The organism is Streptomyces sp. 1-11 (genome assembly GCF_007176755.1).
In the GTDB taxonomy this organism is placed as follows: Bacteria; Actinomycetota; Actinomycetes; order Streptomycetales; family Streptomycetaceae; genus Streptomyces.
On sequence record NZ_BJTV01000003.1, the window covers coordinates 55,989 to 112,730 of the forward strand.

Sequence of the window (56,742 nt, forward strand, 5' to 3'; positions counted from 1 at the left end):
ACGCCCTCGAGGACACCCCCGGCGTCCGCGTGAAGGCGGTCTCCCCGGTCTACGAGACCGAGCCCTGGGGCGTCGAACCGGGCTCGCAGCCCTCCTACTTCAACGCGGTCGTCGTCCTGAAGACCACCCTGCCCCCGTCCTCCCTGCTGGAGCGGGCCCACGCCGTCGAGGAGGCCTTCCACCGGGTCCGCGACGAGCACTGGGGGCCGCGCACCCTGGACGTCGACATCGTCGCCTACGCCGACGTCACCTCCGACGACCCGCTGCTGACCCTGCCCCACCCCCGCGCCCACGAACGCGCCTTCGTGCTCGCGCCCTGGCACGACGTCGACCCGCAGGCACAGCTTCCCGGCCGCGGCCCGGTGGCCGACCTGCTGTCGGGCGTCACCCGCCACGGCGTCGAAGCACGCGCGGACCTGGAACTCCGACTGCCCGAGTAGTCGTTAAGGTCAAGACGACCACAGTCCGGGACGGTCCGGGGGAGCTGAAGGGACACCGTGAAACAGCTGCGCATCAGGGTGCTGGCCGGCGTGTTCGTCGTGGCCGGGATCCTGTCCTGGGCGGGCGCCCGCCTCTGGAACTCGGTCGGGACCCTGCCCAGCGTCCCCCTGGCCGCCCCCGTCGTCCTCGCCCTGATCGCCGTGGTGCTGCTCGCCACGGCGCTCTCGCTGCGCGCCCGCCTCAAGGCCCAGCGCGAGCGCCGCCCCGGAGCGAAGGGCGTCGACCCCCTGATGGCCGCCCGGGCGGTCGTCTTCGGCCAGGCCAGCGCCCTGGTGGCCGCCCTCGTCGCCGGCATGTACGGCGGCACGGGCGTCTTCCTGCTGGAACTCCTCGACATCCCCACCCGCCGCGACCAGGCCTTCTACGCCGGCTTCTCGGTCCTGGCCGGCATCGCCGTCATAGCGTCGGCCCTGTTCCTCGAACGGGTCTGCAAACTCCCCGAGGACGACGACCAGAACCACCCGGGCGCGGAGCCGGTGGCCTGAGACCTCACCAGGGCTGGCGGGCCAGGTGTCCGTTGATCAGGAAGCCGGGCAGCGGGTCCAGGCGGTAGCTGTAGAGGGTGTAGGGCTTGTCCTTAGTCGTGCGTGGCCTCACGTCGTGCACCTGGGCCCATCCGGACTCACGGAGCTGCACCGGATGGGTCTCCGCCCGGAAGGTGCCGCGTGAGGGCCAGCTGTCCGCCACGACGAGGTGAGATGCCGTGCCGTCGAGACGAGGCGTGAACCTGGCCCCGATGATCCTTGCGAGTTCGGCAAGGAATGCGACGTTCGCGCTGACCAGCACCCGGCCTCCTCTGACCGGACAGCCGTCACCGTCCGAGTAACCGTCGAGGAAGCCGTCGAAGGTCTTCCTGTCGCGCAGCACCACCCTCGGAAAGCCCTGACGCATGTGGTGGGCGTCCCCGCCCACGTACTGCCTCAGCAAATCCGCCAGGTACGAGGACACGACCCGCACGCGAAAGCCAGGAACGTCCCGCCGAAGGTAGCCGGACGGACGGGTCACGGGCTCGAGGCGCGCGCTGAGCCCCGTGGCTCCCACCAGGCACTCGGCGAACCGCTCGGCGAACCTTCTGTCGTTGACCACGAGGGAGACGTAGTTCCTGCCGACCGTCCCGTCCGAGCACGTGGCTCCGATCAGGTAGCCGAGGTCGTAACCCGGAGTGATGGTCAATCGCCGCCGGTTCAGTTTCCGCGCGTGGGTCCAGGCGACCACATTCCCTCGGGCGTCCCTGGCGTGAACCCATCCGTCAGGCGTCGACAGCATCTGATCCGGCGCCACTACGAAGGCGAGGTGGTCGGTCACCACCTCTACGACCTCGCGGACCTTCGTCACCGCCACGTCCGTGACCGTGGTCTGCACGGTGCGCCCGTCCGACAGGGACCACAGGCGGCAGCCGACGCGAACGCTGCGTGCCTGCAGTCGTCCACCCACGGCGTTCACCGTCTGCTTGCTCGGTAAGCCGTACTGCACCTCGTCCCCCCTGATCAGTAGTCAGCTCACTGATCAGGGGACGGTATCGGGCACCACTGACATTCGGGTCAGTGCGCCAGTATCAGGCTCATCGCCTCGGCACGGGTCGTGGCGTCACGAAGCTGGCCCCGCACCGCCGATGTGGTGGTCTTGGCTCCCGGCTTGCGGATGCCGCGTACCGACATGCACATGTGCTCGGCCTCGATGACGACGATCGCGCCACGGGCCTCGAGGATCCGGACGAGGGAGTCCGCGATCTGGGTGGTGAGTCGTTCCTGCACCTGCGGGCGGCGAGCGAACACCTCGACCAGCCGCGCCAGTTTCGACAGGCCCGTGATCTTGCCGTTCTCGGCCGGGATGTACCCGACGTGAGCCACGCCGTGGAAAGGCAGGAGGTGATGCTCGCAGAGGGAGACGATCTCGATGTCCTTCACCAGGACCATCTCATCGTGTCCGAGATCGAACGTGGTCGTCAGAACGTCCTCGGGCTCCTGCCACAGGCCGGCCAGGAGCTCCCGGTACGCCCGCGCGACCCGAGCCGGGGTGTCCCGCAGTCCCTCGCGGTCCGGATCCTCACCGACCGCGATCAGGAGTTCCCGAACGGCGTTCTCGGCGCGCTTCTCATCGAATTCGCCGATGAAGCCCTCGCCGGCCAGCGTCACGGGGTCGGTCATCTGATGCCTCGTTCCTGTACGTCTCACCCACGGCATACGAAAATGCCGCACCCCCCAGGCTAGAACCTGGGGGGTGCGGCGTTCATTCCGGGCCGGGAGGCTGCCGGGAGCGTCAGCTCTCGGGGCGGTCCTCCGGGGTCTGCTCCGTCGCCGGGGCGGGGTCCACGGCGGTGGACTTGACCGTGCTGATGGCCGCCGTCGCGCCGTTCGCACCGTTGGTCAGTGCCAGCTCCTTGGGGGAGAGCACCGGCGGGCGGGTGGAGGGGGTGCGGCGGGAGGAGCCGGTCCAGGCGGGCCGCGGCGGGCGCTTGTGGATCGTCGCGAAGATCTCGGCGATCTCCTCCTTGCCCAGGGTCTCCTTCTCCAGGAGGGCCAGGACCAGGTTGTCGAGCACGTCGCGGTTCTCGACCAGGATCTCCCAGGCCTCGTTGTGAGCGGTCTCGATGAGCTTCTTGACCTCTTCGTCCACCAGCGCGGCGACCTCTTCGGAGTAGTCGCGCTGGTGAGCCATCTCACGTCCGAGGAACGGCTCGCTGTTGTCGCCGCCGAACTTGATCGCGCCGAGCCGCTCGGTCATGCCGTACTGGGTGACCATCGCGCGGGCCAGGTTGGTGGCCTTCTCGATGTCGTTGGCGGCGCCGGTGGTCGGGTCGTGGAAGACCAGTTCCTCCGCCGCACGGCCGCCCAGCATGTAGGCGAGCTGGTCGAGCATCTCGTTGCGGGTGGTGGAGTACTTGTCCTCGTCCGGGAGCACCATCGTGTAGCCGAGGGCACGACCCCGGGACAGGATGGTGATCTTGTGGACCGGGTCGGAGTTGGGCGAGGCCGCCGCGACCAGGGCGTGACCGCCCTCGTGGTACGCGGTGATCTTCTTCTCCTTGTCCGACATGATCCGGGTCCGCTTCTGCGGGCCCGCGACCACGCGGTCGATCGCCTCGTCCAGCGCCTTGTTGTCGATCAGCTTCTGGTCACCGCGGGCGGTGAGCAGCGCGGCCTCGTTGAGCACGTTGGCGAGGTCGGCGCCGGTCATGCCGGGGGTGCGGCGGGCGACGGCGGCCAGGTCGACGTCGGGCGCGACCGGCTTGCCCTTCTGGTGGACCTTGAGGATCTCCATGCGGCCCTGCAGGTCCGGCGGGTCGACGGCGATCTGCCGGTCGAAGCGGCCGGGGCGCAGGAGGGCCGGGTCGAGGATGTCGGGCCGGTTGGTGGCGGCGATCAGGATGACGCCGCCCTTGACGTCGAAGCCGTCCATCTCGACGAGGAGCTGGTTCAGCGTCTGCTCGCGCTCGTCGTGCCCGCCGCCGAGGCCGGCGCCGCGGTGGCGGCCGACCGCGTCGATCTCGTCGACGAAGACGATCGCCGGGGCGTTCGCCTTGGCCTGCTCGAACAGGTCGCGGACCCGGGAGGCACCGACACCGACGAACATCTCGACGAAGTCAGAACCGGAGATCGAGTAGAAGGGGACCCCGGCCTCGCCGGCCACGGCACGGGCGAGCAGGGTCTTGCCGGTACCGGGGCGGCCGTAGAGGAGCACGCCCTTGGGGATCTTGGCGCCGACGGCCTGGAACTTGGCCGGTTCCTGCAGGAACTCCTTGATCTCGTGGAGTTCCTCGACGGCCTCGTCGCAGCCGGCGACGTCGGTGAAGGTCGTCTTCGGGGTGTCCTTGGTGATGAGCTTGGCCTTGGACTTGCCGAAGTTCATGACCCGGGAGCCGCCGCCCTGCATCTGGTTCATCAGGAACAGGAAGACGACCACGATGAGGACGAAGGGGAGCAGGGAGAGCAGGACGCCGAGGAACGGGTTCTGCTTGGACGGCGAGACTGTGTAGCCGTCCGGGATCTGCTTGTCCTGGTACTTGCTCTGCAGCGTGCTGGCGATGGTCACGCCCTGGTCGCCGATGTAGCTCGCCTGGATCTTGGAGCTGCCGTCGACCTTCTGACCGTCCTTGAGCTCGACCTTGACGGTCTGCTCGTCACCGGTGGTGAGCTTGGCCGACTGCACCCTGTTGTCGTTGATCGCCGCCACGACCTGGCCGGTGTCCACCGTCTTATAGCCGCCGGACGAGCCGACGACCTGCATCAACACGACCACGGCAAGGACGGCCAGCACGATCCACATGACCGGCCCACGGAAGTATCGCTTCACGTCCATCCATACGGAGCGGTGTCGCCCCGTCCCTCCTGCCATAGTGAGTTTGATAAGACAGTTCTTCTGACGGTACCCCAGCATTGTTGTCCGAAGCCGCACGGAGCGGCATCGACGGCCGGCAATCCCGTCTCTGCATGCTCCAACGCTGCGGAACCCGCTGGGGTTCCCGGTCGTCCTGGAAGGACTGGCCCCGTTGGCTCAGCCGCCGTAGACGTGGGGCGCGAGCGTACCGACGAACGGCAGGTTGCGGTACTTCTCGGCGTAGTCGAGGCCGTAGCCGACGACGAACTCGTTGGGGATGTCGAAACCGACCCACTCGACGTCGATGGCGACCTTGGCGGCGTCCGGCTTGCGCAGCAGCGTGCACACCTTGAGGGTGGCGGGCTCGCGCGAGCCGAGGTTGTTGATCAGCCAGGACAGGGTCAGGCCGGAGTCGATGATGTCCTCGACGATCAGGACGTGCCTGCCCTTGATGTCGGTGTCGAGGTCCTTGAGGATCCGGACCACGCCGGAGGACTGGGTGCCAGCGCCGTAGGAGGACACGGCCATCCAGTCCATGGTGACGGGGGTGGACAGCGCCCGGGCGAGGTCCGCCATGACCATCACCGCGCCCTTGAGGACGCCGACGATGAGCAGGTCCTTGCCCGCGTACTCCGCGTCGATCTTCGCGGCCAGCTCGGCCAGCTTCGCGTCGATCTCTTCCTTGGTGATGAGCACCCGCTGGAGGTCGGCACCCATGTCTTTCGCGTCCACCCGCATCACTTTCGTCGTCCCGCACTTACGGCCGCACTCGCGTGCCCCCGGCTGCCCGGTCCGCCGGAGGGGTCCCCCGGGGCCGCGGTGTCAGCCCTGCCGAATCACCAGTCTGCCACCCTGGCGCCGGGCGACGACTTTGCCCGGGAGATTGATGTCCCCCTGGCCCCGCCAGCCGGTGATGAGCCGGTCGACTTCCTCGATGTGGCGGGCGAAGAGCGAGCCGGCCGGGGCCCCCGCCTCGATGGCGGCGCGGCGGATGATGCGGCGGCGCACGGCGGGCGGGAGGGCGTAGAGCTTGGCGCACTCCAGGTGGCCGGTGGCGTCGCGCACGGAGGCCTCGGCCTGGCTGGCCCAGGTGTCGAGGGCGTCGGCGTCGTCGCGGGAGAGCTGGGCGGTGCGGGCGAGCGCTTCCACGACGCCTTTGCCGAGGGCCTTCTCCAGGGCGGGCAGGCCTTCGTGCCGGAGCCGGGAGCGGGTGTAGGCGGGGTCGGCGTTGTGCGGGTCGTCCCAGACGGACAGGGACTGGGCCATGCAGGCCTTGCGGGCGGTCTGCCGGTCCAGGGACAAAAAGGGCCGCCGGTAACGGCCGCCGGCCCCCGAGACCGCGGCCATTCCGGACAGGGAGCGGATGCCGGAGCCGCGGGCGAGGCCGAGCAGGACGGTCTCGGCCTGGTCGTCGCGGGTGTGTCCGAGCAGCACGGCGGTGGCGCCGTGGTGTTCCGCGGCGGCGTCGAGGGCGGCGTAGCGGGCGTCGCGGGCGGCGGCCTCGGGTCCGCCTTCGCGGCCGACGGTCACGGCGATGGACTCGACGGGGTCGAGGCCGAGGCCGCGCAGCTTGAGCACGACCTCGTCGGCGCGCAGGCCGGAGCCGGGCTGGAGACCGTGGTCGACGGTGACGCCGCCGGCGCGGATGCCGAGCTTGGGCGCCTCGAAGGCGAGGGCGGAGGCGAGCGCCATGGAGTCGGCCCCGCCGGAGCAGGCGACGAGCACGAGCGGGGAGGGGGGCCGCTCGGCCGGGCCCCGCCCGGCGGCGACGGTCCGGCTGCGCTCGAGGCTTCGTCCGGTGGTGCTGCTGTGGTCGGTCAGGATGTCGTGGAGGACGCGGCGGACCGCCAGGCGTATCGCCGCGACCGATGGATGGGGACCCATGTCCGGTTCCCTTCATGAAGTTTTCGGGGGTGAGCCCGAGAGCCAGTCACTCAGAGTGTGTCGATGGTGACAGAAGCGGGCCGTTCCCCGAGCATTGCACGCCTACCCATGACTCACGGTCCCTCGGACGGGTGATTGGAGGGGCGTTCGCCTGCCGTCGGCCGGATTCGTCTCACGACTCCGCGGCGTGGTTCACGACTCGGCCTTGCGGTGCACCCGTGCGACCCAGTCCGCCGGTTTGGCGATCTCCGCCTTGGTGGGGAGGGTGTTGGGCGAGGTCCAGACGCGGTTGAAGCCGTCCATGCCGACCTGTTCGACGACGCCGCTCACGAAGCGCTCGCCGTCGCGGTACTGCCGGAGCTTGGCGTCGAGGCCGAGCAGTTTGCGCAGGGCGAGGTCGAGCCGGGAGGCGCCCTTGGCGCGGCGCTGCTGGAACTTCTCGCGGATCTCGGCGACGCTCGGCACGACCTCGGGGCCGACGCCGTCCATGACGAAGTCGGCGTGGCCCTCGAGCAGGGACATCACGGCGGTGAGGCGGCCGAGGATCTCGCGCTGGGCCGGGGTCTGCACCAGTTCCACGAAGGAGCGCCCGCCGTCGTCCTCCTCGCCCTCGGGGCGGCCGCCGGCGAGGGACTGGGCGGCTTCGCGGACGCGTTCGAGGACGGTCATCGGGTCGACGTCGGTCTCCGCCAAGAACGACTGGATCTCGCCCTCCAGGTGGTCGCGGAGCCAGGGCACGGCGGTGAACTGGGTGCGGTGCGTCTCCTCGTGCAGGCAGACCCAGAGCCGGAAGTCGTGGGGCTCGACGTCGAGTTCGCGTTCCACGTGGACGATGTTGGGCGCGACCAGGAGCAGCCGGCCGCCGCCGTTCTCCCCGGCGGGCAGGTCGCGGGAGGCGGGGGCGAAGGTCTCGTACTGGCCGAGGACGCGGGAGGCGAGGAAGGACAGCAGCATGCCGAGTTCGACGCCGGTGACCTTGCCGCCGACGGCGCCGAGGACGGCGCTGCCCGGGTTGCCGCCGCGGCGTTCCTGCATCTTGCCCAGGAGGGGTTTGAGGAGTTCCCGGAAGCCGGCGACGTTGGCCCGCACCCAGCCGGGGCGGTCGACGACCAGGACGGGGGTGTCGTGGGTGTCCTCGGTGCCCAGCCGGGTGAAGCCCCGGACGTGTTCCTCCGAGGCCTTCGCGTGCCGGCGCAGTTCCGCGACGACCTCTCTGGCCTCGTCGCGGCTCACTTCGGGGCCCGGCCGTACGAGCCGTGTCGCGGTCGCCACCGCGAGGTTCCAGTCGACCATCCCGGGAGATGCGGTGCCACCGAAGCTCGTCATGCGTCAACGGTACGTGAGCGGCCCCATTTCGGGCAGGCCGTGCGGGGGCGTCGCCGGGCCGCCCGCGCCGGGGCCCGGCACGGCGGCGGGTCAGCCGCAGCCGCAGCCCGCCAGGGTCGTGGCCGTCCGGTCCAGCGCCCTCTGGGCCTCCTGCGCGCCGGGCGTGCCGGAGGCCAGGAAGGCGAAGGCGAGCAGGTGGCCGTCGCGGTCGACGGCCGTGCCGGCCAGGGTGTTGACCCCGGTGAGCGTGCCGGTCTTCGCCCGTACGACGCCGGCCGCGCCGTCGGTGTAGCGGTCGGCCAGGGTGCCGGTGAAGCCGGCGACGGGGAGCCCGGTGAGGACAGGCCGCAGGCCGGGGCGGGCCGGGTCGCCGGCCTTGACCAGGAGGGCGGTGAGGAGGTCGGCCGTCAGTCTGTCCTCGCGGTCGAGGCCGCTGCCGTCGTGGAAGGAGGCGCCGGACAGGGGCAGGCCGAGCTTGCGGAGCTGGGTGGCGATGGCCTTGGCGCCGCCGGCGAAGCTGCCCGCCTCGCCGCTCGCGAGGCCGGTCTGGCGGGCCAGGGTCTCGGCGATGTCGTTGTCGCTGTTGGTCAGCATGCGCTCGACGATGGTGGCCAGGGTGGGCGAGGAGACGGTGGCGAGGGTCTCGGCGCGGCCGGTGGCCTTGGAGGGTCCGGGGGGCGTCGTCTCGACGCCCGCGTCGCGGAGGAAGCCGGCGAACTTGCGGGCGGCGTCCGCCGGCGGGTCGGTCACGCGGGTGGCCGGGCCGCTGGTGGAGTCGTCGGTGCGGCCCTCGTCGGCGGTGAGGGCGCTCACCGGGGCGAGGTTGTCGTTGACGCCGATGGGATGCAGGGCGGGGCCGGAGAAGAGGGTGGTGTCGTAGGAGAGGGTGATCTTGTGGATGCCCCGCTTCGCGAGGGTGGCGGCGGTGTCGGCGGCGAGGGTGCGCAGGCTCGCCAGGTCGCCGGCCGCGGCGCGCGCGGTGAGGGTGGGGTCGCCGCCGCCGACCAGGACGAGTTCCCCGGTGTCGGGTTCGAGCGCGGCGCGGGTGGTGAAACGGTGGTCGGAGCCGAGGGCGGAGAGCGCGGCGACCGCGGTGGCGATCTTGGTGGTGGAGGCGGGGGTGAGGGCCCGGTCGGCTCCGGCGGCGTACAGGCGCGTGCCGGTGGTGACGTCGACGACGGCCGCGCCGTGGCCGGTGCCGAGCGCCGGGACGTCCAGGAGGGGCCGGAGGACGTCCGTGAGGGCCTGCCGGCCGGGCGGGGCCTTCTTGGTGCCGACGGTGCCGGTGGTGCCGCCCAGGCCCGCGAGGACGGCCGCGGCGCTCGGCGCGGCCTGGGGGGCCCGGTCGTTCGCGCCGGATCCGCCGTGATCTGCGCCACCTGATCGCTCAAGGGCGGCCGCCCGGTCCCGCTCGGCCGTACGCTGACCGTCGGCGTCCCAGGGACCGGCGGCGGTCACCACCGCGGCGGCCAGTGCCAGTCCGGCGGTGGCGGCGCCCGCGGTGTACTGCCAGGTCCTGTCGGTGCGCCGGCGGGGGAGGTGCGCGAGTTCGGGGCGCACGGCCTTCGCCAGCCGCGCGATCCGCGGTTTCGCGGCGGTCGCGGCGCGCGCCAGGCGCGGTCGTACGGCGTTCGCGAGCCGCCGCACATGCGGTCCCGCGGCTCGCCAAGGCCTCTGCTCTGGCACGACCACCAGCCCCTTTCGCGATCACACACCTGCGTGAGGGACACTTAATCACCAGAACTATGTGTTGATCATGGAGGAGCCACCGGTGGAGTTCGACGTCACGATCGAGATCCCGAAGGGTTCGCGCAACAAGTACGAGGTGGACCACGAGACCGGTCGGATCCGCCTGGACCGTCGTCTCTTCACCTCGACCGCCTACCCGACCGACTACGGCTTCGTCGAGAACACCCTCGGCGAGGACGGCGACCCGCTGGACGCGCTGGTCATTCTTGACGAGCCGACCTTCCCGGGCTGCCTGATCAAGTGCCGCGCGATCGGCATGTTCCGGATGACGGACGAGGCGGGCGGCGACGACAAGCTGCTGTGCGTTCCGGCCACCGACCCGCGTGTGGAGCACCTGCGCGACATCCACCACGTGTCGGAGTTCGACCGCCTGGAGATCCAGCACTTCTTCGAGGTGTACAAGGACCTGGAGCCCGGCAAGTCGGTCGAGGGCGCCAACTGGGTGGGCCGCACGGACGCCGAGACGGAGATCGAGCGGTCGTACAAGCGCTTCAAGGAGCAGGGCGGCCACTGACCGGCCGGTTTGCCCGACACGGGCCGCGGCACCCTGGCGGGGTGGCGCGGCCCGTCTGCGTGTGCGTGCGCATACTGGGGTCTGCGGAATGTGTCGTTCAGGAAGCGGTGCGAGGTGACGGAGGCGGAGGACCGCAAGCCCCGGTCGGACGAGGCGCGGACCACGTACGACCCGGAGATCACGTCCGAGTTCGCCCTCCCCCAGGGACTGGCGGTCCCCAGGGGCGGCGGCGAGTCGGAGACCACGTCCGAGTTCGCGGTGCCCGAGGGGCTTCAGGCGCCGCAGCCGTCGAGTGCCGAGCCGGAGGGCTCGGCGTTCAGCCTGCCGCGCACGTACAGCGCCAAGGACTCGCTGGTGGCGTTCACCCCGGCGACGGGGGTGCCCGCGGTCAGCCTGATCAAGGACGCGCCCTGGCAGGACCGGATGCGCACGATGCTGCGCATGCCGGTGACCGAGCGGCCGGCGCCCGAGCCCGTGCAGCGGACCGAGGACGAGGGCCCGGCGGTTCCGCGCGTGCTCGACCTGACCCTGCGTATCGGTGAGCTGCTGCTGGCCGGCGGCGAGGGCGCCGAGGACGTGGAGGCCGCGATGTTCGCGGTGTGCCGGTCCTACGGCCTGGACCGGTGCGAGCCGACCGTCACCTTCACGCTGCTGTCGATCTCCTACCAGCCCTCGCTGGTGGACGACCCGGTGACGGCCTCGCGCACGGTACGGCGGCGCGGCACCGACTACACCCGGCTGGCGGCCGTGTTCCACCTGGTGGACGACCTGACCGACCCGGAGACCCATGTCTCCCTCGAGGAGGCCTACCGCAGGCTGGCGGAGATCCGCCGCAACCGGCACCCGTACCCCGGCTGGGCGCTGACCCTGGCCAGCGGGCTGCTGGCCGGTGCGGCCTCGGTGCTGGTCGGCGGTGATGTGATCGTGTTCGTCGCCGCCGCGCTCGGCGCGATGCTCGGCGACCGGCTGGCCTGGCTGTGCGCGGGACGCGGGCTGCCGGAGTTCTACCAGTTCACGGTGGCGGCGATGCCGCCGGCCGCGATGGGGGTGGCGTTCTCGCTGACGCACATCGGCGTGAACGCGTCCGCGGTGGTCACCGGTGGGCTGTTCGCGCTGCTGCCCGGGCGGGCGCTGGTGGCGGGGGTGCAGGACGGTCTGACGGGCTTCTACATCACCGCGGCCGCGCGGCTGCTGGAGGTCATGTACTTCTTCGTCGGCATCGTCGTCGGGGTGCTGGTCGTCCTGTACTTCGGGGTGAAGGTGGGCGGCAAGCTGGATCCCGACGCGGCGCTGGGCGGCATCACCGAGCGGCCGCTGGTCCAGATCGCCGCGTCCATGCTGCTGTCGCTGACGTTCGCGGTGCTGCTGCAGCAGGAGCGGTCCACCGTGCTCGCGGTCACGCTCAACGGGGGCGTGGCCTGGTCGGTGTACGGCGCGATGCACTCACCGAACGCGGGCGGGATCTCACCGGTGGCCTCGACGGCGGTGGCGGCCGGGCTGGTGGGGCTGTTCGGGCAGTTGCTGTCCCGGTTCCGGTTCGCGTCGGCGCTGCCGTACACGACCGCGGCCATCGGTCCGCTGCTGCCGGGTTCGGCCACCTACTTCGGGCTGCTGAACATGGCGCAGAACGAGGTCGACAAGGGGCTGGTGTCGCTGGCCAAGGCGGCGTCCCTGGCGATGGCGATCGCGATCGGGGTCAACCTGGGGTCGGAGATCTCCCGGCTGACCCTGCGGGTCGGCTCCGCCGGCAAGCGTCGGGCGGCGAAGCGGACCCGCGGCTTCTGACGGCTCAGCGGGCGCGGTGGTCGCCCTGGCTGTCGTAGGGGTGGCGGTTGGGGTCGTACTGGTTCGGGTCGTACTGGTTCTGGTGGTAACCGTTCTGGTCGTACCCGTTGCGGTCGTACCCGGGCCCGTCGAACCCGTTCCGGTCATACCCGTTCCGGTCGTAACCGTTGGGGTCGTACCCGTTCTGGTCGTAGCGGGGGCCGTCCTGGCCGTGGCGCGGCTGCTGGTGCTGCCCCTGGCCGTGGTACTGGCCTTGGTCGTAGCCGCCCTGGTCGTAACCGCCCTGGTCCCAGTACTGCCGGGGCTGCTGCCGGTAGGGCTGCTCCTCGGGCTCGACGCGGCGCAGGCGGGTCGTCGCGTCGTCCATGACCGGCTGCTGCTCGTACCGGGGCGCCGGGGCCTGCCGCGCGTGCTGCTCCTCGGCCGCCTCCCGCTGCGCGGCCTTGTTCTTGCTGCGCGCGCGCAGGTACTCGATCGCGATCGGGATCACCGACACCAGGACGATCAGGATCAGGATCGCCTCGATGTTGTTCTTGACGATGTCGTGCTGCCCCAGCCAGGAGCCCAGCAGGGTGACGCCCGCGCCCCACAGGACGCCGCCGATGACGTTGAAGACCAGGAAGGAGCGGTACCGCATGCCGCTGACGCCGGCGACGATCGGCGTGAACGTGCGCACGATGGGCACGAAGCGGGCCAGGACCAGGGACTTCGGGCCGTACTTCTCGAAGAACTCGTGCGCCTTGGCGACGTTCTCCTGCTTGAACAGCCGTGAGTCCGGACGGTTGAACAGGGAGGGTCCGACCTTCTTGCCGAACATGTAGCCCGCCTGGTCGCCGAGGATCGCGGCCAGGCAGATCAGGCCGATCGCGCCCCACAGCGGGAAGTCGAGCTGGTGGGAGGTGATCAGCAGACCACAGGTGAACAGCAGCGAGTCACCCGGCAGGAAGAAGCCGATGAGCAGGCCTGACTCGGCGAAGACGATGAGCAGCAGACCCCAGATGCTGTAGGTGTCCAGCAGGTACTGGGGATCCAGCCAGCTCGGGCCGAGGGCGAGTGTCATCACGGGTCCGGGCTCCTGAGGGGGTGAGGCGGCTACGGCGTCCATGGGGGGCCGCACAAAGCTACCAACGTGGCGCGACCGCCCCGGGTTCCACCGGTGCCTCCAGGATGCACTGTGGCGCCGCTGCGAGAAAGCTGTGGCTCATGGGACTCGACGACTACGGCGGCGGCCAGGGGCCCCAGCCGGACGTGCTGGTGGTGACGACGAACGACGTGCCCGGCTACCGGGTGCGGCAGGTGCTCGGCGAGGTCTTCGGGCTGACCGTGCGCTCGCGGCACCTCGGCAGCCAGATCGGCGCCGGGCTGAAGTCGATGATCGGCGGCGAGCTGAAGGGGCTCACCAAGACGCTCGTGCAGACCCGCAACCAGGCCATGGAGCGGCTGGTGGAGCAGGCACGCGCGCGCGGGGCCAACGCGGTGCTGATGTTCCGCTTCGACGTCACCGAGGCCGCGGACGTGGGCACGGAGGTGTGCGCCTACGGCACGGCCGTCGTGCTGGCCCGGGAGTAGGCCTCCCGGGCCGGGGCTCACGCCGTGTGCCGGTCGGCGTTGGCGGCGATCGCCGCGCTGAGGTGTTCGGCGAGACCGGGCCGCGTCGAGTCGTAGTACGCCTTGAAGCGCTCGTCGGCGACGTACATCGCGCCCAGACAGCGGTGCATGGGGTGCGGGCAGTCGTAGTACCAGGCGCCGATCTGCCGGCGGTGCTCCTCGGCCAGGTCCATGGCCGCCTCGTCCGTGGGCTGCCCGCCGGCCGCCATCAGGGCGACGTAGCGCTCGGTCCAGTCGTCGTTCTCGGCCCGCATGCGCTGCCAGTCGTCCTTGGTGTAGCGGGCGGCGCGGCGCTGCGACTCGGCGTAGGCCTCGGTGCCGCCCCAGCGCCGCTCGGTCTCCTCGGCGTACTGCTCGGGATCGTTGTCCCCGAAGACCTCGAACCGCTCCTCGGGGGTGAGGTTGATGCCCATCGTGCGTGCCTCCATGGCATGCTCCACGGCCGCGGCCATCTTCTGCAGCTTCTCGATCCGGGCGGTCAGCAGGTCGTGCTGGCGGCGCAGGTGCGCGCGCGGGTCCACGCCGGGGTCGTCGAGCAGGGCCGCGACCTCGTCGAGCGGGAAGCCGAGTTCGCGGTGGAACAGGATCTGCTGGAGCCGGTCGAGGTCGGCGTCGTTGTAGCGCCGGTGGCCGGCGTGGGTGCGCTCGCTGGGCACCAGCAGGCCGATCTCGTCGTAGTGGTGCAGGGTGCGCACCGTGATGCCGGCGAACCCCGCGACCTGTCCCACGGAGTAGCTCACTTTCCGCTCCTTGTCGTCGGTACGTCCACCACGTTGAGGCCTCACGCGGCGTGAGGTGCAAGCCGGATCCGCTCCGGATGTTGGAGTCGTCGCGTCCGCTTATCGTGACGACGTGGCCCAGGACACCCGACGGGAGGCTCGCTCGACCCGGCCGGCCAGCCCGGCGCGGGTCCTGCTGCCGTTGATCCTGCCCGCCGTGGCCGTCGGGGTGGCCGCGAGCCTCCTCTACGTGGGACTGAGCGTGGCGGCGGAGCAGCTCCAGCGCGTGCTGTGGGGGCCGCTGCCGGACGCGCTGGGGATCGGCCCCTACTCGGTGCTGTGGATGTTCGTCATGCTGGTGGCGACCGGCATCGCCGTCGGGCTGGTCGTGTGGAAGGTGCCCGGTCACGCCGGGCCGGACCCGGCGACCACCGGGCTCGACGCCCCGCAGCTGCCGCCCGTCGTGCTGCCGGGCCTGCTCCTGGCGACCGGTCTGATGCTGGCGGGCGGCCCGAGCCTCGGCCCGGAGAACCCGATCATCGCCGTGAACGTCGGCCTGGCGGCCTGGCTGGGCGGGCGTCTGCTGGCCCGGATGCCGGGCTCGCTGTGGCCGATGCTGGCGGAGGCGGCGACGATCGGGGCGCTGTTCGGCACCCCGGTGGCCGCCGCCCTGGTCATCTCCGAGGCGCTGGCCGGGCGCCCGGCCCGGGGGCTGCTGTGGGACAACCTGTTCGCGCCGCTGACCGCGGCGGCGGTCGGGGCGCTGACCACCTCGCTGCTGTACCGCCCGGCCTTCGACCTCGGCCTGCCGCCCCTGGGCCACCCGCGCTGGCAGGACCTGCTGGCGGCCCTGGTACTCGCCCCGGTGGCCGCGCTGCTCGGCATGTGCGCCGTACGCGCCTTCCCCTGCGTCCACGCCGCCTTCCAGCGGTTGCGCCACCCGATGCTGATGCTTCCGGCGGGCGGCCTCGTGCTCGGCGTCCTGGCCGCCCTGGGCGGCCATCTGACCCTCTTCAAGGGCCTGTCGGAGATGGGCGAGCTGGCACACGACCCGACCGGCTGGACGGCGGGGCAGTTCGCCACGCTGGCCGTGGTGAAACTGGCGGCGATGGTGGTCGCGGCCTCCTGCGGGTTCCGGGGCGGCCGGATCTTCCCCTCCGTCTTCGTCGGCGCCGCGCTCGGCCTGTGCGCCCACGCGCTCGTCCCGGCCGTGCCCGCGGCGCTGAGCGTGTCCGCGAGCGTGCTGGGCATGCTCCTGGCGATCACCCGGCAGGGCTGGGTGAGCCTGTTCACGGCCGCCGTCCTGGTGGTCTCGCCCGTCATCATCGCCCTGCTCTGCATCGCCTCGCTGCCGGCCTGGCTGCTGGTGACCGGGCGGCAGCAGATGCAGTTGCGCTCTGACGGCACCCCCGTCCGCTGACCCCGTTCCCGTCTGGAGACACCTCATGGCCCTGCACAAAGGCACGGAGAAGCACAAGGAGCGCCTGCTGTCGGTCAACCCGTTCTACGGCGAGGCCAACCCGGTCGGCGGGATGACCGAGGCCCCGCCCACCCACCGGCTCCCCGACGCCCCGCTGCCGCCGTCCACGGCGTACCAGCTCGTGCACGACGAGCTGATGCTGGACGGCAACTCGCGGCTCAACCTGGCCACCTTCGTCACCACCTGGATGGAGCCGCAGGCCGGGGTGCTGATGGGTGAGTGCCGCGACAAGAACATGATCGACAAGGACGAGTACCCGCGCACGGCCGAGCTGGAGCGGCGGTGCGTGGCGATGCTCGCCGAGCTGTGGAACGCCCCCGACCCGGCGGCCGCGGTGGGCTGTTCGACCACGGGCTCCAGCGAGGCCTGCATGCTGGCCGGGATGGCGCTCAAGCGCCGCTGGGCGCAGCGCAACGCCGACCGCTACCCGGGAGCGCGCCCGAACCTGGTCATGGGCGTCAACGTCCAGGTCTGCTGGGAGAAGTTCTGCAACTTCTGGGAGGTGGAGGCCCGGCTGGTGCCCATGGAGGGCGACCGGTTCCACCTGGACCCGCAGGCCGCGGCCGAGCTGTGCGACGAGAACACCATCGGTGTCGTCGGCATCCTCGGCTCCACGTTCGACGGCTCCTACGAGCCGATCGCGGCGCTGTGCGCCGCCCTCGACGGCCTCCAGGAGCGCACCGGGCTGGACGTCCCGGTCCACGTGGACGGCGCCTCCGGCGCGATGATCGCGCCCTTCCTCGACGAGGACCTGGTGTGGGACTTCCGGCTGCCGCGCGTGGCGTCGATCAACACCTCCGGGCACAAGTACGGCCTGGTCTACCCGGGTGTCGGCTGGGCCCTGTGGCGGGACAAGGAGGCGCTGCCCGAGGAACTGGTCTTCCGGGTGAACTACCTGGGCGGCGACATGCCGACGTTCGCCCTGAACTTCTCCCGCCCCGGCGCCCAGGTGGTCGCGCAGTACTACACGTTCCTGCGGCTGGGCCGTGACGGCTACCGGACCGTGCAGCAGACCACGCGGGACGTGGCACGCGCCCTCGCCGGGAAGATCGAGGCGCTCGGCGACTTCCGGCTGCTCACCCGCGGGGACGAACTGCCGGTGTTCGCCTTCACCACCCGCGACGACCTGCCCTACGACGTCTTCGACGTCTCCCGGCGGATGCGCGAACACGGCTGGCTGCTGCCCGCCTACACCTTCCCGCCGAACCGCGAGGACCTGGCGGTGCTGCGGATCGTGTGCCGCAACGGCTTCTCCCACGACCTCGCGGACCTGTTCGTGGACGACCTGGCCCGCCTGCTGCCGGACCTGCGCCGGCAGCCGCATCCGCTCACCAGGGACCGGGACGCGGCCACCAGCTTCCACCACTAAGGGCTGTCCCGTAATCCCCGGTGGATCAGCGCGCGGCGTCAGATGCGGTGCATCGCAAGGCGGAGGGTCGTCCTCATACTGGGCGTATTCGGGCGATCCGACAACGCGGCGAGGCGCCGTAGCTGTCGTCGCGTGCCCGCCGGGGATTACGGGACAGCCCTTAGGGCCCTTCGTCCGGATCAGGCCGGATCAAGGCGGATCAGCGGTCGTCCCCCGGATGCCGCTCCCCCGTCGCGTACGGGTTCTCCTGGCCCTCGGCGAGGACGCCCACGAACGGCTCGCCCTCCCCCGCGAAGGTGTACGCGCCGGCCGCCAGGCGGTCGACGAGTCCCTGCGTCCAGGCGGCGTCGGAGTCGGCCGTGTGCAGCCAGAGGTTCATGATCTCGCCGATGTGGCCGAGCCGGGCGGGGCCGTCCTCGGGGATGTAGTGCCCGGTGACGGCCGACCGCCACTGGCCGATGCGCCGGATCCGCTCCCGGAGCAGGTCCAGCGCCTCGGCCCGGTCCAGTTCGACCAGGAAGCCGATGGCGGCCGACTGGACGTCCGTCTTCTGGCCGTAGGAGACCAGGGCTTCGCGCAGCAGCCGGAAGAACTCCGTCTCGCCCGCGCCGGTGATCTCGTACTCGGTGCGCGGCGGGCCCCCCGCGGTGGACGGGGCGACCTCGTGCGCGTGCAGCAGTCCCTGCTTCGCCAGCTGCTTCAGGGCGTGGTAGATCGAGCCCGGCTTGGCGTTGGACCACTCGTGCGCGCCCCAGTACTCCAGGTCGCCCCGGACCTGGTAGCCGTGGGCCCGCCCGTGCTGACGGACCGCGCCCAGCACGAGGAGACGGATCGCTGACATGCCGTCCAGGTTATTGCCGCGGCTCAGCCCCGCTGCTCCAGGGCCACCAGCTCGAAGGCGGTCTTCCCGTCCAGGGACTCCCGGATGATGTCGGCGTGCCCGGCGTGCCGGGCGGTCTCGCGGATCAGGTGCAGGCACAGCCAGCGCAGGGAGACACGGCCCTCCGGCGGGAACCAGGGATCGGGCGGCAGCGGGAAGGTGTCGTCCAGGCTCGGCGCGGAACGGATGTACTTCTCCGTCTCGGCGGCGACCTGCTGCCAGTACGCCAGCTGTCCGGCCACCGTCTCGTCGTCGGCCAGCCGGAAGCACTCGTGCCAGTTCGACTGGTCGCGGTGGACCGCCGGCGGCTCCTGCCGGGCCCGGGCCAGCCAGCTCTGCTCGACCTCGGCGGCATGCTTGAGCAGGCCGCCCAGGGACAGCTCGCTGGCGCTCGGACGGGACCGGGCCTGCTCCTCCGTCAGCCCCAGCAGCGCCCTGCGGATGCCGCCCCGCTGCTCCTCCAGGAACGCGAGCAGCGCACCGCGCTCGTCGCCCTGTGTCTCCGCCGCCACGTGCGTGACCATGACCGGCCGCCTTTCATCGGGTCCTCTTGCCTGACACCGATGACGCTACGGGCCCTTGCGGTCAGCTTCTGTCCGCAAGGGCCCGGCACGCGCGGGAAGGTCCCGCGGACGGCTAGAAGGGGAAGCCGCTGCGGCCGTGCTGCACCGAGATCCACTTGACCGTGGTGAAGGCCTCGACCGTCGTCTCGCCGTTCAGCCGGCCGAGGCCGGAGTGCTTCTCGCCGCCGAACGGCACCAGCGGCTCGTCGTGCACGGTGCCGTCGTTCACGTGGAACATGCCGGTGTCGATCCGCTTGGCGAAGGCGACACCGCGCTCGACGTCGGCCGTGTGCACGGCGCCGCTGAGGCCGTAGGGGGTGTCGTTGACGAGCCGGACCGCCTCCTCCTCGCCGTCGAAGGGCACGAGGAAGACGACCGGGCCGAAGACCTCCTGCTGCAGCAGGGCGGAGCCGGCGGGGACGTCGGTGAGCACGCTGGGCTCGACCAGGTTGCCGGTGGTGGCGCCGCGCACCAGGGCGGTGGCGCCCTCGGCGAGGGCCTGCTCGACCACGCCCGCGAGGGCGCTCGCCTGCTGGGAGTTGATCACCGGGCCGATGACGGTCTGCGGGTCGCGCGGGTCGCCGGTCTTCAGCGTCCGGACCTTGGCGACGAACTTCTCGGTGAACTCCTCGGCCACCGAGCGGTCCACGAGGACCCGGTTCGCCGCCATGCAGACCTGGCCCTGGTGGACGAAGCGGCTGAAGACGGCCGCGTCCACCGCGTAGTCGAGGTCGGCGTCGTCCAGGACCACCAGCGCGCTGTTGCCGCCCAGTTCGAGCACTGCGCGCTTGAAGTGGGAGGCGCAGACGGTGGCGACGTGCCGGCCCACCTTGTCGGAACCGGTGAAGGAGATGACCTTGGGGATCGGGTGCTCGATGAAGGCGTCGCCGATCTCGGCTATGTCGGTGACGACGACGTTGAGCAGACCGCCCGGCAGCCCCGCCTCCTCGAAGATCTTCGCGACCAGGGTGCCGCCCGCGATCGGGGTGTTCTGGTGCGGCTTGAGGACCACGCCGTTGCCGAGCGCGAGGGCCGGGGCCACTGACTTGACCGACAGCAGGAACGGGAAGTTGAACGGGCTGATCACGCCCACCACGCCCACCGGCACCCGGTAGACGCGGTTCTCCTTGCCGTCGGCCGGGGAGGGCAGGATCCGGCCCTCGGGGCGCAGCGCCAGGTTGACCGACTCGCGCAGAAACTCCTTGACCAGGTGCAGCTCGAAGCCGGCCTTCACCCGGGTGCCGCCCAGCTCGGCGACGATCAGGTCGGCTATCTCCTGCTCGCGCTCCTCGATCAGCCGCAGCGCCCGCTCGAACACCGCGCGGCGCGCGTACGGGTTGGTCGCGGCCCACTGCTTCTGGGCGCGGGCGGCGCTCCGGTAGGCCTGGTCGACCTCGTCGACCGTCGCGACGGTGATGGAGGCCAGCTTCTCGTCGTCGTACGGGTTGAAGTCGATGACGTCCCAGGAACCGCTGCCCTGGCGCCATTCACCGTCGATGTACTGCTGGGCCAGGTCGCTGAAGTAGGACGGCATGTGATCCCTCAATCGGTAGCAGACAGGAGCGACGTCACGGTCTGATCACACGTCATCGTACTTGTGTTTCAGGTGAGTTGACGGAGTCCCCGGAGAAGATCCCGGCTCTCGTCCGGACCCGGGCTGTCCTGCTGGAGCTCCTTCAGCGCCTGCTCGTACTGGGCGACGTCCTCGCGCTTGTCCAGGTACAGGGCGCTGGTGAGCTGCTCCAGGTAGACCACGTCGGACAGGTCGGCGTCGGGGAAGCTGAGGATGGTGAAGGCGCCGCTCTCGCCGGAGTGCCCGCCGAAGCTGAACGGCATCACCTGAAGCCGGACGTTGGGGCGCTCGGAGACGTCGATCAGGTGCTGGAGCTGGCCGCGCATCACGTCACGGTCGCCGTACGGCCGGCGCAGGGCGGCCTCGTCCAGGACGATGTGGAACTCCGAGCCGTTGTCCGCGAGCAGGTGCTTCTGCCGTTCCAGGCGCAGCGCGACCCGCCGCTCCACGTCGTCCGGGCTCGCGCCCTTCATGCCGCGCCTGACCACCGCGCGGGCGTACTCCTCGGTCTGCAGCAGGCCGTGCACGAACTGCACCTCGTACACCCGGATCAGCGAGGCGGCGCCCTCCAGGCCCACATAGGTGGGGAACCAGCTCGGCAGCACGTCGGTGTAACTGTGCCACCAGCCCGCCACGTTGGCCTCCCGGGCGAGGGAGAGCAGCGACTCGCGCTCCGCCTCGTCACTGATGCCGTACAGCGTCAGCAGATCCTCGACGTCCCTGGTCTTGAAGCTCACCCGGCCCAACTCCATCCGGCTGATCTTCGACTCGGACGCGCGGATCGAGTAACCCGCCGCCTCGCGCGTGATCCCCCGTGCTTCACGCAGCCGCCTGAGTTGCGAGCCGAGCAGCATGCGCCGCACCACCGATCCGGGCTCTCCCGCGCTCACGTTCGCCAGCCTCCCCAACCGTCTTCAGGGGCCGCAGTCTGCCACTAAAACACTTCGAGCAGTACTCGCCCGGTTACGGAAACGGAAAGAGGCCGGCCGTTTCCCGCAGGCAGAGGTAGGTACCTCTGACAGTGGCATGGTCCAATGTGGCGGAAAAAATGGCCAAGAAGCGGTACGGGAGGGATCATTTCGGTCACGTGCACGTGCATCTGCCCTTGCATCTGCCTGTCCCATCCGAAAACATGGTGCCGCGCCACCGCTGCATCGCTACGACCGCGAATTCCGGGAGTGCCTCGCATGGGGACGAATGGATCGACCATGCTCAAGCCGTTACGGCAGGGCCTTCCGCCGTTGGACCCCGCAGCCGTCTCCGATGCCGCCTCCTGTGCCCTGCCGGCCCGGTTCGAGGCGGTGGGCGAGGCCCGGCGCTTCACCCGCCGCACCCTGGACCAGTGGGACGTGGGCGACCGCTTCGACGACATATGCCTCGTCGTCTCCGAACTCGTCACCAACGCCCTGCGGCACGGCCTGCCCATCCCGCACCAGCGTCCGTCCGGCGAGACGCGGCAGACCGCGCCCGCGGGCCCGGCCGACGCCGGCTGCCCGCAGCAGGCGCCCGCCGTGCGGCTGCACCTGCTGCGCTGGACCGAGCGGCTGGTGTGCGCGGTGCGCGACCCCAGCGACGAGACACCGGCGCCGCGCGATTCGGACGACTTCTCGGCGGAGTCGGGCCGGGGCCTGTTCCTGGTCGACTCCTTCGCCGACGGCTGGGGCTGGCACCCGCTCGCGGGCGCGCTCGACGGCAAGGTCGTCTGGGCGCTGTTCCGGCTCCGGACGGCCGGCTGAGGCGGCGCGAGGCCGAGTCACGCCGGGTGTCTACGCGCGTACACCGGGTGGGTCGCACCGCAAGAGTCGCTGAGTCGTTTCAGCCGGCTATGAGGTGGTCGAACTCGCCGTCCTTGACGCCGAGGAGCATCGCCTCGATCTCCGCGCGCGTGTAGACGAGCGCGGGCCCGTCCGGGAAGCGGGAGTTGCGCACCGCCACGTCGCCGCCGGGCAATCGCGCGAACTCCACGCAGGAACCCTGCGAGTTGCTGTGCCTGCTCTTCTGCCAGGCCACTCCGTCAAGCTGCGTCGCAGCCATGCCGTTGTACACGTCGAACCCCCCGTACACGCCGTCAACGTCGCGGTCCACAGGTCGCTCCCCGGTGGTGCACTTGGCTGATGTGGCCATGGATGTCTTGGTCAACTGGTCCGGATCATAGCTGCGTTCATGTGCAGATGCATGAGCGGATGCACGTGCACGGGGGGTGGTGCCGCGGTTACAGCTTTGACGTCCGCTTTACCGAAGCCGTTCCAGCGTCTGTCCGAGAGACGGCAGTACATGCCGACTCCAGCCCCCGTTCATGATCTTCCGCGCCGTCATCTGCGCCGGGTCGTCCGGATCGAATCCCTCGTGCACTAGGAACAGACGCGTACCGCGCCCTTCCTGTTCCAGGGTCCAGGTGATGGTCCAGTCGGCGGGACCGGCGGGATCCGCGTCGGCCCAGCGCAGGGACAGCATCCGCTCGGGGACGAAGGCGAGGACCCGCGCTTCGACGACACCGGAGAAGCGGGCGCCCGGGCGCGCGACCGAGGTCATCCGGTACCGGTGGCCGACCTCCAGCCGGAAGTCCTCGGCGCCGGGCATCTGCCAGCGGGCCAGCAGATCGGGTTCGGTCAGGGCGCGCCAGACCTTGGCGGGCGGATGCGGGAAGAACCGGTCGACGCGGACGGTGGTGAGGTCGTCGGCGTCATCGGGCGGTGCGGTGCTCATGGACGCTCATCGTCGGGCATGCGGTCGAGCAGATCGCCCAGGTCCCTCAGGCGGTCGCGCCAGAACCGCTCGTACGGATGGAGCCAGTCCTGCACGTCGGCGAGCGGAGCCGCCTCCAGACGGTAGATGCGCTGCCGGCCCGAGCGCCGCTCCGATACGAGGCCGGCGTCCCGCAGCACCTTGAGGTGTTCGGAGAGGCTCGGGCGGCGCATGTCGAAGTGGCCGGCCAGCGCCTGAACGGCCAGCGGACCACGCTCGCGCAGCAGCCGCAGCACCTCACGGCGGGTGGAGTTGGCGAGCGCGGCGAAGACCCGGTCCTCGGCGGCGGTACCCGTCCCGGTCATGCCGCGGCCGGGTTCACGGGGCGGTCCGGGACTCGGCGCGGTCGGTCCCGGTTCACGGGGCGGTCCGGTTCATGGGCGTCAGAAGCCTTCCTTCTCCGTCAGCAGCATCAGGCCGTTGCCGTCGGGGTCCGCGAAAGAGGCCATGCGCCCCCAGGGGAGTTTGTCCGGCCCCTGCACGGGGGTTCCGGCAGCGGCGAGCCGGGCGCAGTCCGCGTCGACGTCGGTCGTGACCAACATGATCCCGCGCGCGGAGCCGGGCGTGAAACCGCCCATCCCCGACCCGGAGAGCGTGAACACCGTCTGCGCGCCGCGGGGAGCCACCTGGAGCCAGCGGCCCTGGGGCAGTTGCCGGTCGGCGGTGACCTCCATGCCGAGGACATCGCGGTAGAAGCGCAGGGCACGGTCCTGGTCGGAGACGGGGAGGGTGACGAAGGAAGCGTGGGTGATGGTCATGCGGCGAGAATAGGTAGGCGGTTTCCTACGCGTCAACCGTAGGGTGTTTCCTACCTGAGGGCTCGGCCTTGCGTGCGGGGCGTTCCCGCTCGGCTGCCGTACGGGGCGTATCTGCTCGGCTCGCCGTGCGGAAGGGCGCTCGACCTGCCCTGCGGGAGGTATCCGCACGGCGTCCGGAGGTGTTCGGGGTAACGGCTGGTAACTTGCTGCGGTCCCTCCGGTCCGGAGGCGTCGTCCCCGGCGGGACGAGCGCGCCCGGGGCGGCCGGTTCGCTACAGCTTGGGAGCTTGACGTGACTACGGCGACTGCAAGGGTGCGGACGGCGGCCGCGGCGGCGGGTCTGGTGGGCGCGCTGGCGCTGACCGCGTGCAGCGGCGGCGGCGCTGACGACGACTCCTCACCGGCCCCGGCGCCGACGGCCGCCACGGAGTCCGCGAGCGGCTCCACGGGCACCGTCACGGGCGCTTCCGCCGAGCTCCAGGGCAGTTGGGTCGCCACCGGCAAGGGTTCGATCGTGGCTCTGGTGATCACCGGCAAGCGGGCCGGGCTCTTCGTGACGGGCGGATCCGTGTGCAGCGGCACCGCCGGTGCCGAGTCGGGCATGCGGATGATCCACCTGACGTGCACGGACGGCACCGAGGACCGGGTCACCGGCATGGTCGACTCGGTGACCAAGGACGCCCTGAAGGTGACCTGGTCGGGCAAGGTCGGCCACGAGACGTACACCAAGGCCGAGGGCGGCAAGCTGCCGTCGGGGATGCCGACCACCCTGAAGCGGTGAATTGGGCGGGGTGGGTGAGCGCGGCTCCGGCGTAGCCGCCATGATGCGGGGAGACCGTCACGACCTCGATGGGACCAGCTCATGCGCGTCATTCCGCTCACCGTCACCGCCCTCACCGCCGCCCTTCTGCTGACCGCCTGTGACGACGGCGGCGGTGGCAAGAACGGCAAGAGCGGCTCCGCCTGCGAGATCGGCGGGGTCTCGGTGCAGATCGGGGCGGCCAGCGTGGCCCCGTCCGCTGGTGACACCGGCGAGGTGCCCGTCAGCATCACCAACCAGAGCGCGCCCTGCACCCTGGACCACTTCCCCGGCGTCACGCTGAGCACGAGCGGCGGCGAGGTGAAACTGCCCGTGCTGGAGGGGGCGAAGGCGCAGAAGCTGAAGCTCGCCAAGGGCGACTCGGCGACCTTCACCATCGCCTACGTGCGCGGCGGGGCGGGCGGCAAGGCCGGCCTGACCGCCAAGTCGGTGAAGATCGGCCTGCCGGGCACGGACACCACCCGCAGCTTCCCGTGGTCCTACGGACCCGTCGCGACCAAGGGCTCCGGTGACACCCCGAACGCCTCCGTCAGCGCCTTCCAGCAGGTCGGGGACTGACGTCAAGCGGGAGCGGGGCGGCCGCGGAGGCGGACGTCGGGCCAGACGCGGGGCCGGGCGTCGGGCGGCTCACCGGCCGTGAGATCGAACGCCGGCCGGGCCGCACCCGAGGGCCGTCAGGCGGGACGCCAGCCGTGAGGCGGGACGCCAGCCGTGAGGCGGCGCACCGGCCGTCAGGCGGCGCATCGGCCGTCAGGCGGCGCATCGGCCGAAAGAGGGGACGCGGGAGTCCGGCGGCTCACCGGCCGTGAGGCGGCGCACTGGCCGACGGGTGGGACGCCCTCCGTAAGGCGGCACGCCAGCCGTAAGGCGGCACGCCAGCCGTAAGGCGGCACGCCAGCCGTCAGGCGGCGCACCGGCCGACGGCGGGGCGCCAGCCGTAAGGCCGGAAGCCGGCCAGGCAGGCCGAGGCCCGTCAGGCGGGACGCGGCCGGGACGGGTCCGAGGGCCGGTCGAGCCGAGGGCGGGCTCTGACCTGGGCCTGGTCCGCCGCCCGCGCGCCCTCCGTCCAGCCCGCCGCGTCGCTCACTCCGCGCAGCCGGGTGGTCGTGGTCTCGGGGAACATGTGCTCCAGGCGGCCGGCCACGGCCGTCTCCCGGGTGGCGAGGACCGGCAGCAGGTCCTCGGTCACCTGGGTGCCGGCCACGGCCGCGAGACGGTCGCCGACGCGATGGGCGTAGGCGGCGAGGAACGACTGCCGGAACGTCTTGGTGCGCTTGCGGCCGCCGGCCCGCTGCGCGGCCTCCGCCTTGGTCATCGCGTGGGTGGCCTGCACGAGCAGTGAGGCGTGGAGCAGTTCCACCACCTCCAGGTCCGCCTCGAAACCGACGACCGTGGAGAAGCCGAGCGCCTCGTTCCACACCGCGCGGCAGTGGTTGGCGGTGGCCACCGCGTCCAGCAGCACCGCCTTGGCCTGCTCGTACGGCGGCTCCACGCCGATGCGGCAGGCGCCGGGCGCATCCGGCGCGGGGGCTCCCGCGGCCAGCAGCGCCTCGTCGACGCTGTGCCGGGCCATCAGCTCCTGCGCCTTGGCCGAGAGCGCCTCCGCCTCCTCGGGGTAGCCGGTGGCCTCGGCCTTGGCGAGCAGGGCGCGGATGCGGTTGAGCATGCGGGAGGCGCCCGGCCCGGGGTCACGGCGGGGCTCCTCCAGGACCTCAAGGGCGGGCAGGCGCAGCAGCAGGCGGTACAGCTCGAGCACCGCGGTGGCGTGCGAGAAGCGGTCGCCCGCCCGGACGGCGGGCTCGGGGAGGGCTTCGAGCTGGGCGGCCCAGCGGCGTCCGCGGGGGCGGTCCCGCCCGGACTGGGCCCGGACCAGCCCCGCGACGAGCGACAGATGCACCTCGTCCAGCTCGCGCCGCACGAGCCGCACGACATCGGCGGGCTGCCAGCCGCGCCGCCATGCGGCCGCCACGAACTCCTCGCCCCGGCGCGCGAGTTCGGCGTCCGCCGCGGGGTCGGCGGCGAGCAGGGAGGCACCCGTGTCGAGCCCGGCGTCGTTGTCTTCGTACAGCGCGGCGCGGAACGCCCGCTCGACGGTGCTTGCAGTGCTGGTCACCCGTCGATCGTGCCACGCGTCTCCGTCAGCGGCCGAAGTCCGTCCACAGCCTGTGGACAACTGTGGATAACGAACACCCGTCGAGTGTCAACCAGTAGTTGACAGCCCGCCGGGGGCAACCTACGGTTGACACATGGCGACCAATCCGAACATCACGGCATCCGTACGCCTCGACGACCTCATCGCGGCGATCAAGAAGGTCCACCCCGAACCCCTGGACCAGCTCCAGGACGCGGTGATCGCCGCCGATCACCTCGGTGACGTGGCCGACCACCTGATCGGTCACTTCGTCGACCAGGCCCGCCGCTCCGGCGCCTCCTGGACCGACATCGGCAGGAGCATGGGCGTGACCCGGCAGGCCGCACAGAAGCGGTTCGTGCCCAAGGAGTCGGCCGACCTCGACCCCAGCCAGGGCTTCAGCCGCTACACCCCGCGCGCGCGGAACACGGTCATGGCCGCGCACAACGAGGCGGTGGCCGCGCACAACGCCGAGGGCCGCCCCGAGCACCTGGTCCTCGGGCTGCTGGCCGAGCCGGAAGGCCTGGCGGCGAAGGCGATCACCGCCCAGGACGTCCCGCCGGACGCGGTCCGCCGGGCGGCGGCCGCCGCGCTCCCGCCGGCCGTCGAGGACGCTCCCGACCTCGTCCCCTACGGCCCCGAGGCGAAGAAGGTCCTGGAACTCACCTTCCGCGAGGCCCTCCGGCTCGGCCACAACTACATCGGCACCGAGCACATTCTGCTGGCCCTGCTGGAGCACGAGAACGGCACGGGCGTCCTCAGCGGCCTCGGCATCACCAAGGAGGCGACCGAGGAGTTCGTCGCCAAGGTGCTGGCGACGCTGCTCGAGCAGAAGAAGGCGGCAGCGGACACGGAGGGGGCGGCGACCGACTGACCCCCGGGCGCACCCCGCTCCCGACCCGGACCCGCAGGTCAACGCCATTGTCAGTAGCGCCTGCCACACTCCTTCACATGGCCGGCCGATGGGCTCTCGCGGCGGCCGAGGACGGTGGCGTGGACGTCGCCCCCCTCGGCCCCGACGGGCTGCCCGCCGGGCCGGTGCGGCGGGAGAGCGATCTCGCCGGGGCGGTGCGGAGCCGCCCGGAGGTGACGCGCTGGGTGTGGCGGTCGACCGCCGACGTCTACCCGCGTCTGCTCGCCACGGGGGTGCGAGTGGACCGGTGCTACGACGTCGAGGACGCCGAGACGCTCCTGCTGGGCCACGAGGGCAGGTACGGCGAGCCACGCTCGGCCGCCGCCGCCCTGGCCCGCCTCCGGGGCGGCCCCGTACCGCCCGACCCGCCGCAGCGGCAGGCCGAACCGGGCGCCCAGTCCCCGCTGTTCGAGCCGGCCGGCAACCGCCTGCCCCTCACCGACCTGCTCGCCGTCTACGCCGAGCAGCAGCGGCGGCACGAGCGCACCGCACACCCCGACCGCATGCGGCTGCTGACCGCCGCCGAGTCCGCGGGGATGCTGGTGGCCGCCGAGATGAACCGCTCGGGCCTGCCGTGGAGCGCGGAGGTCCACCGCGAGCTGCTGCGCGACCTGCTCGGCGAGCGGTACGCGGGCGGCGGCGAGCCGCGCCGCCTGGCCGAGCTGGCGGACGAGGTGTCGGCCGCCTTCGGCCGCCGGGTGCGGCCCGACCTGCCCGCCGACGTGGTCCGGGCCTTCGCCGGGGCCGGGATCAAGGTGCGCTCCACCCGCCGCCGGGAGATCGCGTCCGTGGACCATCCCGCGGTGAAGCCGCTGCTGGAGTACAAGAAGCTGTACCGCATCTGGGTCGCGCACGGCTGGTCCTGGCTGCAGGACTGGGTGCGCGAGGGCCGCTTCCGGCCGGAGTTCCTGGCCGGCGGCACGGTCACCGGGCGCTGGGTGACCAACGGCGGAGGCGCGCTGCAGATCCCCAAGGTGATCCGGCGGGCCGTGGTCGCCGACCCCGGCTGGCGGCTGGTCGTGGCCGACGCCGACCAGATGGAGCCGCGCGTACTGGCGGCCATCTCCCGCGACCCCGGCCTGATGGAGGTGGCCGCGCGCGAGAGCGACCTGTACCAGTCGGTCTCGGACCGCGCGTTCTCCGGCGACCGCGACCAGGCCAAGATCGCCGTGCTCGGCGCGGTCTACGGCCAGACATCCGGCGACGGCCTGAAGAACCTCGCCGCCCTCAGACGCCGCTTCCCCAGGGCCGTGGCCTACGTCGACGACGCGGCCCGGGCCGGCGAGGAGGGCCGGCTCGTGCGCACCTGGCTGGGCCGGACCTGCCCGCCCGTCGCCGGCCCGGACGAGGACGCGGCGGAGGAGGCGGGCATCCCGGTCGGCGACGACGACGCCGGGCACGCGGACGGCCCGGCCTGGGGCCCGGGCCACACCTCGGGCGACTCCCGCGCGCGGGGCCGCTTCGCCCGGAACTTCGTCGTGCAGGGCAGCGCCGCCGACTGGGCCCTGCTGCTGCTCGCCGCGCTGCGCCGCGCCTGTGCGGACCTCGAGGCCGAGCTGGTCTTCTTCCAGCACGACGAGGTGATCGTGCACTGTCCCGCCGAGGAGGCCGCCACGGTCGTCGAGGCCATCCGCGAGGCCTCGCACCTCGCCGGACGCCTGACCTTCGGCGAGACACCGGTGCGCTTCCCGTTCACCACCGCGGTGGTGGAGTGCTACGCCGACGCCAAGTGAGGCCGGCGGCAGGGCCATTGCCCCGCCCGCGAGGGGGTACGCGGGCCTTTACGGGGCGTGTGCGGCGGCCGCCCGCCCCGGCAGGCGACCGGGTGGGAGGGGCGACCGAATGCAGCCGGAACACTGGACGGCGCGACGACTGAGGTTCACGCTGTGGGTCGCCGGAGCCGTGGCGGCGTTCGGAGTGGTCGGTGCGGTGCTGTCCGCGCTGAGGGCCCCGGACACCGTCACGTGGGCCGCCGCCGCCGGAGCCGCCGTGGCCGGCGGATGGGCCGGCGAGAGGTTCATGCGACGCCTCGAGGAGCGCCGCTGATCCTCGGCGCCCGCTCACGGCGAGCCGAAGCTGAACGAGAAAGCCCAGCGCAGACGGTGTCTGAGCTGGGCTTCGGATGGAGCCGCTTTCGGGATTCGAACCCGAGACCTACGCATTACGAGTGCGTTGCTCTGGCCATCTGAGCTAAAGCGGCGCGCTGCCCGCACTATGGTGCGATCAGCAACGTCGGTAAGTCTACACAGTTTCGCGGGGTGCTTCGTACCCGCCCCGGAGCAGGGCGCTCCGGGGCGGCCACGAGGGCTATGAGCAGCGCTTTCCGACGGGTGGCGGGGTGCCGTTGAGCAGGTAGGCGTTGATCGCGGAGTCGATGCAGGCGCTGCCGCGGCCGTAGGCGGTGTGGCCGTCGCCGACGAAGGTGAGCAGGCGGCCCGAGGAGAGCTGGCGGGCCAGGGACTGGGCCCAGCGGTAGGGGGTCGCCGGGTCACGGGTGGTGCCGACGACCACGATCGGGGCGGCGCCCTTCGCCTCGATCCGGTGCGGCTCGCCGGTGGCCTTCACCGGCCAGTACGCGCAGTTCAGGGAGGCCCAGGCCAGGCCGGCGCCGAAGACCGGGGACGCCTTCTCGAACTCGGGCAGGTCCTTCTCCACCTGCTGCGGGCTGGTGAAGGCGGGCGGCAGGTCGAGGCAGTTCACGGCGGCGTTGGCCATCATCAGGTTGCTGTACTGGCCCTTCGCGTTCCGTTCGTAGTAGCTGTCGGAAAGGGCCAGCAGGCCCGCGCCGTCGTCCTTGCGCATCGCCGACGTCAGCGCCTGGCGCAGTTGCCCCCAGCTCGCCTGGTCGTACATCGCCGCGATCACCCCGATGGTGGCCAGCGACTCGCCCAGCTTGCGGCCGCTCGCGTCGCCCGTCGGGATCGGATGGGCGTCCAGCTCGCGGAAGAAGGCCTTGAGACGGTCGCCGACCTGGGCGGGAGTGGCGCCCTTGCCGCCGAGCGGGCAGTCGGAGCGGCGCACGCAGTCCTTCGCGAACGCCTGGAACGCCGTCTCGAAGCCGGCCGTCTGGTCCAGGTTCACCCGGAGGGAGTCGAGGGAGGGGTCCACCGCGCCGTCCAGCACCAGCCGGCCCACCCGGTCCGGGAACAGGCCGGCGTACGTCGCGCCGAGGAGGGTGCCGTACGAGGCGCCCACGTAGTTCAGCTTCGGGTCGCCGAGCACCGCGCGCAGGATGTCCATGTCCCGCGCCGCCTCGACGGTCGACACGTGCCGCAGCAGCCGGGCCGAATGTGCCCCGCAGCTCTCCGCGAACTTGCGGAACTGCCCGACCAGCTCGTTCGTCTCCCGCTGGTCGTCGGGGGTGGTGTCGGTCTCGGTGAAGGTGTCCATCTGGCGGCCGTCGAGGCACTCGACCGGCTCGCTGCGCGATACGCCCCGCGGGTCCATCGCGACCATGTCGTACATCGCCCGGATCTCGGCTGGGTAGCCGATGCCCGCGTACTGCTGCAGGTAGCTGATGGCGGAGCCGCCCGGGCCGCCCGGGTTGACCAGCAGGGAGCCGAGCCTGTCCTTGCCGGTGGCGGCCTTGCGCGCGACGGCCAGCTTGACGTCGCCCGCGCCGGCATTCGCGTAGTCCAGCGGCGCCTTCATCGTGGCGCACTGGAATCCGGCGACGCCGCAGGCCCGCCAGCTCAGATGCTGGTCGTAGTACGGGGCCAGCGCCGAGGGCGTGGCCCGGGGCAGCGCGGCCAGCGTCGGCTCCGCCGCACCGCTGGACGTCGTGGTCATCGAACTGCCGGCGGAGCAGGCGGACACGAGCATGGCGGCGGCCGTGAGCAGAGCGCCCGCGACACGGGTCGTCGCCCGGGACCGGATGGGGGTCCGGCTGGTCCGGCGGGGCCGGCGGAGGGGGGGCCAGGTGTGCATCAAGCGATCGTAACGCTGAGCGATGCGACGGATACGCGGCGTACGGGGGGTGACCTCGTACGGGGGACGGAGTCCGTCAACCACCGTACGCGCGGCTCACCCGGCCCGCAGTGCCATCGTCATCGCCTCCACCGCGAGCAGCGGCGCCACATTGCGGTCCAGGGCGTCGCGGCAGGCGGCGATCGCCTCGATGCGCCGCAGGGTCGACTCCGGGGTGCTGCCGCGGGCCAGCCGGTCCAGGGCGTCCTGCGTGTCGCCGTTGGCGATGGCGACCCGGGAGCCGAGCTGGAGGGCGAGGACGTCGCGGTAGAACCCGGTGAGGTCGCCGAGGGCGACGTCGAGGCTGTCGCGCTGGGTGCGGGTTCTGCGGCGCTTCTGCATCTCCTCGAGGTCCTTCACCGCCCCCGCCGTGCCGCGCGGCAGCCGGCCGCCCTGGGCCGCGCCCAGCGCCGCCTTCAGCTCCTCGGTCTCCCTGCCGTCCATCTCCTCGGCGAGCTGCTTGGCGTCCTCGGCGGCCGCGTCGACCAGCTCCTGGGCCGCTCGCAGGCAGGCCCCGACCTCGTCCAGGCGCAGCGGGAGCCGGAGCACCGCGGCCCGGCGCTCGCGGGCGGCGGGGTCGGTGGCCAGCCGGCGGGCCCGGTCGGCGTGGCCCTGGGTGGCGCGGGCGGCGGCCATCGCGGCCTCGGGTTCGATGCCGTCACGGCGCACGAGCATGTCGGCGACCGCTTCGACCGATGGCGTACGCAGGTTCAGGTGGCGGCAGCGGGAGCGGATCGTGGGCAGGACGTCCTCGATCGAGGGGGCGCACAGCAGCCACACCGTGCGGGGCGCGGGCTCCTCCACGGCCTTGAGGACGGCGTTCGCCGACTTCTCGTTCAGCCGCTCGGCGTCCTCGACCAGGATGATCTGCCAGCGGCCGTTGGCCGGCGCGGTGTACGACTTGCGGACCGTGTCGCGCATATCCCTGACAAGGATCTCGGAGCCCACGGCGGCGATCGCGCTGACGTCGGCGTGAGTGCCGAGCAGCGCGGTGTGGCAGCCGTCGCAGAAGCCGCAGCCGGGGGTGCCGCCGAGGGCCCGGTCCGGGCTCACGCACTGCAGGGCCGCGGCGAAGGCCCGCGCCGCCTGGTTCCGGCCGGCGCCGGGCGGCCCGGTGAACAGCCAGGCGTGCGTCATCCTCGACGCCTCGGGCGGCGGCTGGTCAGCGGCAGCGGCGGTGACGAGGGCGTCGGCGTCCCGCGCGGCGCCGTCGAGCACCGCGCTCACCTTGTCCTGCCCGACGAGGTCGTCCCACACGGTCATGGGTCACGCCGTCCTTCCCTCGCACTGCGCGTCACGCCCTCCATTGTGCGGGCGGGCACTGACAACGACGGCGGCGCCCGCCGGTACCCCGTGGGGTCCGGCGGGCGCCGCCCGGTGTTCCTCGTCCGGCGGGCCCGTGCGGCGGGCCTTCGCGCCGGTGCTCAGCCGCGCCGGCCGCCGCGGCCGCGCCGCCCGCGGGGCTGGTCGTCACCGGACTCGTCCCGGTCCGGCTCCCGGTCGTCGTAGGACCCGAGCAGTTCGTCCGCCAGCGAGGGCAGGTCGTCCAGCGGGGTCTCCTCGGCCCAGTCGGGCCGGGGGCGGCGGCGGGGGGTGCCGTCGGCGTCGATCTGGGGCATCTCACGCGTGCGGTCCTCGGCGCCGTCGGGCCGGACGGGGCCGCGCTCGTCCTGGAAGAAGCCCTGCGGCACCCGGTGCGCGGGGTCGTCGCCCCGGACCGGCGGCAGCACGGCGGTCTCGTCGGCGGACACGCGCGGCAGGACCTCGGTCTCGTCCACCGGGCGCGGGGTCACCGGCGGCAGCACCGCCGTCTCGTCCGCGGCGCCGGAGGCGAGCGGCGGCTGCGGCAGCTGGGCGGTCACCTCGGAGTCCCGGACGCGGTCGGCCGCGCGGGAGTCCTCGGCGGGCTCCTCGCGCACCGGCCGCAGCACCGCCGTCTCGTCGTCGCCCGGGGAGACCACGGGCGTGGGCACCGTCTCGGCCGCGCCCGGGGACACCACCGGCGTCGGCACGGTCGCCGGGTCGGACGTCATGCCCGGGACCTGGGGCCGCGGCGTGCTGGAGCGGCGCACCGCGGTGTCGGCCGCCGCGGCGGCCTCGGCCGCCTGCCGACGGGCCTCCTCGGCGCGCAGCAGTGCCTCCTCGGCCTTGCGCTGCTTCTCCAGGCGCCGCGCCTCCTCCTCGGCGCGCAGCCGGGCCTGCCGGGCCTCCTCGTCGGCGCGCAGCCGTGCCTCCTCCTCGGCCTGCCGGCGCAGACGCTCCTCCTCGGCCCGGCGACGGGCCTCCTCCTCGGCGCGGGCCTTCTCCTCGGCGAGCAGGCGCTGCCGCTCCTCCTCGGCCCGGCGAGCGGCCTCCTCGGCCCGCTGCCGGGCCTCCTCCGCCTGCCGTTCGGCCTCGCGGCGCTGCGCCTCCTCCAGCTCGCGCCGCTTGCGCTCCTCCTCCTCGGCGCGCAGCTTGGCGAGCTGCTCCTGGCGCTCACGCTCCAGACGCTCCTCCTCGGCCTTGCGCGCCGCCTCCTCCTCGGCCTTGCGACGCGCCTCCTCCTCGGCCTTCCTGCGCGCCTCCTCCTGGGCCTTGATCTCGGCCTCGGACAGCGGCAGCACGGTGTCGAGACGGTGCCGGATCACGGTGGTGACGGCCTCGGGCTCCTGGGCCGCGTCCACGACCAGGTAGCGGCCGGGGTCGGAGGCGGCGAGGGTGAGGAAACCGGCCCGCACGCGCGCGTGGAACTCGGCCGGCTCCGACTCGAGCCGGTCGGGTGCCTCGGTGAACCGCTCGCGGGCGGCCTCCGGCGAGACGTCCAGCAGGACGGTGAGGTGCGGGACGAGTCCGTTGGTGGCCCACCGGTTGATCCGGGCGACCTCGGTCGGGGAAAGGTCGCGGCCCGCGCCCTGGTAGGCGACGGACGAGTCGATGTACCGGTCCGAGATGACGACCGCGCCGCGCTCCAGGGCGGGCCGTACGACGGTGTCGACGTGCTCGGCGCGGTCGGCGGCGTACAGCAGCGCCTCCGCGCGGTGCGACAGGCCGGCCGAGGACACGTCCAGCAGGATCGAGCGCAGCCGCTTGCCGACGGGGGTGGCGCCCGGCTCGCGGGTCAGCACGACCTCGTGGCCCTTGGCCCGGATCCACTCCGCGAGGGCCTCGGCCTGGGTCGACTTGCCCGCGCCGTCGCCGCCCTCGAGGGCGATGAAGAATCCGCCGGCCGCCTGCGTGGTGACCGGGTCGTCGCCGCCGAGCAGCGCGTCCTTGAGGTCGTGGCGCAGCGGGACGCCGGAACGGTCGTCGGCCTTGGCGAGGACGATCACGGCGACCGGCAGCAGCAGCGCGCCGACCAGCATGAGCGTGAACGAGGCCCCGCCGTGCGCGAAGACGAACTTGCCGTTCTCCAGCCGGTGCGGGCCGATCAGGCCCGCGACGACGGGGGCGATCAGGGCGCCGAGCGCTATGAAGACGCGTACGACCGCGTGCAGGTGCTCGGTGGTGCGCGCCCTGCGGTACTCCTCGGTCTCCTGGTCCAGCAGAGCGTGCCCGGTGTTGGCGGCGATGCCCGCGCCGACGCCGGCCAGCGTGACGATCAGCAGGACGGTGGTGACGTCCGGGACCAGGCCGGCGGCCAGCAGGGCGACGCCGGTGAAGGCGATGACGAGGGCGAGCAGGCGGCGGCGCGAGAGCGACGGCAGCACCGACGGCGCGGTGCGGATGCCGACGGCGACTCCGCCGGTCAGGCCGAGGACCAGCAGGCCGTAGAGGACCGGGCCGCCGCCCAGGTCCTTGGCGTGCAGCACGCACACCGCGACGGCGGCGGCGACGGCTCCGGCGACGGCGGCGCAGGCCGTGACGAGCAGCGGGATGGCGCCGGTGCGGCCCTTGTCGACACCGGTGCCGGTGCGCGGGCGGCGCAGCCCCTCCAGCGGGGACCGCGCGCGCGGGGTGCGCGTGTCGGGCAGTTCCAGGGAGGTCAGCACGGACAGGGACGCGGCGAACAGGCCGGCCGCGACGTAGGAGCCGAGGGCCGCCTGGTGCTGGTCGAACCAGGCCACGCCGGTGCCGAGCAGGTTGTTCAGCAGGGCGGCGACGACCAGGACGGCGGCGGCCAGCGGAACGGCAAGGAAGGCGGTGCGCAGCGCGAGCCGGCGCAGCGCGTCCAGGTGGTCCGGCAGCGGCCGTACCGTCGCCCCCTCCGGGGGCGGGGCGGGCAGCAGCGCGGGGGCCGCGCTCTCCCGGCACACCGTCCACAGCCGCTCGGCCACGCCGGTGACGAACACGGTCACCAGCAGCACGGCGAGCGCGTCGGACGGGATCCAGTCGATCCACAGGGGCGCGACGATCAGCAGCGCGACCCGCAGACCGTCGGCGCCGACCATGGTCCAGCGCCGGTCGAGCGGACCGTCCTGGGCGGTCAGCGTGGTCAGCGGCCCGAGGAGGACGGCGCCGAAGAGCAAGGTGGCGACGATGCGTGCCGCGAAGACGGTCGCCACTGCGAACGCCGCGCCCCGGTACCCGCCGCCGAAGGCGCCCTCGGCGATGGCCGCCTGGAGGGCGAGGACGATCAGCACCAGGAGGGCGAGGCAGTCGCCCACCCCGCCCACGAGCTGCGCGCTCCACAGGCGCCTCACCTGCGGTCGCCGCAGCAGTGAGCGGACGGCGCGTTCGCGGGAGTCCGCGACCAGGTCGTCGTCCGGTGCTGGGGTGGGGGCCGTTGGCTGGTCGGCTCGCGTCATGCGTTCAGCCTATCCGCAGGCGCCGACACCACACCCACCACTTCTGACGTGTGCACGCCCCGACACCGAGGTGGTGCCGGGGCGTTCGTTTCGCGAAGACGGGCCGGCCGGAGCGGTCCTCCGGCCTGCCCGCGGGGGGGGGGTCAGTCCTCCGTGCCCGGAGCCGTCGCCTTCGAGGCCGTCGCCTTCTTCGCGGTGGTCTTGGCCGTGGTCTTCTTCGCGGTGGTCTTCTTCGCGGCCGCGGTCGTCTTCTTGGCCGCCGTCTTCTTGGCGGCGGTCTTCTTCGCGGGAGCGGCCTTCTTGGCCGGGGCCTTCTTCGCCGTCTTCTTCGCGGGGCCCTTGGCCCGCTTCTCGGCGAGCAGCTCGAAGCCGCGCTCCGGAGTGATCGCCTCGACGCTGTCGCCGGAGCGCAGGGTCGCGTTGGTCTCCCCGTCGGTGACGTACGGCCCGAAGCGGCCGTCCTTGACCACTACCGGCTTGCCGGAGACCGGGTCCTCGCCCAGTTCCTTCAGCGGGGGCTTGGCCGCGGCCCGGCCACGCTGCTTGGGCTGGGCGTAGATCGCCTGCGCCTCCTCCAGCGTGATCGTGAAGAGCTGCTCCTCCGCCTGCAGCGAACGCGAGTCCGTGCCCTTCTTCAGGTAGGGGCCGTAGCGGCCGTTCTGCGCGGTGATCTCCACGCCGTCCGCGTCGGTGCCGACGACCCGCGGCAGCGACATCAGCCGCAGCGCGTCCTCGAGGGTCACCGTGTCCAGCGACATCGACTTGAAGAGGGAGGCCGTCCGCGGCTTCACCGCGTTCTTGCCGGTCTTCGGGGTGCCCTCGGGGAGCACCTCGGTGACGTAGGGGCCGTAACGGCCGTCCTTGGCGACGATCTGGTGGCCGCTCGCCGGGTCGGTGCCCAGCTCGAAGTCGCCGCTCGGCTTGGCCAGCAGTTCCTCGGCCAGGTCGACGGTCAGCTCGTCCGGCGCCAGGTCGGCCGGGATGTCCGCGCGCTGGTGCTGTTCGGTGTCCTTCTCGCCCCGCTCGATGTAGGGGCCGTAGCGGCCCACCCGCAGCACGATCTCGTTGCCCACCGGGAAGGAGGACACCTCGCGCGCGTCGATCGCGCCCAGGTCGGTCACCAGCTCCTTGAGGCCGCCGAGGTGGTCCCCGTCGCCGTTGCCGGCGTCGGCCGCGCCGCCCGGGGCGCCCGCGGCGAAGCCGCTGTCCGGCGCCGTCTCGCCGAAGTAGAACCGCTTCAGCCACGGCACGGCACGCGCCTCACCGCGGGCGATGCGGTCGAGGTCGTCCTCCATCCGGGCGGTGAAGTCGTAGTCGACGAGCCGGCCGAAGTGCTTCTCCAGCAGGTTGACGACGGCGAACGACAGGAAGGACGGCACCAGGGCCGTGCCCTTCTTGAACACGTAGCCGCGGTCGAGGATCGTGCCGATGATCGACGCGTACGTCGACGGGCGGCCGATCTCGCGCTCCTCGAGCTCCTTGACCAGCGACGCCTCGGTGTAGCGGGCCGGGGGCTTGGTGGCGTGGCCGTCGACCGTGATCTCCTCGGCGGACAGCGCGTCGCCCTCGGCCACCTGCGGCAGCCGGCGCTCGCGGTCGTCCAGCTCGGCGTTCGGGTCGTCGGCGCCCTCGACGTAGGCCTTCAGGAAGCCGTGGAAGGTGATCGTCTTGCCGGACGCGCTGAACTCGACGTCCCGGCCGTCGGCGGCGGTGCCGCCGATCTTCACGGTCACGCTGTTCCCGGTCGCGTCCTTCATCTGGGAGGCGACGGTCCGCTTCCAGATCAGCTCGTACAGCCTGAACTGGTCGCCGGTCAGGCCGGTCTCGGCCGGGGTGCGGAAACGATCACCCGAGGGGCGGATCGCCTCGTGCGCCTCCTGCGCGTTCTTGACCTTCCCGGCGTACGTACGCGGCCGCTCCGGCAGGTAGTCGGCGCCGTAGAGCTGGGTGACCTGGGCGCGGGCGGCCGAGACGGCCGTGTCGCTCAGCGTCGTGGAGTCCGTACGCATGTACGTGATGTAGCCGTTCTCGTACAGCTTCTGCGCGACCTGCATCGTCGCCTTGGCGCCGAAGCCGAGCTTGCGGCTGGCCTCCTGCTGCAGCGTCGTCGTACGGAACGGGGCGTACGGCGAGCGGCGGTACGGCTTGGACTCGACGGACCGCACGGAGAAACGGGTGTTCTCCAGCGCGGCGGCGAGAGCGCGGGCGTTCGCCTCGTCGAGGTGCAGGGTGTTCGCGCCCTTGAGCTGTCCCAGGGAGTCGAAGTCACGGCCCTGCGCCACCCGCCTGCCGTCGACGGTCTGCAGCCGCGCGACCAGCGACGACGGGTCCGAGGGGTCTCCGGCGCGGCCGGTCGCGAAGGTGCCCGTCAGGTCCCAGTACTCGGCGGAGCGGAAGGCGATGCGCTCGCGTTCGCGCTCGACGACGAGCCGGGTCGCGACGGACTGGACGCGGCCGGCCGACAGGCGCGGCATGACCTTCTTCCACAGGACCGGCGAGACCTCGTAGCCGTAGAGACGGTCGAGGATGCGGCGGGTCTCCTGGGCGTCGACCATGCGCTGGTTGAGGTCGCGCGGGTTGGCGACGGCCTCGCGGATCGCGTCCTTGGTGATCTCGTGGAAGACCATCCGCTTGACCGGGACCTTGGGCTTCAGCACCTCGAGGAGGTGCCACGCGATGGCCTCGCCCTCGCGGTCCTCATCGGTGGCGAGGAAGAGCTCGTCGGAGTCCTTCAGCAGGTCCTTGAGCTTCCTGACCTGAGCCTTCTTGTCCGCGTTGACGACATAGATCGGCTCGAAGTCGTGCTCGACGTCCACGCCGAGCCGGCGCACCTCGCCCGTGTACTTCTCGGGTACCTCCGCGGCACCGTTGGGAAGGTCGCGGATGTGCCCCACGCTCGCTTCGACTACGTAGCCGGGGCCCAGGTAGCCCTTGATCGTCTTCGCCTTGGCAGGCGACTCGACGATGACGAGTCGGCGGCCGCCCTGTGCGGTCTCGCTGGTCGGGGACAACTTCGCTCTTCTCTCCGGTCGACGCCGGCCACTCCCCCGGCGTTCGTCCCCGGGGTCGCGGCGCGCTTCTGGCTCGTGTGACGCTGCGGAGTGTGACGGTACATCCCGCCCCCGTGTCAAACGGGAAAAGCCCACAACGGCCACTCGAACGGTAACCCGACTACCGGCATTCCTGCCGCCCGGACTCCACGGCGGCCCCCGCTCCCCTGTCCGGAGCGTGACGCTCCCATTACCGGGCCGGCACGACGGCCACCGACGTCAGAGGCGGGTCAGGCAGTACGCGGCGAGGCCCAGCGCGGCGACTCCGGCGGCGCCGGCGAGCGTGGCCGATGCGACCGGGTTCACACCGTGGGCGACCGGATCGCGGTGCCGCACCCGAGCGCCGGTCCACACCAGCAGAGCGCCTCCGAACAGGGCGAACACAAGTCCCGCGAAGATCGCCGGTCCGCTCTCCATGCTCCCGCCCGCCCTTCCGCGCCGCCCGCCGTACCCAGCGCGTGGAGGGTGGCACGCGCGGGAGACGGGCGGGCGACATCGGGGTGAACGGACACCCGCCGGTTCACCGGGCACGCGGGCGAGTGGGCCCCCGCAGGAGCGGGACCCATATTTTTCCAGCCGTTTTCCCGGCGCCGGAAGGTTCCGGCCCGTGCCAGCGGCATACGACGACGGCCCGGCCGCTGCAACGGCGGCCTGCCGGGCTGCGCTACGGCCGCTGCTCCGGCGGCCCGCGGAGCGGCGCGACAGCCGCTGCGCCAACGGCCCTGACGGCGCGACGGCCGCTGCTTCAGCGACCCGCTGACGGCGCTACGGCCGCTGCCCCAGCGACCCGCTGACGGCGCTGCGGCCGTAGTGCGCGCACCGACGGCGGCAGCGGGCGCGGGCGCGGCGAACCGCCGGGGTTGGCGACCGTCTCGCCCGCCGACGACCGCCTCGCCCATCGTCGGCCGGTCAGCCCGCCGGCTCCAGGAAGCCCTGCTCGACCAGCAGCCGGATCTGCGCCGGGGTGCGGTCGCGCAGCAGGACCGCGTCCTCGCCGACGAGCTGGGCGATCGCGTCGAGGATGCGGCCGGCGCTCAGCGTGCCGTCGCACACACCGGCGAAGCCCGCGCCGACCGTGTCCACCTTCGTGGCGCGGCGCATACCGCGGTGCTGGCGCAGCACCACGTGCTCCGGGTCCTCGGCGCCGGGCAGCCCGACCTGCTCCTGGACCACCTCGGCGGTCAGCCGGAAGCGGCCTTCCAGCAGGGCCGCGTCGTCATGGTCCCGGAGATAGTCGAGACGCTCGAAGTGCGCCCGGATCGCCTCCCCGAGCGGCTGCTCCACCGAGTGCGGCCACTCCTCCACGGTGATCGAGGGCTCCGCGGCACCGGTCCTGCGCAGGGTGATCCAGCCGAAGCCGACCGCCTTGACCTTGCGGGCCTCGAACTCGTCGAGCCAGGCGTCGTAGCGCGCCTGGTAGTCCGCCGGGTCGCCGCGGTGGTCGCCGGCGTCCCTGAGCCAGAGCTCCGCGTACTGCGTGACGTCCTGCACCTCGCGCTGCACGATCCAGGCGTCGCAGCCGCGCGGCACCCACGACCTGAGTCTGTCCTGCCAGTCCTCCCCCGCGACGTGCTGCCAGTTGGCGAGGAACTGCGCGAACCCGCCCTCGTTCAGCCGTTCCCCCGCCTGCTGAACGAGCGAGCGGCACAGATCGTCCCCGCCCATGCCGCCGTCGCGGTACGTCAGCCGCGCACCGGGTGAGATCACGAAGGGCGGGTTCGACACGATCAGGTCGAAGGTCTCGTCGTCCCGGACCGGCTCGAACAGCGAGCCCTCGCGCAGGTCGGCGGCGGGCGCGCTGGAGAGCGCCAGGGTGAGCGCGGTGATGTGCAGCGCGCGCGGGTTGACGTCGGTCGCCGTCACGCGCGTGGCGTGCGAGGAGGCGTGCAGCGCCTGGATGCCGGAGCCGGTGCCGAGGTCGAGCGCGGCGGCCACGGGCGTGCGCACGGTGATGCCGGCCAGGGTCGTGGAGGCGCCGCCGACGCCCAGGACCACTCCCTCGTCACGCTGGCCGATACCGCCCGCGCCGCCGACCGCGCAGCCCAGGTCGGAGACGATGAACCAGTCTTCGCCGTCGGGGCCGCCGTAGGGACGCACGTCCACGGTCGCGGCGACCTCGTCGCCGGCCACGGACCTCAGCCAGCCGGCCTCCAGCGCCTCCGCGACCGGCAGGACGGCCGCCACGCGCGCGTGCGGCACCGGTTGCTGGAGCAGGAAGAGGCGGACGAGCGTCTCCAGCGGCGTGTCGCCGCGGGTGGCCCTGAGCGCGGGCACCGTCTCGCTGCGGGCCAGCGCCGCGTAGGCGGGGGCGCCGAGCAGATCGAGCAGCCCGTCGGCGGTGAAGGAGGCGGCGAGCAGGGCGTCACGCAGGCGTGCGGCGGTGCCGGGCCGGTCGGTGGCGGGCAGGTGGGCGAGGCCGGAGTCAGTCACGCCACCATTGTGTCCCGGTCCGGCCGGCCGGGGCCGCCTCGGCACGGGTGCGGCCGGCCGGGGCCCGCCTCGGCACGGGTCCGGCCGCCGCCCCTGTCCATCACCGGTCCAGGGCGTTCACCAGGACACGGGTCCGCCGATGCGGGGTGCCGGGGCGGAGACCGTCGAGGTCCGAGGTCAGCCGGTCGTGGCCGACGCCGGGGCGGAGGCCGAGGCGGCGACCTTGCAGCTCGGCTGCTCGGCGATCGCGTCCTTCACCTCGCCCTGCTCGAGCCGCTTCAGCGCCTCGGTGCCGCTGTTGCTCTGCTCACCTATCTGCTTCGTCTGGTCGGCCACCTCGTGCAGGCCCTTTGCGAACTTGCCCTGGTCCTCGGTGTCGAGCCCGTCGACCTTCTTCTTCAGGTCGCCGTAGGCCGTGGCGAGACCGGCGAGGTTCTTGGCGGCGTCCTTCTGCCGCTTGGCGCCGCCCTCGACCCCGGGAGGCGCGCCGGCGCTGTTGATGGCGGCGGCCAGCCCCTTGTAGCCGTCGGCCATGTCCTGGAAGGCCGAGGCGTACGTGCTCTTGGCCGTCTTCGGCGGCAGGTTGCTGTCCGTGGCTATCTTGGCGATCGAGGCGTTCGCCTCCCTGATCTTGGCGTCCTGGGCGGGCACCGCGTCGCACACCGACTTGGCCCAGGCGACCAGCTTGGGGTCGGGCCCGCTGTCCTTGCTGCTGCACCCCGACAACGCCGCCACCAGTACCGCACCGCCGGACAGTGCGGCCGCGAGCTTCTTGTTCACCGGATCGGTCCCTTCCATGGCTCTCGGCCCCCGGAATCTACACGGCATACCGACAGCCCCCCCATGCCGAAGGACCTGGAAGTCATCTTTTGTGATTCTTTGCACCACGGGAGAGAAGGCTCACCACCTGCCGACGCCGCACACGCGGCGGGCGGGCGGCACGTCAGTACGTGCCGCCCGCCCGCCCGTTGCGCAGGCCCGGTGGAGGCGGGCTAGGAAGCCACCGCCGCGTCCGGTGAGTTGGAGACGCGCTCGGCGTTCTCGTCGTCGCCGACGGCGATCCCGCGCCGCTTGGAGATATACACCGAGACGACGATGACCAGCAGCGCGAGGATCGCGATCCCGATCCGCACGCCGAGGTTCCTGTGGTCGCCGTAGGAGAACTTGATCACCGCGGGCGCGATGAGCAGCGAGACCAGGTTCATGACCTTCAGCAACGGGTTGATCGCCGGCCCCGCGGTGTCCTTGAAGGGGTCACCGACCGTGTCGCCGATCACCGTGGCGGCGTGGGCCTCGCTGCCCTTGCCGCCGTGGTGGCCGTCCTCCACGAGCTTCTTGGCGTTGTCCCAGGCGCCGCCGGAGTTGGCGAGGAACACCGCCATGAGCGTGCCCGCGCCGATGGCGCCCGCCAGATAGGAGCCCAGTGCGCCGACGCCGAGCGTGAAGCCGATGAAGATGGGCGCCATGACGGCGAGCAGACCGGGGGTGGCCAGCTCGCGCAGGGCATCCTTGGTGCAGATGTCGACGACCTTGCCGTATTCGGGCTTCTCGGTGAAGTCCATGATCCCCGGCTTATCACGGAACTGCCGCCGCACCTCGAACACCACCGAACCCGCCGAACGGGACACGGCGTTGATGGCGAGTCCGGAGAACAGGAAGACGACCGCGGCGCCCGCGATGAGGCCGACCAGGTTGTTGGGCTGCGAGATGTCCATGGACAGGCTCAGCGGCGAGCCGGGACCGGTGAGTTTCGCGCCGACGTCCTGCACGTTGGTGGTGATGGCGTCCCGGTACGAACCGAAGAGCGCCGATGCCGCGAGGACGGCGGTGGCGATGGCGATGCCCTTGGTGATCGCCTTGGTCGTGTTGCCCACCGCGTCCAGGTTGGTGAGCACCTGTGCGCCCGCGCCCTCGACGTCGCCGGACATCTCCGCGATGCCCTGCGCGTTGTCGGAGACCGGCCCGAAGGTGTCCATGGCGACGATCACGCCGACCGTGGTGAGCAGACCCGTGCCGGCCAGGGCGACCGCGAACAGCGCGAGCATGATCGAGGTGCCGCCGAGCAGGAACGCTCCGTACACGCCGAGCCCGATGAGCAGCGCGGTGTAGACGGCCGATTCCAGGCCCACCGAGATGCCGGAGAGGACGACGGTGGCCGGGCCCGTTAGGGAGGTCTTGCCGATGTCCCTGACCGGGCGGCGGGTGGTCTCGGTGAAGTAGCCGGTGAGTTGCTGGATCACGGCGGCGAGCAGGATGCCGATCGCCACCGCCACCAGGGCGAGGATCCGCGGGTCGCCGCTCTTGGCGCGGATCGCCACGTCGGTGACGCCGCTCAGGCCGGAGTACTTCCCGGGCAGGTAGACGAAGACCGCGACCGCGACCAGCGCGAGGGAGATCACCGCGGAGATGAAGAAGCCGCGGTTGATCGCGGTCATGCCACTGCGGTCGGCCCGGCGCGGCGCGACCGCGAAGATGCCGATCATGGCGGTGAGCACACCGATCGCGGGCACCAGCAGCGGGAAGGCGAGCCCCGCGTCGCCGAAGGCGGCCTTGCCGAGGATCAGCGCGGCCACCAGGGTGACGGCGTACGACTCGAAGAGGTCGGCCGCCATGCCCGCGCAGTCGCCGACGTTGTCGCCCACGTTGTCGGCGATGGTCGCGGCATTGCGCGGATCGTCCTCAGGAATGCCCTGCTCGACCTTGCCGACCAGGTCGGCGCCGACGTCGGCGGCCTTGGTGAAGATGCCGCCACCCACGCGCATGAACATGGCGATCAGGGCGGCGCCGAGGCCGAAGCCCTCCAGCACCTTCGGCGCGTCTGCCGCGTACACCAGCACGACACAGGAGGCGCCCAGCAGGCCGAGCCCCACCGTGAACATGCCGACGACGCCGCCGGTACGAAATGCGATCTTCATCGCGGTGTGCGAGACGGTGGTGAGATCCTTTTCGGGTTCACCCTCGCCCGGAGTCGCTTCCCGGGCCGCGGCGGCGACGCGCACATTGCTGCGTACGGCGAGCCACATGCCGATATAGCCGGTGACCGCCGAGAACACCGCACCGATCAGGAAGAACACCGATCTTCCGGCACGCTGATTCCAGTCGTCCGCGGGCAGCAGCAGGAGCAGGAAGAAGACGACTACGGCGAATACGCCGAGCGTGCGGAGTTGCCGGGCGAGATAGGCCCTAGCGCCTTCCTGGACCGCTTCGGCGATCCGCTTCATGCTCTCGGTGCCCTCGCCCGCCGCCAGCACCTGGCGCACCAGGACGCCCGCGACCGCGAGCGCGGCCAGGGCGACGGCCGCGATCACCGCCACGATGATCCGGTTGTCGTCCGTGAGTACCGCGGCCGCGAGAGTTGTGGGGTGGCCAAACTGATGAGGGGTAGAAAGCCCCGCCATTCGTCCTCCTTGACGCTTGGGCTGAGCTCAAGATGTGGACGGATTGTAGGTACCCCGGAGTGATCTAAACAGGGGACGGTAAACGGAATTCGCCGCACTGTGCTCTTCAGCGAAAGATCGAGTTGTCACCATGGAACCCGAAAGTGGTAACGCCTCAAAGGCATTGACGGCCACATTGATGCTTGATCAAATTATCAGGTATTGATCGTGAATTACTTCACGAATTCCTGGACGCGCCGGAAACAGCGCGAAGGGCCCTGCTCAGCAGGGCCCTTCGATGCGCTGTGCGCTGCGCGCGCTCCGCGCGGTGTTCGAGTGCGCGGCGTGTGGCGCGCGGGTTCAGGCGAGCGTGACGGCCGGCGGGACGGCGGTCGGCCAGCTCATGCGGATGAGTCCGCCGTCGCGGCCGGTGGTGACCTCCACGTCGTCCACGAGGCCGCTGATGACCGCGAGGCCCATCTCGTCCTCCTCGGCTTCCACATCCGCGTCCGCGGCTGGTCCACCGGCCACCCGCGCGGCGGGGGCTGCGTGCGGCGCCTCGTCGCCGACCTCGATGGAGAACTGTTTCTCCTCTTCGATCAGCGCCACCTTCACGGGTGCCGTGATGGCGTTGCTCTGGTGCAGTCCGACGGCGCGGGAGCAGGCCTCGCCCACGGCGAGGCGCACTTCGTCGAGTACGGCCTCGTCCACTCCGGCCCTGCGTGCCACCGCTGCCGCCACCAACCGGGCGGTGCGGACGTGCTCGGGTAGCGCGCTGAAGCGGAGTTCGACGGTGGCCATGCATCCCCCTCGCGACTACGGGCGTGCGGTCCGGGGGCGGGACCGCCGAGAGCCCGCACCCCCTGCTGTACTCATGGCCCCGGACCCACCGGCCCGGGGCGGGGCCGACCGTTGTCCGGACCGGCGAACGGCCCGGACCAGGTGACCGGCCCGGTGTCAGTCGGTGGCCGCCACCGCTTCCTCCACCGAGGTGTGGATCGGGAACACCTTGGTGAGGCCGGTGATACGGAAGATCTTCAGAATGCGCTCCTGGTTGCAGACCAGGCGCAGCGAGCCCTCATGGGCACGCACCCGCTTCAGGCCGCCGACCAGCACGCCGAGCCCGGTGGAGTCGAGGAAGTCCACGCCCTCCATGTCGACGACGAGGTGGAAATTGCCGTCGTTCACCAGCTCGACCAACTGCTCGCGCAGCTTGGGCGCGGTGTATACATCGATTTCGCCACCGACCTCGACGACCGTACGATCGCCGACGGTACGGGTCGACAGGGACAGGTCCACGGATCCTCCAGCACCTTGCTATCGAGCGGTCGCCCCTCAGGACACCGGCCTGCGGCCCTCGGGACGCATCGCCAGCCGCGATGGCATTCAATCACTTACCGGCAGGCGTGCACGACGCCTTGGCTCCATTGTCCGTCACGCCGGTGACACACTCGGTGCCGATGGCCAAGAATCACCGATCCGATCGACCCGTGGCGGACCCGGCGTCCCGCCCGTCTCCGGGCACCGTTCTGGACCGGCTCGCCTCCGGGCCGAGCCGATCCTCGCGCATCACTCATACGGAGCACTTGCCCCCGCGTGCGGGTCGGCATGCCGTCTGGCCTGACCGGATTCGCTCCGAGGTGATCGCCGCGGTGCAGGCGTGCGGCATCGAGCACCCCTGGGCCCACCAGGCGCTGGCCGCCGAGCACGCCCTGGACGGGGACTCGGTGGTCGTCGCCACCGGCACCGCCTCGGGCAAGTCCCTCGCGTATCTCGTGCCGGTCCTGTCGACGCTCCTGGACGGCTCGGAGGCGCCCAACGGCCGCGGGGCCACCGCCCTGTACCTGGCCCCCACCAAGGCGCTCGCGGCGGACCAGTGCCGAGCGGTGAAGGAACTTTCACAACCTCTGGGCAGCGCCGTGCGCCCAGCCGTGTACGACGGCGACACCCCGTTCGAGGAACGGGAGTGGATCCGCCAGTACGGGAACTACGTACTGACCAATCCCGACATGCTGCACCGCGGGATACTGCCCTCCCACCCCCGCTGGTCCTCCTTCCTGAAGGCGCTCAAGTACGTCGTCATCGACGAGTGCCACACCTACCGGGGCGTGTTCGGCTCGCACGTCGCCCAGGTCCTGCGCCGGCTGCGCCGCCTGTGCGCGCGCTACGGAGCCTCACCCGTGTTCCTGCTGGCCTCCGCGACCGCGGCCGAGCCCGCCGTGGCCGCCGGCCGGCTCACCGGGCTGCCGGTGGTGGAGGTCGCCGACGACGCATCCCCGCGCGGGGAGCTGGTCTTCGCCCTGTGGGAGCCCCCGCTCACCGAACTGCACGGCGAGAAGGGAGCACCCGTTCGGCGTACCGCCACCGCCGAGACCGCCGACCTGCTGACCGATCTCACCGTGCAGGGCGTGCGCTCGGTCGCCTTCGTGCGGTCCCGGCGGGGCGCCGAGCTGATCTCGGTGATCACCCAGGAGCGGCTGGCCGAGATCGACCGCTCCCTGGCCCGGCGTGTCGCGGCCTACCGCGGCGGCTACCTCCCCGAGGAGCGCCGTGCCCTGGAACGCGCCCTGCACTCCGGCGAGCTGCTCGGACTCGCCGCCACGACGGCCCTGGAGCTGGGCGTGGACGTCTCGGGCCTGGACGCGGTCCTGATCGCCGGATACCCCGGCACGCGCGCCTCCCTGTGGCAGCAGGCGGGCCGCGCGGGCCGCTCCGGACAGGGGGCCCTGGCGGTGCTGGTGGCCCGGGACGACCCGCTGGACACCTTCCTCGTCCATCATCCCGAGGCCCTGTTCGACCAGCCGGTGGAATCGACCGTCCTCGACCCCGACAACCCGTACGTCCTCGCCCCGCACCTGTGCGCCGCCGCGGCGGAGATCCCGCTGACCGAGGAGGACCTCGACCTCTTCGGGCCTGCCTGCGCCGGGCTGCTGCCGCAGCTGGAGGCCGCGAAGCTGCTGCGCCGCCGCACCCGGGCCTGGCACTGGACGCGCCGGGAGCGGGCCGCCGACCTGACCGACATCCGCGGCGCGGGCGGGCGGCCGGTGCAGGTCGTGGAGGCGGGCACGGGCCGTCTGCTCGGCACGGTCGACGAAGGCGCCGCGCACTCCGCGGTGCACGAGGGCGCCGTGCACCTGCACCAGGGCCGCACCTATCTGGTGCGCTCCCTCGATCTGGAGGACTCGGTCGCGCTGGTCGAACAGGCCGACCCGCCGTACTCGACGGTCGCCCGGGACACCACGTCGATCTCCATCCTGGAGACGGACGTCGAGATCCCCTGGGGCTCCGGCCGGCTCTGCTACGGCTCCGTCGAGGTCACCAACCAGGTGGTCTCCTTCCTGCGCCGACGGCTCATCACGGGTGAAGTGCTCGGTGAGACGAAGCTCGACCTCCCTCCTCGTACGCTGCGCACCCGCGCGGTGTGGTGGACGGTCACCGAGGACCAGCTGGACGAGGCGCGGATCACCCCGGAGATCCTCGGCGGCTCCCTGCACGCCGCCGAACACGCCTCGATCGGCATGCTCCCCCTGTTCGCCACCTGCGACCGCTGGGACATCGGCGGGGTGTCGGTCCCGCTGCATCCGGACACCCTCCTGCCGACCGTGTTCGTCTACGACGGCCATCCGGGGGGCGCCGGCTTCGCGGAGCGCGCCTTCCACACGGCCCGCGACTGGCTCGCCGCGACCCGGGAGGCCATCGCCTCCTGCGAGTGCGAGGCGGGCTGCCCGTCCTGCATCCAGTCCCCCAAGTGCGGCAACGGCAACGACCCGCTACACAAGAGGGGGGCGGTACGGCTCCTCACGGTGCTGCTGAGGGAGGCTCGGGAGGCCGCCGAGGAGAAGCCGCGGGAGGAGCCGGAGCCGCAGGGCTGAGGCCATGTTCCTGATGGAGCCGGCGATGTTCCTGATGGAGCTGGCGATGATCAGCCAAGTGGCCTGGGCCCGTGGCCGGCCCCGCCGCGGGGGGAAGGGGGCCGGGCGGGCCGGCTCTGGATCTGACCTCCGCCGCGAACGGCCCTCGCCCCGAGGCCGCGGTGACGTCCGAGGTCTCACCCGCGATCACGCATCGAACCAGCCGGACCCCCTGGGCCGCCGCCACCCGTTCCGCCCGGGCGCAGGCGCCCGCCGTGCCCTCGGCCCAGTGGTCCGCGGCGGCGAGCGCCGCCAGGTCCGCGCCACCGGCCGCCCGGTGCCTGACCACCACCGCCTGCCCGAGGGCGAGCACGACGCCGAACACCACACACAGCACGGTGATCACCCCGACACTCCAGACGGTGGCCGACCCGCGGTCCGGGCACCGAGGTTGGTGCCGGGGGCCATATAGCCGGCGCATCATGATCTCGGCTCCCCTGTGCCTCTGGTCGCCGCACTCGCGTCGGTGCCCGTGCCGGCGTCGGCACCGACACGAGTTCCGGTACCGGCGCCTGCGCCCATCCCATCGCCGGTGCCCGCCCCATGGCCCGCGCCCGCGCCGGTCCCGCTGCCTGCACCGCTGCCCGCCCCAGCCCCGGCACCGCTGCCTGCGTCACTGCTCGTCTCAGCCATCGCGCCCGTCACGGCGCCCGTGCCGACGGTCTCCTCGGCCGCTGCCACAGCCTCCGCTCGGACCTCGAACGGAAGACCGGTCAACACCGGTGGTCTGGCCGCCACCGTCACCCGGACCTGGTCGCCCTCACGGCTGACCGTCACCCGGGCTCCGTCCGGCGCCGCCTGCCGGGTCACCTCCATCACCGCGTCGGCCGGGTCCTGCCGGGCGGCGGACCGGGCGCCGGTGCGGGCGGCGTCCACGCACTGGATCTGGGCGGCCACCACGAGCAGCCCCCAGACCAGCGCCATGGTGAACGCCACCAGCACCGACAGCACCACCGCCGACTCCGCGGTCACGAACCCGCTGTCCGGCTCCCCGTCACATCCGCGCACTGAGCGCCCGCTTCACGATGGCCTGCAGTTCCGCCTTGACCTGGCCGCTGGTGACGACCTCGTAGAGCAGCAACGCGAAGCCGACCGCGGCGATGATCCCCATCGCGTACTCCGAGGTCACCATCCCCGTGTCCGCGCGCCACCGTTCCCGCACCGACTTCCACAGCTTTCCAGCCTTCTCGCGCACCTCGAACTCCCCTCGTTGCAGCCTTCTCGTCGCTTTCCGAAATCACGTCGTCCGTCCGCGTCCGTCGTCACCACCGGCGACACCGGCACGCCGGCTACCGCGTCCTCCGCCCTGCCGTCAGCCGTCACCCCCTCCCACCACACCGCCCGCCAGCCCGATCACCACGGGCAGCACACCGATCGCGATGAACGCGGGCAGGAAGCACAGCCCCACCGGCGCGGAGACCATCACGGCCGCTCTGCGCGCCCGGACCGTGGCTGCCCTTGCCCACTCCGCGCGGGCGTCCGAGGCGAGGCGGGCGACGGGGCCCGCAGCGGGCAGACCCGAATCGCCGGCCCGTTCCAGCAGCCGGGCGAGCGCTCCGGCGGCGGGCAGCGCGGCCAGCCGGCGCCAGGCGTCGACCGGCTCGCCACCGAGCCGTACCTCGGCCGCGCCCTGCTCCAGCGCCTCCCCTACCGGCCCCGCGAGGGCCTCTCCCACCGCTTGGGCGGCGAGCACCGGACCGGCGCCGGCCGCGATGCAGGCGGCCAGCAGGTCGGCGGCAAGGGGTAGTTGGCGGGCCGCGAGCCCGGTGTCGACGTCCTCCGCCGGGGCCGCCCCGGCCCTCCGGAGCCGCCACCGCCACAACCCCGCGCCGACGGCGAGAGCCACGACCGCACCGGCCGCGCCCCCGGCCAGCGCCCAGGCACCGCACATCGCCCCGGCGACCGGCAGCCACCGCCGCATCGTGTCGCCGGCCCGGAAGGGCGGGCCGGACCCGGTCTTCACCACGTCGAGCAGTCCGGCCACCCGGCGCCGTGCCCGCCGCCGGCGCCGGGCCATGATCAGCCACCGGGCCGCCCAACCCGCGCTGAGCAGAACAGCCGCGGCCGTCCCCAGCCTGTGGACGAGTTCCGCGCTCATGCCGCCTCCGCTCCCCGCACGATCCGCCCCGCCCACCACACCCCGGCGCCCTCGAACAGCGCCCCGGCCACCAGGCAGCCCAGCCCGGCGCCGCTGTGCAGCAGCACCCGCAGCGGGTGGGCGCCCATGGCCGAGCCGAGCAGCAGCCCCAATGCGGGCAGCACGGCGAGCAGCAGCGCCGTCGCCCGGGCCCCGGACAACTGGGCCCGCAGATCCGCCCGTTGGTCCCGCTCGGCACGCAGGGCCCCGTCCAGCCGGTCGATGCCGTCAGCGAGCCCGGCGCCCTGGTCCACGGCCACCCGCCAGCAGGCGGCGAGCCCCAGCAGCCCGTCGGCGCCCGGTTGCCGGGCCGCGACGGCCAGCGCGCCCGGCACATCACCGCCGAACCGCGCGGCCGCGACCACGCCGGCCTGCGCCTCCCCGAGCCCGCCGGAGTCCCGAGCGGCTCGCAGCAGTGCCTCACCGGGCTGCCTGCCGGCGCGCACCTCCCCGGCCAGCACCCCGCACAGGCCGATCACCGCGTCCGCACGCCGCTCCCCGGCCCGCCCCGCCTCCCGGGCCAGCCGCACCCGGCGCAGGACCGGCACCCCGGCGGCCCCCGCGACGACCGGAATCACCGAGGCGCCCAGCAGGGCGAGCAGCAGCCCCGCCGCCAGCGACCACCATTCGGGCCGCAGCCGTCCCCGCAGCCGCCGCAACTCCCCGGCGGCCCGTTCCCAGGAGGGCGGGCCGGTCGCCACCCCCGCGCCGCCGGCCAGCAGCAGCCGCGCCCGCCGCACCCCGTGCTGCCGTCCGCCCAGCAGCCAGGCCGCCGCTGCGACACAGGCCGCAGCCGCGCCCATCGACGCCTCACCGCTCATTTCCCTCGCTCCTCTCGTCCCGCTCGCTCCCGCCCCCGCCGCTCAACAACTCCCGCAACCGCTCCCAGCCGCGCTCCCGGGTGAAGGCCCGCTCGCCCCAGCGCAGTGCCGGCACTGTCCGCACCAGCCCCGAGGCGTCCCGTTCCAGCACGTGCACCTCGGCGATCCGGCGCCGCCCGGACCGGTCGCGTACCAGGTGGAGCACCACCGACAGCGCGGCCGCCAACTGGCTGTGCAGCGCCGCCCGGTCGAGCCCCGCCGCCGTACCGAGCGCTTCCAGACGGGCGGGCACGTCGGCGGCGGCGTTGGCGTGCACGGTCCCGCAGCCCTCGTGGCCGGTGTTGAGCGCGGCCAGCAGGTGCACCACCTCGGGACCCCGCACCTCGCCGATGACCAGGCGGTCGGGCCGCATCCGCAGCGCCTGACGGACAAGGTCCTCCAAGGTCACGAGGCCGGCGCCCTCCTGGTTCGCGGGCCGGGTCTCCAGCCGTACGACGTGTGGGTGGTCCGGTCTCAGCTCCGCCGAGTCCTCGGCGAGCACGATCCGTTCGCCGGGCTCGACCAGGCCGAGCAGCGCACTCAGAAGGGTCGTCTTGCCACTACCGGTGCCTCCGCTGACCAGGAAGGACAGCCGGGCCGCGAGCAGTGCCCGCAGCATCCGGTCCCCGCCGGGCGGCACGGTGCCCGCCTCGACCAGTTCACCGAGCGTGAAGGCCCGGGGCCGCACGACGCGCAGGGACAGGCAGGTGCAGCCGACCGCCACCGGCGGCAGCACCGCGTGCAGCCTGGTCCCGTCGGGCAGCCGGGCGTCGGCCCACGGCCGCGCGTCGTCCAGCCGGCGTCCGGCCACGGCCGCCAGCCGCTGCGCGAGGCGCCGCACGGCCGCCGCGTCCGGGAAGGCCACCGGTGTCAGTTCCAGGCCGCCGCCGCGGTCCACCCACACCCGGTCGGGGGCGGACACGAGGACGTCCGTGACGCTCGGATCGGCGAGCAGCGGCTCCAGCGGGCCGGTCCCGACGAGTTCCGACCGCAGTTGCTCGGCCGCGCCCAGGACCTCGGCGTCACCGAGGACCCGTCCCTGTTCGCGCAGCGCCTGGGCGACGCGCGCCGGGGTCGGTTCGGCGCCGCTCTCGGCCAGCCTGCGGCGGACCCCGTCCAGCAGTGCCGTGACGTCGGCCCGTTCGAGCCCGGGCAGGGTCATCGGGGGCCTCCCGCCTCGACCAGCGCCTGCTCCCAGAAGGCGGTGCAGAAGCGGGCCAGCGGGCCGCGGCCGGTCACGGCGGGCGGCTTCCCGGTGCCGTGCGCCCGCTGCAGGGCCGGTTCCACGGGTACCTCGCCGGCCAGGGGCAGCCCGAGCAGCCGGGCGATCTCACGGTCGTCGAGACCGGGCGCGTACGGCCCGCGCACCGCCACGCGCAGGTCCCTCACGACCATGCCGAGCGCCGAGGCGACCCGGCCGGCCGCCGCGACCGCCCGCAGGTCGGCCGGGACGACGAGGAGCGCGAGGTCGAGCTGGGCGAGGGCTTCGGCGACCCCGTCGTCCAGGCGGCGCGGGAGGTCCACCACGACCGTGCCGCCGCGCCGGCGGGCGGCGGCGAGCACCGCCCGGACGGCCTGGGCCGGGACGGCCACGCAGTCGCCGCGGTCCCAGCTGAGCACCCTCAGCGAGTGCAGCCGGGGCAGCGACTCCTCCAGCGCGCCGCCGCCGACCCGGCCGCGGGACGCGGCGAAGGCGGGCCAGCGCAGCCCCTCGGCGCTCTCGCCGCCGAGTAGCACGTCGAGACCGCCGCCCAGAGGATCGGCGTCGACGAGGAGGGTGCGCAGCCCCTCGCGTGCGGAGGTGACGGCCAGCGCGCAGGCCAGCGTGGACGCGCCGGCCCCGCCCCGGCCGCCGACGACGCCGACGGTCAGGGCCGGGCGGCCGACGCCCTCGGCGACGTCGGCGATGCGGTCGACCAGCCACTGCTCGCCGTCGGGCAGCATCAGGACGTGGTCGGCGCCGATCTGGACGGCCCTCTTCCACACCCCGGAGTCGTCCTGGTCACGGCCGACCAGGACCACCCCGCGCCGGCGTGTGGCTCCGCGCACCCGGCGGGCCGCGTCGTCGCCGACCAGGACGAGCGGGGCCGCTTCCCAGCCACCGCCGTGATCGGGTACACCGTGATGCACCTCGGGTGTGGCGCCCGCGGCCGCGCACAGGCGCAGCAGATCGTCCAGGAGGTCCGCGTCCTCGGTGACGATGAGCGGCCGTCCCGGCCGGCCTCCGGTGGCCGACGGCGGATCGTGGGCGACGGTTCCGGTCATGTGCTCCCCCTTCGCATGTGTTCCGCGCGGCCTCGGCGGCCCCGCGATTCCCGAAGATGTGAAGGACCGGCAAGGGGCGTCCTTTGCGGGACGACAGAAACCGGCCATAGGCACTCCGGCAATCGGAACCGGCCATGAACTCACGGCCGTCGGAGCGCGTGGGAATCACGGTGCAGCGATCCGGGAAATCGTGTGGATCTTGGTCGAAAACCGTGGACGGCTCAGTGGTTGTGAATATCGCCGTCACCCATACCGGTGACATCTGTTCCGGCTTCTCCGACACCCCTGCGAAACTTCCTCAGAGCAGCCTTACGGCTACGTTCCGTGACCGCGCCGAGGCGTGACGAAGTGCGGTCGACACCGGGCACGGCCGACCGCGAGACATGTTGAAAAGAGAAGAAAACCCGTCCGGACATGCGACGACCCCCGCCGGGGGGGAGAGCGGGGGTCGTCCCCACGGCCGACTCGGGGGGGGAGGAGTCGGGCCGGGTTAGCACGGTCGCGAACGATCCGTGACTTCCATGGTGTACCCGAGAGCCTTCTCAGGCAAACCCACACGCCCCACCTTACGCCGAATGGTGGGCGCCTATGCTCAGGGGCGTGGAAAACCACTCCTTGCCCCGCGCAGCGGCCTTCTTTGACCTGGACAAGACGGTCATTGCGAAGTCGAGCACGCTCACCTTCAGCAAGTCCTTCTACCAGGGTGGCCTGATCAACCGCAGGGCCGCGCTGCGGACCGCGTACGCCCAGTTCGTCTTCCTGGCCGGCGGTCTCGACCACGACCAGATGGAGCGGATGCGCCAGTACCTGTCCGGCATGTGCCGGGGCTGGAACGTCCGGCAGGTGAAGGAGATTGTCGCCGAGACCCTGCACGACCTGATCGACCCGATCATCTACGACGAGGCCGCGTCCCTCATCGAGGAGCACCACACGGCCGGACGCGACGTGGTGATCGTGTCCACCTCGGGCGCCGAGGTGGTCGAGCCGATCGGGGAACTGCTGGGCGCCGACCGGGTGGTGGCCACGCGCATGGTCGTCGGCGACGACGGCTGCTTCACCGGGGAAGTGGAGTACTACGCGTACGGCCCGACCAAGGCCGAGGCCGTCCGGGAGCTGGCCGTGTCCGAGGGGTACGACCTGGACCGCTGCTACGCCTACAGCGACTCGGCGACCGATCTGCCCATGCTCCAGGCGGTCGGGCACCCGCACGCCGTGAACCCGGACCGCGCACTGCGCCGCGAGGCGGTCGCCCGCGGGTGGCCGGTGCTGGAGTTCGCCCGGCCGGTGCGGCTCAAGCAGCGGCTGCCGGGATTCTCCGTACCGCCCCGCCCGGCCCTCGTGGCGGCGGCGGCCGTCGGAGCGGCGGCGGCGACCGCGGGCCTCGTCTGGTACGCGAGCCGGCGCCGGAGCACGACCTCCTGACCGTTTCGCGCCTTTTGCAGCCGAAAGTAAAGATGTGCAAGCAGGGGTTCCGCTTGCCCCGGAGGGTGCAGTACAAAGGTTTCAGGCCCGCGAGACCAAGGACATCCGTGAGGATCCCCTACTACTACGCACTGGCCCCACGGACCCCGCACGAACACCGGGCACCCACGCGACGTCGACCCGTCGATTACGGGCCAGCCGCACCAGGTGACGGGCAAAGTCCCCGACCTGATGGGCACATATCGAGGACGCTTGGTAACCCGGTGAGCGTGCCAGCGGCGGTACGGGTTCCTCGTACCGCCGCAACCCTGTCCGGGCCCCTTCGAGGGGCCTTTCGCATGTGTCCGCGGTCCGCGGCTCAGGCGGCCCCGCGCTGCAGCGCCTCGCACACCGCGGTGGACTCGCGCGCTCCCAGTTCGATCGCACGGCCGCAGTGGGCGATCCACGCCGCCATGCCCTCGGGGGTGCCGGAGGCGTACCCGTCGAGGGCGGCCAGATAGGAGGCGCGGCCCAGTTCGGCGTGGCCCACCTCGGGCGGGCAGACCGCCTTGGGGTCGAGACCGCTGCCGATCAGGACGATCCGCTCGGCGGTGCGCGCGACCAGCCCGTTGTGCGAGGTGAACGGGCGCAGCGCGAGCAGCTCGCCGTGCACCACCGCCGCGGTGACCAGGGCCGGCGCCGAAGTGCCCGCGATGACCAGGTCCGCCAGTCCCTCCAGCCGGCCCGACACCTCCCGGGCGTCCGGCAGCGGCAGCTCGAGCAGGGGCTCGTCGACCGGCTCGCCCGCCTGGCGCGGCCGGCCGACCTCGTCGCCCTGGGTCGCGGCGGCCACCAGGTGCAGCCGGGCCAGCACCCGAAGCGGCGACTGCCGCCAGATGGACAGCAGCTGCCCCGCCTCGGCCGTGAGCCTCAGCGCCGCGCCCATGACCATCGCCTCGGCGTCGGCGCCGAAGTCGGAACGCCGG

At 72.4% G+C, this 56,742-nt stretch carries 49 protein-coding genes, 1 tRNA gene and 2 pseudogenes (2 of these 52 running past the window's edge); 15 read left to right on the top strand and 37 right to left on the bottom strand.

All coding sequences use genetic code 11. The features are described from left to right. A protein-coding gene (folK, locus tag TNCT1_RS07230; RefSeq protein ID WP_143629579.1) for a 2-amino-4-hydroxy-6-hydroxymethyldihydropteridine diphosphokinase crosses the window boundary here: on the top strand, positions 1–440 show its 3' portion. The gene continues 172 nt to the left of window position 1, outside the view; 440 of the gene's 612 nt are visible here — the last part of the coding sequence; its start codon lies off the left edge, out of view; the stop codon is at positions 438–440. Between the two features lie 57 nt (positions 441–497). Next, positions 498–986 carry a DUF3180 domain-containing protein gene (locus TNCT1_RS07235; RefSeq protein WP_143629582.1) on the top strand — a complete coding sequence of 163 codons (489 nt, stop codon included), beginning with the start codon at positions 498–500 and terminating at the stop codon, positions 984–986. 4 nt (positions 987–990) lie between these two features. Here the strand turns inward: TNCT1_RS07235 and TNCT1_RS07240 are convergent, their stop codons facing one another. From TNCT1_RS07240 to dacB, 7 genes are all read right to left on the bottom strand, one after another. Beyond that, on the bottom strand, positions 991–1,935 hold the full coding sequence (locus TNCT1_RS07240) for a hypothetical protein (RefSeq protein WP_235902399.1): 945 nt from the start codon (positions 1,933–1,935) through the stop codon (positions 991–993). Between the two features lie 107 nt (positions 1,936–2,042). Continuing rightward, complete coding sequence (folE, locus tag TNCT1_RS07245) at positions 2,043–2,648, bottom strand: GTP cyclohydrolase I FolE (RefSeq protein ID WP_143629585.1); 606 nt, start codon at positions 2,646–2,648, stop codon at positions 2,043–2,045. 112 nt (positions 2,649–2,760) lie between these two features. Then, the gene (gene ftsH, locus TNCT1_RS07250; protein ID WP_174266187.1) at positions 2,761–4,800 is read right to left on the bottom strand and encodes an ATP-dependent zinc metalloprotease FtsH; all 2,040 of its coding nucleotides are present in this window, start codon (positions 4,798–4,800) and stop codon (positions 2,761–2,763) included. 195 nt (positions 4,801–4,995) lie between these two features. Beyond that, positions 4,996–5,556, bottom strand: a complete 561-nt coding sequence (gene hpt, locus TNCT1_RS07255; RefSeq protein WP_143629588.1) for a hypoxanthine phosphoribosyltransferase — start codon at positions 5,554–5,556, stop codon at positions 4,996–4,998. Positions 5,557–5,640: 84 nt separating this feature from the next. Continuing rightward, positions 5,641–6,702, bottom strand: a complete 1,062-nt coding sequence (gene tilS, locus TNCT1_RS07260) for a tRNA lysidine(34) synthetase TilS (RefSeq protein ID WP_143629591.1) — start codon at positions 6,700–6,702, stop codon at positions 5,641–5,643. A 192-nt stretch (positions 6,703–6,894) separates the two neighbouring features. Continuing rightward, on the bottom strand, positions 6,895–8,028 hold the full coding sequence (locus TNCT1_RS07265; RefSeq protein WP_143629593.1) for a zinc-dependent metalloprotease: 1,134 nt from the start codon (positions 8,026–8,028) through the stop codon (positions 6,895–6,897). Between the two features lie 90 nt (positions 8,029–8,118). Next, on the bottom strand, positions 8,119–9,720 hold the full coding sequence (gene dacB, locus TNCT1_RS07270) for a D-alanyl-D-alanine carboxypeptidase/D-alanyl-D-alanine-endopeptidase (protein WP_235902402.1): 1,602 nt from the start codon (positions 9,718–9,720) through the stop codon (positions 8,119–8,121). A gap of 79 nt (positions 9,721–9,799) precedes the next feature. On the opposite strand from dacB, the gene TNCT1_RS07275 reads away from it, so the two are divergent. Together TNCT1_RS07275 and TNCT1_RS07280 are read left to right on the top strand one after the other, a co-directional pair. Continuing rightward, positions 9,800–10,291 carry an inorganic diphosphatase gene (locus tag TNCT1_RS07275; protein WP_143630420.1) on the top strand — a complete coding sequence of 164 codons (492 nt, stop codon included), beginning with the start codon at positions 9,800–9,802 and terminating at the stop codon, positions 10,289–10,291. Positions 10,292–10,405: 114 nt separating this feature from the next. Further along, on the top strand, positions 10,406–12,076 hold the full coding sequence (locus TNCT1_RS07280) for a threonine/serine exporter ThrE family protein (RefSeq protein WP_143629599.1): 1,671 nt from the start codon (positions 10,406–10,408) through the stop codon (positions 12,074–12,076). Between the two features lie 4 nt (positions 12,077–12,080). On the opposite strand, the gene TNCT1_RS07285 is transcribed toward TNCT1_RS07280, so the two are convergent. Further along, complete coding sequence (locus TNCT1_RS07285) at positions 12,081–13,139, bottom strand: DedA family protein (protein WP_143629602.1); 1,059 nt, start codon at positions 13,137–13,139, stop codon at positions 12,081–12,083. A 140-nt stretch (positions 13,140–13,279) separates the two neighbouring features. On the opposite strand from TNCT1_RS07285, the gene TNCT1_RS07290 reads away from it, so the two are divergent. After that, positions 13,280–13,645 carry a YbjQ family protein gene (locus TNCT1_RS07290; protein WP_143629605.1) on the top strand — a complete coding sequence of 122 codons (366 nt, stop codon included), beginning with the start codon at positions 13,280–13,282 and terminating at the stop codon, positions 13,643–13,645. A 17-nt stretch (positions 13,646–13,662) separates the two neighbouring features. Here the strand turns inward: TNCT1_RS07290 and TNCT1_RS07295 are convergent, their stop codons facing one another. Further along, positions 13,663–14,424 (bottom strand): MerR family transcriptional regulator, encoded by a 762-nt coding sequence (locus tag TNCT1_RS07295; RefSeq protein ID WP_143629608.1) that lies wholly within the window; start codon positions 14,422–14,424, stop codon positions 13,663–13,665. Between the two features lie 112 nt (positions 14,425–14,536). On the opposite strand from TNCT1_RS07295, the gene TNCT1_RS07300 reads away from it, so the two are divergent. Together TNCT1_RS07300 and TNCT1_RS07305 are read left to right on the top strand one after the other, a co-directional pair. After that, entirely contained in the window at positions 14,537–15,823 is a 1,287-nt protein-coding gene (locus TNCT1_RS07300) for an ion channel protein (RefSeq protein ID WP_143629610.1), read from the top strand. Positions 15,824–15,848: 25 nt separating this feature from the next. Next, positions 15,849–17,252, top strand: coding sequence for a glutamate decarboxylase (locus TNCT1_RS07305; RefSeq protein WP_143629612.1), 1,404 nt, complete (start codon positions 15,849–15,851; stop codon positions 17,250–17,252). A gap of 199 nt (positions 17,253–17,451) precedes the next feature. Here the strand turns inward: TNCT1_RS07305 and TNCT1_RS07310 are convergent, their stop codons facing one another. The 4 genes from TNCT1_RS07310 to TNCT1_RS07325 all read right to left on the bottom strand — a co-directional run bounded on the left by TNCT1_RS07310 (position 17,452) and on the right by TNCT1_RS07325 (position 21,122). Beyond that, entirely contained in the window at positions 17,452–18,093 is a 642-nt protein-coding gene (locus tag TNCT1_RS07310; protein ID WP_143629615.1) for a PadR family transcriptional regulator, read from the bottom strand. A 23-nt stretch (positions 18,094–18,116) separates the two neighbouring features. Beyond that, positions 18,117–18,656 (bottom strand): DinB family protein, encoded by a 540-nt coding sequence (locus TNCT1_RS07315; RefSeq protein ID WP_143629618.1) that lies wholly within the window; start codon positions 18,654–18,656, stop codon positions 18,117–18,119. A gap of 112 nt (positions 18,657–18,768) precedes the next feature. Further along, positions 18,769–20,229 carry an aldehyde dehydrogenase family protein gene (locus tag TNCT1_RS07320; RefSeq protein WP_143629620.1) on the bottom strand — a complete coding sequence of 487 codons (1,461 nt, stop codon included), beginning with the start codon at positions 20,227–20,229 and terminating at the stop codon, positions 18,769–18,771. A gap of 68 nt (positions 20,230–20,297) precedes the next feature. Then, positions 20,298–21,122, bottom strand: coding sequence for a helix-turn-helix transcriptional regulator (locus TNCT1_RS07325; RefSeq protein ID WP_143630421.1), 825 nt, complete (start codon positions 21,120–21,122; stop codon positions 20,298–20,300). A 333-nt stretch (positions 21,123–21,455) separates the two neighbouring features. Between TNCT1_RS07325 and TNCT1_RS07335 the strand changes: the two genes are divergently transcribed. Beyond that, positions 21,456–22,004 carry an ATP-binding protein gene (locus TNCT1_RS07335; RefSeq protein WP_235902403.1) on the top strand — a complete coding sequence of 183 codons (549 nt, stop codon included), beginning with the start codon at positions 21,456–21,458 and terminating at the stop codon, positions 22,002–22,004. Between the two features lie 79 nt (positions 22,005–22,083). Here the strand turns inward: TNCT1_RS07335 and TNCT1_RS07340 are convergent, their stop codons facing one another. From TNCT1_RS07340 to TNCT1_RS07355, 4 genes are all read right to left on the bottom strand, one after another. Further along, a complete protein-coding gene (locus tag TNCT1_RS07340; protein WP_143629626.1) occupies positions 22,084–22,353 on the bottom strand; it encodes a DUF397 domain-containing protein in 270 nt (89 codons plus the stop codon). Between the two features lie 147 nt (positions 22,354–22,500). Further along, positions 22,501–22,974 (bottom strand): SRPBCC domain-containing protein, encoded by a 474-nt coding sequence (locus TNCT1_RS07345; protein WP_143629628.1) that lies wholly within the window; start codon positions 22,972–22,974, stop codon positions 22,501–22,503. Further along, on the bottom strand, positions 22,971–23,318 hold the full coding sequence (locus tag TNCT1_RS07350; protein ID WP_143629630.1) for a helix-turn-helix transcriptional regulator: 348 nt from the start codon (positions 23,316–23,318) through the stop codon (positions 22,971–22,973). The genes TNCT1_RS07345 and TNCT1_RS07350 overlap by 4 nt, the downstream gene beginning before the upstream one ends. 78 nt (positions 23,319–23,396) lie before the next feature. Further along, entirely contained in the window at positions 23,397–23,771 is a 375-nt protein-coding gene (locus tag TNCT1_RS07355) for a VOC family protein (protein ID WP_143629632.1), read from the bottom strand. 292 nt (positions 23,772–24,063) lie between these two features. Here TNCT1_RS07355 and TNCT1_RS07360 point away from each other — a divergent pair, with 292 nt between their 5' ends. Beyond that, positions 24,064–24,552, top strand: coding sequence for a hypothetical protein (locus TNCT1_RS07360; RefSeq protein ID WP_235902406.1), 489 nt, complete (start codon positions 24,064–24,066; stop codon positions 24,550–24,552). Positions 24,553–24,633: 81 nt separating this feature from the next. Continuing rightward, positions 24,634–25,149, top strand: coding sequence for a DUF4232 domain-containing protein (locus TNCT1_RS07365; protein WP_143629633.1), 516 nt, complete (start codon positions 24,634–24,636; stop codon positions 25,147–25,149). Between the two features lie 415 nt (positions 25,150–25,564). Here the strand turns inward: TNCT1_RS07365 and TNCT1_RS07370 are convergent, their stop codons facing one another. After that, positions 25,565–26,704: a DUF2786 domain-containing protein gene (locus TNCT1_RS07370; RefSeq protein ID WP_143629635.1), complete on the bottom strand. Its 1,140-nt coding sequence runs from the start codon at positions 26,702–26,704 to the stop codon at positions 25,565–25,567. 133 nt (positions 26,705–26,837) lie between these two features. Here TNCT1_RS07370 and TNCT1_RS07375 point away from each other — a divergent pair, with 133 nt between their 5' ends. From TNCT1_RS07375 to TNCT1_RS07385, 3 genes are all read left to right on the top strand, one after another. Then, positions 26,838–27,596: a Clp protease N-terminal domain-containing protein gene (locus TNCT1_RS07375; protein ID WP_143629637.1), complete on the top strand. Its 759-nt coding sequence runs from the start codon at positions 26,838–26,840 to the stop codon at positions 27,594–27,596. A gap of 77 nt (positions 27,597–27,673) precedes the next feature. Further along, positions 27,674–29,368 (top strand): bifunctional 3'-5' exonuclease/DNA polymerase, encoded by a 1,695-nt coding sequence (locus tag TNCT1_RS07380; RefSeq protein WP_143629639.1) that lies wholly within the window; start codon positions 27,674–27,676, stop codon positions 29,366–29,368. Between the two features lie 109 nt (positions 29,369–29,477). After that, entirely contained in the window at positions 29,478–29,681 is a 204-nt protein-coding gene (locus TNCT1_RS07385) for a hypothetical protein (protein WP_143629641.1), read from the top strand. 77 nt (positions 29,682–29,758) lie between these two features. Here the strand turns inward: TNCT1_RS07385 and TNCT1_RS07390 are convergent. From TNCT1_RS07390 to bldG, 11 genes are all read right to left on the bottom strand, one after another. Beyond that, positions 29,759–29,835, bottom strand: a tRNA-Thr gene (locus TNCT1_RS07390). Between the two features lie 107 nt (positions 29,836–29,942). Further along, positions 29,943–31,562: an alpha/beta hydrolase gene (locus tag TNCT1_RS07395; RefSeq protein ID WP_143629643.1), complete on the bottom strand. Its 1,620-nt coding sequence runs from the start codon at positions 31,560–31,562 to the stop codon at positions 29,943–29,945. A gap of 96 nt (positions 31,563–31,658) precedes the next feature. Continuing rightward, positions 31,659–32,864 (bottom strand): DNA polymerase III subunit delta', encoded by a 1,206-nt coding sequence (locus tag TNCT1_RS07400; RefSeq protein ID WP_143629645.1) that lies wholly within the window; start codon positions 32,862–32,864, stop codon positions 31,659–31,661. 161 nt (positions 32,865–33,025) lie between these two features. Beyond that, complete coding sequence (tmk, locus tag TNCT1_RS07405) at positions 33,026–36,325, bottom strand: dTMP kinase (protein WP_143629649.1); 3,300 nt, start codon at positions 36,323–36,325, stop codon at positions 33,026–33,028. Between the two features lie 143 nt (positions 36,326–36,468). Continuing rightward, the gene (gene topA / locus TNCT1_RS07410; protein ID WP_143629651.1) at positions 36,469–39,336 is read right to left on the bottom strand and encodes a type I DNA topoisomerase; all 2,868 of its coding nucleotides are present in this window, start codon (positions 39,334–39,336) and stop codon (positions 36,469–36,471) included. Positions 39,337–39,594: 258 nt separating this feature from the next. After that, entirely contained in the window at positions 39,595–39,792 is a 198-nt protein-coding gene (locus tag TNCT1_RS35490) for a hypothetical protein (RefSeq protein WP_160160379.1), read from the bottom strand. A 492-nt stretch (positions 39,793–40,284) separates the two neighbouring features. Further along, positions 40,285–41,805: a methyltransferase gene (locus TNCT1_RS07420; protein WP_143629653.1), complete on the bottom strand. Its 1,521-nt coding sequence runs from the start codon at positions 41,803–41,805 to the stop codon at positions 40,285–40,287. 177 nt (positions 41,806–41,982) lie between these two features. Next, positions 41,983–42,585 carry a small secreted protein gene (locus tag TNCT1_RS07425; protein ID WP_143629655.1) on the bottom strand — a complete coding sequence of 201 codons (603 nt, stop codon included), beginning with the start codon at positions 42,583–42,585 and terminating at the stop codon, positions 41,983–41,985. Positions 42,586–42,797: 212 nt separating this feature from the next. Beyond that, positions 42,798–45,203, bottom strand: coding sequence for a sodium-translocating pyrophosphatase (locus tag TNCT1_RS07430; protein ID WP_143629658.1), 2,406 nt, complete (start codon positions 45,201–45,203; stop codon positions 42,798–42,800). Positions 45,204–45,542: 339 nt separating this feature from the next. After that, positions 45,543–45,983, bottom strand: coding sequence for an ATP-binding protein (locus tag TNCT1_RS07435; RefSeq protein ID WP_143629660.1), 441 nt, complete (start codon positions 45,981–45,983; stop codon positions 45,543–45,545). 156 nt (positions 45,984–46,139) lie between these two features. Then, a complete protein-coding gene (gene bldG / locus TNCT1_RS07440; RefSeq protein WP_010986038.1) occupies positions 46,140–46,481 on the bottom strand; it encodes an anti-sigma factor antagonist BldG in 342 nt (113 codons plus the stop codon). Between the two features lie 80 nt (positions 46,482–46,561). On the opposite strand from bldG, the gene TNCT1_RS07445 reads away from it, so the two are divergent. Further along, complete coding sequence (locus TNCT1_RS07445; protein ID WP_174266189.1) at positions 46,562–49,054, top strand: DEAD/DEAH box helicase; 2,493 nt, start codon at positions 46,562–46,564, stop codon at positions 49,052–49,054. Between the two features lie 73 nt (positions 49,055–49,127). Here the strand turns inward: TNCT1_RS07445 and TNCT1_RS07450 are convergent. The 7 genes and pseudogenes from TNCT1_RS07450 to ssd form a co-directional block, all read right to left on the bottom strand. Next, a pseudogene (locus tag TNCT1_RS07450) lies at positions 49,128–49,514 on the bottom strand (Rv3654c family TadE-like protein); the annotation flags it as partial. A 227-nt stretch (positions 49,515–49,741) separates the two neighbouring features. Then, positions 49,742–50,017: pseudogene (locus TNCT1_RS36790) on the bottom strand (TadE family type IV pilus minor pilin); the annotation flags it as partial. Positions 50,018–50,087: 70 nt separating this feature from the next. After that, positions 50,088–50,225, bottom strand: coding sequence for a DUF4244 domain-containing protein (locus TNCT1_RS07460; protein WP_308789274.1), 138 nt, complete (start codon positions 50,223–50,225; stop codon positions 50,088–50,090). Positions 50,226–50,405: 180 nt separating this feature from the next. After that, a complete protein-coding gene (locus TNCT1_RS07465; RefSeq protein ID WP_143629666.1) occupies positions 50,406–51,191 on the bottom strand; it encodes a type II secretion system F family protein in 786 nt (261 codons plus the stop codon). Then, on the bottom strand, positions 51,188–52,051 hold the full coding sequence (locus TNCT1_RS07470) for a type II secretion system F family protein (protein WP_143629668.1): 864 nt from the start codon (positions 52,049–52,051) through the stop codon (positions 51,188–51,190). Before TNCT1_RS07470 ends, TNCT1_RS07465 begins: the two co-directional genes overlap by 4 nt. Next, positions 52,041–53,252: a TadA family conjugal transfer-associated ATPase gene (locus tag TNCT1_RS07475; protein ID WP_143629670.1), complete on the bottom strand. Its 1,212-nt coding sequence runs from the start codon at positions 53,250–53,252 to the stop codon at positions 52,041–52,043. Before TNCT1_RS07475 ends, TNCT1_RS07470 begins: the two co-directional genes overlap by 11 nt. Continuing rightward, positions 53,249–54,355, bottom strand: coding sequence for a septum site-determining protein Ssd (gene ssd / locus TNCT1_RS07480; protein ID WP_143629673.1), 1,107 nt, complete (start codon positions 54,353–54,355; stop codon positions 53,249–53,251). The genes TNCT1_RS07475 and ssd overlap by 4 nt, the downstream gene beginning before the upstream one ends. A 588-nt stretch (positions 54,356–54,943) precedes the next feature. Between ssd and TNCT1_RS07485 the strand changes: the two genes are divergently transcribed. Then, positions 54,944–55,777 carry an HAD family phosphatase gene (locus tag TNCT1_RS07485; RefSeq protein WP_143629674.1) on the top strand — a complete coding sequence of 278 codons (834 nt, stop codon included), beginning with the start codon at positions 54,944–54,946 and terminating at the stop codon, positions 55,775–55,777. 358 nt (positions 55,778–56,135) lie between these two features. On the opposite strand, the gene TNCT1_RS07490 is transcribed toward TNCT1_RS07485, so the two are convergent. Then, positions 56,136–56,742: the 3' portion of a Fic family protein gene (locus tag TNCT1_RS07490; protein WP_143629676.1), read on the bottom strand. 218 nt of this gene lie beyond the right edge of the window; the window shows 607 of its 825 coding nt (coding positions 219–825); its start codon lies off the right edge, out of view; it ends in the stop codon at positions 56,136–56,138.

Coding starts and splice junctions, on each gene's coding strand:
- TNCT1_RS07345 (WP_143629628.1), bottom strand. CDS start 22,974: ATGAGCACCGCACCGCCCGATGACGCCGACGACCTCACCACCGTCCGC.
- tmk (WP_143629649.1), bottom strand. CDS start 36,325: ATGACGCGAGCCGACCAGCCAACGGCCCCCACCCCAGCACCGGACGAC.
- TNCT1_RS07355 (WP_143629632.1), bottom strand. CDS start 23,771: ATGACCATCACCCACGCTTCCTTCGTCACCCTCCCCGTCTCCGACCAG.
- TNCT1_RS07395 (WP_143629643.1), bottom strand. CDS start 31,562: ATGCACACCTGGCCCCCCCTCCGCCGGCCCCGCCGGACCAGCCGGACC.
- TNCT1_RS07375 (WP_143629637.1), top strand. CDS start 26,838: ATGGCGACCAATCCGAACATCACGGCATCCGTACGCCTCGACGACCTC.
- TNCT1_RS07380 (WP_143629639.1), top strand. CDS start 27,674: ATGGCCGGCCGATGGGCTCTCGCGGCGGCCGAGGACGGTGGCGTGGAC.
- TNCT1_RS07265 (WP_143629593.1), bottom strand. CDS start 8,028: ATGACGAGCTTCGGTGGCACCGCATCTCCCGGGATGGTCGACTGGAAC.
- TNCT1_RS07290 (WP_143629605.1), top strand. CDS start 13,280: ATGGGACTCGACGACTACGGCGGCGGCCAGGGGCCCCAGCCGGACGTG.
- TNCT1_RS07475 (WP_143629670.1), bottom strand. CDS start 53,252: ATGACCCTGCCCGGGCTCGAACGGGCCGACGTCACGGCACTGCTGGAC.
- TNCT1_RS07335 (WP_235902403.1), top strand. CDS start 21,456: ATGGGGACGAATGGATCGACCATGCTCAAGCCGTTACGGCAGGGCCTT.
- ftsH (WP_174266187.1), bottom strand. CDS start 4,800: ATGGACGTGAAGCGATACTTCCGTGGGCCGGTCATGTGGATCGTGCTG.
- TNCT1_RS07320 (WP_143629620.1), bottom strand. CDS start 20,229: ATGCCGTCCTACTTCAGCGACCTGGCCCAGCAGTACATCGACGGTGAA.
- hpt (WP_143629588.1), bottom strand. CDS start 5,556: ATGCGGGTGGACGCGAAAGACATGGGTGCCGACCTCCAGCGGGTGCTC.
- TNCT1_RS07445 (WP_174266189.1), top strand. CDS start 46,562: ATGGCATTCAATCACTTACCGGCAGGCGTGCACGACGCCTTGGCTCCA.
- TNCT1_RS07430 (WP_143629658.1), bottom strand. CDS start 45,203: ATGGCGGGGCTTTCTACCCCTCATCAGTTTGGCCACCCCACAACTCTC.
- TNCT1_RS07385 (WP_143629641.1), top strand. CDS start 29,478: ATGCAGCCGGAACACTGGACGGCGCGACGACTGAGGTTCACGCTGTGG.
- TNCT1_RS07325 (WP_143630421.1), bottom strand. CDS start 21,122: ATGCTGCTCGGCTCGCAACTCAGGCGGCTGCGTGAAGCACGGGGGATC.
- TNCT1_RS07315 (WP_143629618.1), bottom strand. CDS start 18,656: ATGGTCACGCACGTGGCGGCGGAGACACAGGGCGACGAGCGCGGTGCG.
- ssd (WP_143629673.1), bottom strand. CDS start 54,355: ATGACCGGAACCGTCGCCCACGATCCGCCGTCGGCCACCGGAGGCCGG.
- TNCT1_RS07485 (WP_143629674.1), top strand. CDS start 54,944: ATGCTCAGGGGCGTGGAAAACCACTCCTTGCCCCGCGCAGCGGCCTTC.
- TNCT1_RS07400 (WP_143629645.1), bottom strand. CDS start 32,864: ATGACCGTGTGGGACGACCTCGTCGGGCAGGACAAGGTGAGCGCGGTG.
- TNCT1_RS07435 (WP_143629660.1), bottom strand. CDS start 45,983: ATGGCCACCGTCGAACTCCGCTTCAGCGCGCTACCCGAGCACGTCCGC.
- TNCT1_RS07465 (WP_143629666.1), bottom strand. CDS start 51,191: ATGAGCGCGGAACTCGTCCACAGGCTGGGGACGGCCGCGGCTGTTCTG.
- TNCT1_RS07305 (WP_143629612.1), top strand. CDS start 15,849: ATGGCCCTGCACAAAGGCACGGAGAAGCACAAGGAGCGCCTGCTGTCG.
- TNCT1_RS07365 (WP_143629633.1), top strand. CDS start 24,634: ATGCGCGTCATTCCGCTCACCGTCACCGCCCTCACCGCCGCCCTTCTG.
- tilS (WP_143629591.1), bottom strand. CDS start 6,702: ATGGGTCCCCATCCATCGGTCGCGGCGATACGCCTGGCGGTCCGCCGC.
- folE (WP_143629585.1), bottom strand. CDS start 2,648: ATGACCGACCCCGTGACGCTGGCCGGCGAGGGCTTCATCGGCGAATTC.
- TNCT1_RS07310 (WP_143629615.1), bottom strand. CDS start 18,093: ATGTCAGCGATCCGTCTCCTCGTGCTGGGCGCGGTCCGTCAGCACGGG.
- TNCT1_RS35490 (WP_160160379.1), bottom strand. CDS start 39,792: ATGGAGAGCGGACCGGCGATCTTCGCGGGACTTGTGTTCGCCCTGTTC.
- TNCT1_RS07350 (WP_143629630.1), bottom strand. CDS start 23,318: ATGACCGGGACGGGTACCGCCGCCGAGGACCGGGTCTTCGCCGCGCTC.
- TNCT1_RS07460 (WP_308789274.1), bottom strand. CDS start 50,225: ATGGTGACCTCGGAGTACGCGATGGGGATCATCGCCGCGGTCGGCTTC.
- TNCT1_RS07470 (WP_143629668.1), bottom strand. CDS start 52,051: ATGAGCGGTGAGGCGTCGATGGGCGCGGCTGCGGCCTGTGTCGCAGCG.